General features: G+C 72.4%; 52 protein-coding genes (2 of these 52 cut by a window edge). 25 read left to right on the top strand and 27 right to left on the bottom strand.

Translation table 11 applies throughout. From position 1 onward, the window contains the following. A protein-coding gene (locus ACIQWX_RS40570; protein ID WP_400883010.1) for a hypothetical protein crosses the window boundary here: on the top strand, positions 1-730 show its 3' portion. The gene continues 473 nt to the left of window position 1, outside the view; 730 of the gene's 1,203 nt are visible here — the last part of the coding sequence; the start codon falls outside the window, past its left edge; it ends in the stop codon at positions 728-730. A gap of 6 nt (positions 731-736) precedes the next feature. Here the strand turns inward: ACIQWX_RS40570 and ACIQWX_RS40565 are convergent, their stop codons facing one another. Further along, positions 737-1,810: a DUF5937 family protein gene (locus ACIQWX_RS40565; protein WP_400883007.1), complete on the bottom strand. Its 1,074-nt coding sequence runs from the start codon at positions 1,808-1,810 to the stop codon at positions 737-739. Between the two features lie 99 nt (positions 1,811-1,909). Between ACIQWX_RS40565 and ACIQWX_RS40560 the strand changes: the two genes are divergently transcribed. Continuing rightward, positions 1,910-3,076 carry an MFS transporter gene (locus ACIQWX_RS40560; protein WP_400883004.1) on the top strand — a complete coding sequence of 389 codons (1,167 nt, stop codon included), beginning with the start codon at positions 1,910-1,912 and terminating at the stop codon, positions 3,074-3,076. On the opposite strand, the gene ACIQWX_RS40555 is transcribed toward ACIQWX_RS40560, so the two are convergent. Continuing rightward, a complete protein-coding gene (locus tag ACIQWX_RS40555; protein ID WP_400883001.1) occupies positions 3,073-3,474 on the bottom strand; it encodes a hypothetical protein in 402 nt (133 codons plus the stop codon). The two genes, ACIQWX_RS40560 and ACIQWX_RS40555, sit on opposite strands and share 4 nt — an antisense overlap. 147 nt (positions 3,475-3,621) lie before the next feature. On the opposite strand from ACIQWX_RS40555, the gene ACIQWX_RS40550 reads away from it, so the two are divergent. From ACIQWX_RS40550 to ACIQWX_RS40540, 3 genes are all read left to right on the top strand, one after another. After that, on the top strand, positions 3,622-4,563 hold the full coding sequence (locus tag ACIQWX_RS40550) for a pentapeptide repeat-containing protein (protein WP_400882998.1): 942 nt from the start codon (positions 3,622-3,624) through the stop codon (positions 4,561-4,563). Positions 4,564-4,705: 142 nt separating this feature from the next. Then, positions 4,706-5,818 (top strand): serine hydrolase domain-containing protein, encoded by a 1,113-nt coding sequence (locus ACIQWX_RS40545; RefSeq protein ID WP_400882995.1) that lies wholly within the window; start codon positions 4,706-4,708, stop codon positions 5,816-5,818. Between the two features lie 5 nt (positions 5,819-5,823). Beyond that, positions 5,824-6,006: a hypothetical protein gene (locus ACIQWX_RS40540; protein WP_400882992.1), complete on the top strand. Its 183-nt coding sequence runs from the start codon at positions 5,824-5,826 to the stop codon at positions 6,004-6,006. Between the two features lie 90 nt (positions 6,007-6,096). On the opposite strand, the gene ACIQWX_RS40535 is transcribed toward ACIQWX_RS40540, so the two are convergent. After that, a complete protein-coding gene (locus ACIQWX_RS40535; RefSeq protein ID WP_400882989.1) occupies positions 6,097-6,645 on the bottom strand; it encodes a hypothetical protein in 549 nt (182 codons plus the stop codon). A 54-nt stretch (positions 6,646-6,699) separates the two neighbouring features. On the opposite strand from ACIQWX_RS40535, the gene ACIQWX_RS40530 reads away from it, so the two are divergent. Continuing rightward, positions 6,700-7,401: a hypothetical protein gene (locus ACIQWX_RS40530; protein WP_400882986.1), complete on the top strand. Its 702-nt coding sequence runs from the start codon at positions 6,700-6,702 to the stop codon at positions 7,399-7,401. 49 nt (positions 7,402-7,450) lie between these two features. Here ACIQWX_RS40530 and ACIQWX_RS40525 read toward each other — a convergent pair whose 3' ends face one another. Next, complete coding sequence (locus ACIQWX_RS40525; protein ID WP_400882983.1) at positions 7,451-8,197, bottom strand: SAM-dependent methyltransferase; 747 nt, start codon at positions 8,195-8,197, stop codon at positions 7,451-7,453. A gap of 145 nt (positions 8,198-8,342) precedes the next feature. Then, a complete protein-coding gene (locus ACIQWX_RS40520) occupies positions 8,343-9,545 on the bottom strand; it encodes an Ig-like domain-containing protein (protein WP_400883133.1) in 1,203 nt (400 codons plus the stop codon). 179 nt (positions 9,546-9,724) lie between these two features. On the opposite strand from ACIQWX_RS40520, the gene ACIQWX_RS40515 reads away from it, so the two are divergent. Continuing rightward, complete coding sequence (locus tag ACIQWX_RS40515) at positions 9,725-10,528, top strand: MarR family transcriptional regulator (protein WP_400883131.1); 804 nt, start codon at positions 9,725-9,727, stop codon at positions 10,526-10,528. Between the two features lie 7 nt (positions 10,529-10,535). On the opposite strand, the gene ACIQWX_RS40510 is transcribed toward ACIQWX_RS40515, so the two are convergent. Then, positions 10,536-11,252 (bottom strand): TetR/AcrR family transcriptional regulator, encoded by a 717-nt coding sequence (locus ACIQWX_RS40510; RefSeq protein WP_400882980.1) that lies wholly within the window; start codon positions 11,250-11,252, stop codon positions 10,536-10,538. Positions 11,253-11,304: 52 nt separating this feature from the next. On the opposite strand from ACIQWX_RS40510, the gene ACIQWX_RS40505 reads away from it, so the two are divergent. The 6 genes from ACIQWX_RS40505 to ACIQWX_RS40480 all read left to right on the top strand — a co-directional run bounded on the left by ACIQWX_RS40505 (position 11,305) and on the right by ACIQWX_RS40480 (position 18,100). Continuing rightward, complete coding sequence (locus ACIQWX_RS40505; protein ID WP_400882977.1) at positions 11,305-12,447, top strand: FAD-dependent oxidoreductase; 1,143 nt, start codon at positions 11,305-11,307, stop codon at positions 12,445-12,447. A gap of 54 nt (positions 12,448-12,501) precedes the next feature. After that, entirely contained in the window at positions 12,502-13,155 is a 654-nt protein-coding gene (locus tag ACIQWX_RS40500) for a DUF6338 family protein (RefSeq protein ID WP_400882974.1), read from the top strand. Continuing rightward, positions 13,155-13,301 (top strand): hypothetical protein, encoded by a 147-nt coding sequence (locus ACIQWX_RS40495; RefSeq protein WP_400882972.1) that lies wholly within the window; start codon positions 13,155-13,157, stop codon positions 13,299-13,301. The genes ACIQWX_RS40500 and ACIQWX_RS40495 overlap by 1 nt, the downstream gene beginning before the upstream one ends. Before the next feature lie 3 nt (positions 13,302-13,304). Then, positions 13,305-16,796: a CHAT domain-containing protein gene (locus tag ACIQWX_RS40490; protein WP_400882969.1), complete on the top strand. Its 3,492-nt coding sequence runs from the start codon at positions 13,305-13,307 to the stop codon at positions 16,794-16,796. Between the two features lie 17 nt (positions 16,797-16,813). Next, positions 16,814-17,323, top strand: coding sequence for a hypothetical protein (locus tag ACIQWX_RS40485; protein WP_400882966.1), 510 nt, complete (start codon positions 16,814-16,816; stop codon positions 17,321-17,323). Between the two features lie 75 nt (positions 17,324-17,398). Continuing rightward, entirely contained in the window at positions 17,399-18,100 is a 702-nt protein-coding gene (locus ACIQWX_RS40480; RefSeq protein ID WP_400882963.1) for an NAD(P)-dependent oxidoreductase, read from the top strand. 17 nt (positions 18,101-18,117) lie between these two features. On the opposite strand, the gene ACIQWX_RS40475 is transcribed toward ACIQWX_RS40480, so the two are convergent. Next, positions 18,118-18,858: an ABC transporter ATP-binding protein gene (locus tag ACIQWX_RS40475; protein WP_400882961.1), complete on the bottom strand. Its 741-nt coding sequence runs from the start codon at positions 18,856-18,858 to the stop codon at positions 18,118-18,120. A 79-nt stretch (positions 18,859-18,937) separates the two neighbouring features. Between ACIQWX_RS40475 and ACIQWX_RS40470 the strand changes: the two genes are divergently transcribed. Together ACIQWX_RS40470 and ACIQWX_RS40465 are read left to right on the top strand one after the other, a co-directional pair. Then, positions 18,938-19,591 carry a TetR/AcrR family transcriptional regulator gene (locus tag ACIQWX_RS40470; protein ID WP_400882958.1) on the top strand — a complete coding sequence of 218 codons (654 nt, stop codon included), beginning with the start codon at positions 18,938-18,940 and terminating at the stop codon, positions 19,589-19,591. Positions 19,592-19,618: 27 nt separating this feature from the next. After that, positions 19,619-20,302, top strand: coding sequence for a hypothetical protein (locus tag ACIQWX_RS40465; protein WP_400882955.1), 684 nt, complete (start codon positions 19,619-19,621; stop codon positions 20,300-20,302). Positions 20,303-20,313: 11 nt separating this feature from the next. Here the strand turns inward: ACIQWX_RS40465 and ACIQWX_RS40460 are convergent, their stop codons facing one another. Both ACIQWX_RS40460 and ACIQWX_RS40455 read right to left on the bottom strand, forming a co-directional pair. Continuing rightward, positions 20,314-21,669, bottom strand: coding sequence for a hypothetical protein (locus tag ACIQWX_RS40460; RefSeq protein ID WP_400882953.1), 1,356 nt, complete (start codon positions 21,667-21,669; stop codon positions 20,314-20,316). Between the two features lie 243 nt (positions 21,670-21,912). Then, positions 21,913-22,167, bottom strand: coding sequence for a hypothetical protein (locus tag ACIQWX_RS40455; RefSeq protein ID WP_400882950.1), 255 nt, complete (start codon positions 22,165-22,167; stop codon positions 21,913-21,915). Between the two features lie 362 nt (positions 22,168-22,529). On the opposite strand from ACIQWX_RS40455, the gene ACIQWX_RS40450 reads away from it, so the two are divergent. The 5 genes from ACIQWX_RS40450 (at position 22,530) to ACIQWX_RS40430 (ending at position 32,049) form a co-directional block, all read left to right on the top strand. Further along, on the top strand, positions 22,530-23,192 hold the full coding sequence (locus tag ACIQWX_RS40450; protein ID WP_400882948.1) for an ATP-binding cassette domain-containing protein: 663 nt from the start codon (positions 22,530-22,532) through the stop codon (positions 23,190-23,192). Beyond that, complete coding sequence (locus ACIQWX_RS40445; RefSeq protein WP_400882945.1) at positions 23,189-24,217, top strand: ABC transporter permease; 1,029 nt, start codon at positions 23,189-23,191, stop codon at positions 24,215-24,217. Before ACIQWX_RS40450 ends, ACIQWX_RS40445 begins: the two co-directional genes overlap by 4 nt. A gap of 18 nt (positions 24,218-24,235) precedes the next feature. Further along, positions 24,236-25,405: a geranylgeranyl reductase family protein gene (locus ACIQWX_RS40440; RefSeq protein WP_400882942.1), complete on the top strand. Its 1,170-nt coding sequence runs from the start codon at positions 24,236-24,238 to the stop codon at positions 25,403-25,405. A 43-nt stretch (positions 25,406-25,448) separates the two neighbouring features. After that, a complete protein-coding gene (locus ACIQWX_RS40435) occupies positions 25,449-31,616 on the top strand; it encodes an SDR family NAD(P)-dependent oxidoreductase (protein WP_400882939.1) in 6,168 nt (2,055 codons plus the stop codon). Positions 31,617-31,683: 67 nt separating this feature from the next. Beyond that, positions 31,684-32,049 (top strand): HPF/RaiA family ribosome-associated protein, encoded by a 366-nt coding sequence (locus tag ACIQWX_RS40430; protein WP_400882936.1) that lies wholly within the window; start codon positions 31,684-31,686, stop codon positions 32,047-32,049. Positions 32,050-32,094: 45 nt separating this feature from the next. Here ACIQWX_RS40430 and ACIQWX_RS40425 read toward each other — a convergent pair whose 3' ends face one another. Further along, a complete protein-coding gene (locus ACIQWX_RS40425) occupies positions 32,095-32,442 on the bottom strand; it encodes an SgcJ/EcaC family oxidoreductase (RefSeq protein ID WP_400882933.1) in 348 nt (115 codons plus the stop codon). Positions 32,443-32,446: 4 nt separating this feature from the next. Then, positions 32,447-33,154 carry an SDR family NAD(P)-dependent oxidoreductase gene (locus ACIQWX_RS40420; protein ID WP_400882929.1) on the bottom strand — a complete coding sequence of 236 codons (708 nt, stop codon included), beginning with the start codon at positions 33,152-33,154 and terminating at the stop codon, positions 32,447-32,449. A gap of 119 nt (positions 33,155-33,273) precedes the next feature. Here ACIQWX_RS40420 and ACIQWX_RS40415 point away from each other — a divergent pair, with 119 nt between their 5' ends. Beyond that, a complete protein-coding gene (locus ACIQWX_RS40415; protein ID WP_400882927.1) occupies positions 33,274-34,218 on the top strand; it encodes a LysR family transcriptional regulator in 945 nt (314 codons plus the stop codon). On the opposite strand, the gene ACIQWX_RS40410 is transcribed toward ACIQWX_RS40415, so the two are convergent. Then, entirely contained in the window at positions 34,169-34,954 is a 786-nt protein-coding gene (locus ACIQWX_RS40410; protein ID WP_400882924.1) for an SDR family NAD(P)-dependent oxidoreductase, read from the bottom strand. The two genes, ACIQWX_RS40415 and ACIQWX_RS40410, sit on opposite strands and share 50 nt — an antisense overlap. Positions 34,955-35,041: 87 nt before the next feature. Between ACIQWX_RS40410 and ACIQWX_RS40405 the strand changes: the two genes are divergently transcribed. Both ACIQWX_RS40405 and ACIQWX_RS40400 read left to right on the top strand, forming a co-directional pair. Further along, a complete protein-coding gene (locus tag ACIQWX_RS40405; RefSeq protein ID WP_400882922.1) occupies positions 35,042-35,944 on the top strand; it encodes a LysR family transcriptional regulator in 903 nt (300 codons plus the stop codon). 248 nt (positions 35,945-36,192) lie between these two features. Continuing rightward, on the top strand, positions 36,193-37,044 hold the full coding sequence (locus ACIQWX_RS40400) for a helix-turn-helix domain-containing protein (RefSeq protein WP_400882920.1): 852 nt from the start codon (positions 36,193-36,195) through the stop codon (positions 37,042-37,044). Positions 37,045-37,051: 7 nt separating this feature from the next. On the opposite strand, the gene ACIQWX_RS40395 is transcribed toward ACIQWX_RS40400, so the two are convergent. The 3 genes from ACIQWX_RS40395 to ACIQWX_RS40385 form a co-directional block, all read right to left on the bottom strand. Beyond that, positions 37,052-37,372: a hypothetical protein gene (locus ACIQWX_RS40395; protein WP_400882917.1), complete on the bottom strand. Its 321-nt coding sequence runs from the start codon at positions 37,370-37,372 to the stop codon at positions 37,052-37,054. Between the two features lie 68 nt (positions 37,373-37,440). Beyond that, positions 37,441-38,931: an MFS transporter gene (locus ACIQWX_RS40390; protein WP_400882914.1), complete on the bottom strand. Its 1,491-nt coding sequence runs from the start codon at positions 38,929-38,931 to the stop codon at positions 37,441-37,443. A 48-nt stretch (positions 38,932-38,979) separates the two neighbouring features. Then, positions 38,980-39,570: a TetR/AcrR family transcriptional regulator gene (locus tag ACIQWX_RS40385; protein ID WP_400882911.1), complete on the bottom strand. Its 591-nt coding sequence runs from the start codon at positions 39,568-39,570 to the stop codon at positions 38,980-38,982. A gap of 98 nt (positions 39,571-39,668) precedes the next feature. Here ACIQWX_RS40385 and ACIQWX_RS40380 point away from each other — a divergent pair, with 98 nt between their 5' ends. Next, the gene (locus ACIQWX_RS40380; RefSeq protein ID WP_400882908.1) at positions 39,669-40,328 is read left to right on the top strand and encodes an SDR family NAD(P)-dependent oxidoreductase; all 660 of its coding nucleotides are present in this window, start codon (positions 39,669-39,671) and stop codon (positions 40,326-40,328) included. A gap of 4 nt (positions 40,329-40,332) precedes the next feature. Here ACIQWX_RS40380 and ACIQWX_RS40375 read toward each other — a convergent pair whose 3' ends face one another. The 5 genes from ACIQWX_RS40375 to ACIQWX_RS40355 are packed head-to-tail and all read right to left on the bottom strand — an operon-like array spanning position 40,333 to position 45,280. Further along, complete coding sequence (locus tag ACIQWX_RS40375; RefSeq protein ID WP_400882905.1) at positions 40,333-42,105, bottom strand: gamma-glutamyltransferase family protein; 1,773 nt, start codon at positions 42,103-42,105, stop codon at positions 40,333-40,335. 1 nt (position 42,106) lies between these two features. Next, positions 42,107-42,976, bottom strand: coding sequence for a PhzF family phenazine biosynthesis protein (locus tag ACIQWX_RS40370; RefSeq protein ID WP_400882902.1), 870 nt, complete (start codon positions 42,974-42,976; stop codon positions 42,107-42,109). A gap of 19 nt (positions 42,977-42,995) precedes the next feature. Then, on the bottom strand, positions 42,996-43,859 hold the full coding sequence (locus tag ACIQWX_RS40365) for an LLM class flavin-dependent oxidoreductase (RefSeq protein WP_400882899.1): 864 nt from the start codon (positions 43,857-43,859) through the stop codon (positions 42,996-42,998). A 3-nt stretch (positions 43,860-43,862) separates the two neighbouring features. Continuing rightward, a complete protein-coding gene (locus ACIQWX_RS40360; protein ID WP_400882896.1) occupies positions 43,863-44,777 on the bottom strand; it encodes a hypothetical protein in 915 nt (304 codons plus the stop codon). Beyond that, a complete protein-coding gene (locus ACIQWX_RS40355) occupies positions 44,777-45,280 on the bottom strand; it encodes a VOC family protein (protein ID WP_400882894.1) in 504 nt (167 codons plus the stop codon). The genes ACIQWX_RS40360 and ACIQWX_RS40355 overlap by 1 nt, the downstream gene beginning before the upstream one ends. A gap of 207 nt (positions 45,281-45,487) precedes the next feature. Between ACIQWX_RS40355 and ACIQWX_RS40350 the strand changes: the two genes are divergently transcribed. Further along, positions 45,488-46,147 carry an O-methyltransferase gene (locus tag ACIQWX_RS40350; protein WP_400882891.1) on the top strand — a complete coding sequence of 220 codons (660 nt, stop codon included), beginning with the start codon at positions 45,488-45,490 and terminating at the stop codon, positions 46,145-46,147. Between the two features lie 64 nt (positions 46,148-46,211). Here ACIQWX_RS40350 and ACIQWX_RS40345 read toward each other — a convergent pair whose 3' ends face one another. The 7 genes in view from ACIQWX_RS40345 to ACIQWX_RS40315 are tightly spaced (at most 51 nt apart) and all read right to left on the bottom strand, a layout consistent with a single transcriptional unit that may run on beyond the window. Then, complete coding sequence (locus ACIQWX_RS40345) at positions 46,212-47,729, bottom strand: 4-hydroxyphenylacetate 3-hydroxylase family protein (RefSeq protein ID WP_400882888.1); 1,518 nt, start codon at positions 47,727-47,729, stop codon at positions 46,212-46,214. Further along, positions 47,726-48,298: a flavin reductase family protein gene (locus ACIQWX_RS40340; protein WP_400882885.1), complete on the bottom strand. Its 573-nt coding sequence runs from the start codon at positions 48,296-48,298 to the stop codon at positions 47,726-47,728. The genes ACIQWX_RS40345 and ACIQWX_RS40340 overlap by 4 nt, the downstream gene beginning before the upstream one ends. Beyond that, positions 48,295-50,157, bottom strand: a complete 1,863-nt coding sequence (locus tag ACIQWX_RS40335) for an anthranilate synthase family protein (RefSeq protein ID WP_400882882.1) — start codon at positions 50,155-50,157, stop codon at positions 48,295-48,297. Before ACIQWX_RS40335 ends, ACIQWX_RS40340 begins: the two co-directional genes overlap by 4 nt. Continuing rightward, on the bottom strand, positions 50,154-50,798 hold the full coding sequence (locus ACIQWX_RS40330; protein ID WP_400882880.1) for an isochorismatase family protein: 645 nt from the start codon (positions 50,796-50,798) through the stop codon (positions 50,154-50,156). The genes ACIQWX_RS40335 and ACIQWX_RS40330 overlap by 4 nt, the downstream gene beginning before the upstream one ends. A gap of 19 nt (positions 50,799-50,817) precedes the next feature. Beyond that, positions 50,818-51,585, bottom strand: coding sequence for a 2,3-dihydro-2,3-dihydroxybenzoate dehydrogenase (locus ACIQWX_RS40325; RefSeq protein WP_400882877.1), 768 nt, complete (start codon positions 51,583-51,585; stop codon positions 50,818-50,820). Continuing rightward, complete coding sequence (locus ACIQWX_RS40320) at positions 51,582-52,832, bottom strand: 3-deoxy-7-phosphoheptulonate synthase (protein ID WP_400882875.1); 1,251 nt, start codon at positions 52,830-52,832, stop codon at positions 51,582-51,584. Before ACIQWX_RS40320 ends, ACIQWX_RS40325 begins: the two co-directional genes overlap by 4 nt. Positions 52,833-52,883: 51 nt before the next feature. Then, on the bottom strand, positions 52,884-56,481 hold the 3' portion of the coding sequence (locus ACIQWX_RS40315; protein WP_400882872.1) for an amino acid adenylation domain-containing protein. The gene runs 818 nt beyond the window's last position; the window shows 3,598 of its 4,416 coding nt (coding positions 819-4,416); the start codon falls outside the window, past its right edge — the gene reads right to left on this strand; it ends in the stop codon at positions 52,884-52,886.

Here is a 56,481-nt window from a genome sequence, read left to right as displayed (position 1 = left end):
GGAGACGGCCCGCAAAGGCGGCGCACGAGCCGCGGTGCTCGCCCAGCTGAAGGCTCTGCAGAGCAACCGGGAGCGCCTGCTCAACCGGCGGCTGATCCAAGGCAGCATGCTCAACCGCTTCGACCAGTCGATCAGCACCTGGGTGCGCCACTACAACCAGACCTTCGGTTTCACCCGGTCCGCGGGCGCCAAGAAGGCGCTGGACCCCGACCTCGTCAAGTCCATGGTCTTCCAGGAGACGCAGATGGGCACGGCCGGCCAGCACCTGGAGGACCCGTCGGACCCCGACCCCAAGGTGAAGACCCGCCAGAACCTGGGTCAGCTGATCGACTCCTCCGCCGCCGCGCTCCTCCTGCTCATCAAAGAGGAAAAGCCGCCGCTGATCACCAAACACCACTTGGAGAACCTCGAGCACGCCGCCGCGGCGTCGGGGAACGCCGAGGGCTTCATGTGGGGTGACCCCGGCTTCGCCGCCGCCGTCACCGAATACTTCAAGGACGTTCCGGCCGGAGCGACGGAGAAGAACCTCGACTACGACTTCTGGGTGCACGCCGCGGTGCGGTGGTTGTTCAAGAAACGCAGCTCGACCAGTTCCTGGGAAGAAGCCATCCGGGCGTACAACGGCGGCGGCGCGCGGGCCCGGCACTACCGCGACGAGGTCGTCGCCCGAGCCCAGGCCGCCGCTCAGGGGCAACAGTCGGGACAGGGTTTCGTCCCGGAGCACCTGTGAAGCCGCTCAACGCAGTATGGCCGCCAGCACGTCGGAGCCTAGCGCCGTCAGGTCGGGCACGTTGACCGTGTACCGGACGTACCGGCCCTGCCGCCGCGCCGTCAGCAACCCCGCGCGGCGCAGCACAGCCAGATGACGGGACACCTCCGGCGGCGTGAGCGCCCAGGCGTGGGCCAGCTCGCCCGTCGTGTGGGGGCCGCGGGCCAGCGTTCGCAACAGCCGCAGCCGGACCGGGTGCGACAGGGCCTCCAGGCGTGCTGTCACCGTCTCCAGCGGTACCGGCTCCGGCGCCGCCACGGGGTACTGCACCACCGGCTGCCACCCGGGCGCGTGGACCGCGACCAGGTGCGGGCGCCCGAACACGCTCGGGAGGAACGTGACGCCCTCGTGCGCCGTGGTCGCGTTGTCCTGCAGCTTGTCCACGATGATGCAGCTGCCGTCCGGGGACAGGGTGACGGCGCCCGAGATCGACGTGAGCGCGGCCCCGGTGCCCTGGCGGTTCAGCAGGTCCGTCTTCCGGCGCAGGTCGGCGCCGAGTTGGCCGGCGACGTCCGGCCAAGCGGCGTCGAAGAACGCTTCGGTGCACTGTTCGAGCGTGTCCCGCACCCGCGCCCGGACGGCCGCCGGGTCCGCGAGCAGCCGTTCCGCGAACGCCTCCTGGAGCCCGCCGCGGGCTTGCGCGAGGTCCAGGGCGCGCTCGCGGGCCGTCGCGTCGGTGAGCGGTGACCGTGCTCCGAAGTGGACGCGGTTGCTGCCGCACGTCGTGATGAGCGCCGCGGTCACGTAGACCTCGTCGTCGATCCGGTCGACCTCGTCCAGCTCCTCGGCGAGCGTCGGCCGGGGGCGGGCGGGGACCAGGAAGTCGGCGCGTGAGGACCGCCAGAGGAACTCCGCCTCCCTCAGCCGCTCGGCCAGCTCGGGCCGCAGCCCGGCCCAGACGTCCGCGGCCCAGCCGGCGAGCTGCGGGTGGTGCCCGGGTTCGGCCAGGACGTGCAGCATCGCCGTCAGCTCGGCCAGCGGGGAGACCGCGAACCGCACCCGCCCGGACGGCAGGCCCCCGATGTCGATCCGCAACGTCATCCTCGCATTCTCGCCGGTCGGGCCGCCGGCGACCGCGCCGGTTGACGGTGTTCGTCAATCGGCGCATTCTCGCCGGCCGGCCGGCCGCACTGTTGGGGCATGACGACCAAGATCCGGCCGCGCGCCCTCGTTCGCGCTTCCGGCGGCCCCCGCTACGCCGTCGCGCTCGTCGTGGACGCGCTCGGCACCGGTTTGCTGCGGCCCTTCCTGCTGCTCTACGGCGTGACGGTGCTGCGGCTGTCCGCGTCGGCCACCGGCATCGCCATGACGGCCGGGGTGGTCGTGGGCCTGGTGTGCATGCCCGCCGTGGGCCGCTGGCTGGACCGCGGTGCGCGCAGCACGGCCGTCGCGGCGTCGATGCTGGTGCGGGTAGTGGGTGTCGCGCTGCTGCTCGTGACGCCTGCGGGCGACGTCGGGCTGTTCGCGACGGCGGCGCTCTTCCTCGGCATCGGCAACCAGGCGTGGCCGGCCGCCCACGCGGCTCTCGTGGCGACGGTCGCCCAGGGGCGAGAACGCGACGCCGCGCTCGCGGGAGGCCGCGCCCTGCGCAACGCCGGCCTGGGTGCGGGCGGGCTCCTCGCCACCGCGTGCCTGGCGGGTGGCACGACGGCGTTGCGGGCGTTGGCCGTCGTCACCGGGCTCGCGTATCTCGTCGCGGCCGTTTTGGCGTGGTCGGTCCGCCTCCGCGCGCGGCCGGTCGCCGCCCCGGCCGCCGTCGACGGGCCCGCGCCACGGATGCGCGCGCTGCTGGCCGCCAACGTGGTCTACGTCTTCTGCCTCAACGTTCCCGAGATCGCGCTCCCGCTGGTTCTGGTGACCCAGCTGCACGCGTCGCCGGTGTGGCCGGCGGTGATCTTCGTGGCGAACACGGTGCTGGTGGTCACCTTGCAGGTGCCGGTCACCGTCCTGATGTCCCGCTTCGCCCGGCGGACGGCGCTGGCACTCGGCGGCGTGGTGCTCGCCGCGTCCTACCTCGGCTTCCTCGTGGCCACCTCGTGGAGCGCCCCGGCCGTCGCCGTGGTGTCGGTCCTGTGCACGTTCGGCGAGATCATCTACGCCGGCAGTGCGACCGCGCTGGTCACGGCGCTCGCCCCGGCGCACGTCGTGGGCCGCGCCCTCGCCCGTTTCCAGCTCTCCACGGGCTTCGGCCTCGCCGTGTCGCCCGCGGTGATCACCGCTCTCGCGTCCCGGGGCCCGGCCGTCTTGTGGGGAAGCCTGGCCGCCGCGACGCTGGTGTCCGCCTCGGCCGTCGCCAAGGAGCGTTAGTTCGGCGGCTGCTGGGGTTGCGGGTACCCGTAGGCCATCGGGTAGCTGACAGGCCCCGGGTACCGAGGCGCACGGCCGTTCTTGACGACCGCGAGCGCGACGAGGAGCCAGGAGACCACCGCGGCGACGTCGAGCGGGATGGCCACGGCCAGGAAGATCAGGCCGAGGTCGCTCGCGCTCAGGTCGTCGGACCGCACCCAGGACGCCGCGTCCAGCGACACGAACTGCCACGCGATGCCCGCCGCGGTGGCGAAGAGCATGACGGCGAAGGCGCCGACCATCAGGCCGGACCCGCCCCGGGCGCGGGCCTTGATCGAGAAGACGAGGCCGAGCACGCCCACCACGAAGAGCAGGATCCGGGGCAGGGTCGCGATGGTCGTCGACACCAGGGGTGACATGCTTGCCCTCCAGAGCTTTCCGCCGGTGATCGAGCCGTCCGGCCTGCGCCGATCGTAGGGGGCGGCGGGACTCGGTGTGGTGGTTTCGGCGAAGACGGCGCGGTGACGGAGACCGAGTACGCACCGACGTCCGACTAGGATCTCGCCGTGGCGTGGACCGATTCCCGGCGTGGCGAGACCACCGGCCTCTGGTCGATCAGGAGACACATCGTCGCGGTCGTCCTGACCGGTCTCGGCGTGTTCGTGGGCGCGGCTGCGCTGTTGTGGCTGGCGATGGGGCTGCCGGCCGCGCCGAACCCGGACACCAGGCTGAACATCATCAAGGTCGCCTTGTCGGTGGTGGCGGGTGTCGGCGGGGTGGTCGCGCTGGTGGTCGCCTACCGCAAGCAACGGATCGGAGAGGTCGCCGAAGCACGCGAGCGCGTCAAAGTCCTGAACGAGCGCTTCGCCACTGCGTGCGGGCAGATCGGCCACGAGAAGCCGGCCGTCCGGCTCGCCGGGGTGTACGCCATGGCGAGCCTGGCCGACGAATGGCTCGAGCAGCGCCAGGTGTGCATCGACGTGCTGTGCGCGTACCTGCGTATTCCGTATGAACCGTCGTTGGACCCGTGGTACCACGACGAGGAGTCCGAGGTGCGCCTCTCGATCACGACCGTGATCAGCGACCACCTCCGCGCGGGCGCGCCGGTCAGCTGGCAGGGGCACGACTTCAACTTCCTCCGGGCCGTCCTGCGGTCGGCGGACTTCGCGGACATCCGGGTGACCGGCGGCCGGCTCCTGTTCAGCCTGGCCCGGTTCCCCGGCGGCTGGACGTCGTTCGACGGGATGCACGTGAGCGGCGGCGAGGTGTGGTTCGGCGGTGCCGCGTTCACCGGCGCGAAGGTGACGTTCGACAAGGCCGAATTCAGCGGCGGCCGCGTCCAGTTCGACGGCGCCGCTTTCACGGGCGGCGAGGTGACCTTCCGCGGCGCGCGGTTCTCCGGTGGCGAGGTCGATCTTTCCAAGGCCAGCGCCGACGACTACAGCGCGCCGCCGGTGTTCGACCAGTGGCAGACACCGCCGCCGGGACTGCTGCTGCCCGACGTCTAGGTGTGGTGTCAGGGGCCGTGTCAGCGCAGTGGCCGTCCGGTGTCAGGACGGGACGCGATCGTGGTTCTCGTGATCGGGTCATCGATCGCAGCCACCGGATGCGTCACCACCAGCGGGGACGCCTGACTCTTCGGAGAGCACGATGCAGAAGTTCGCCACCCCCGCCAAGACCCGCCCCGAGCTGCAGCAGGCCCTCCAGGCGTTCGTCGACGCCGGGTTCGCCGGCGCGCAGGTGTGCGTCCACGACGAGCACGGCGACTGGACCGGCACCGCCGGCGTCAGTGAACTGGGCGCAACCACCGAGCCACCGGCCAACGGGCAGGTCTGGGCGGGCAGCGTCACCAAGACGTTCACCGCGACCCTGGTCCTGCAGCTGGTCGCCGAGGGCCGGATCGGGCTGGACGACCCGGTGGCCGGGCACCTGCCCGAGCTCGGGCTGGACGAGCGGATCACGGTGCGGATGCTGCTGCAGCACACCAGCGGGCTGTACAACTACACCGGCGAACTCGGCACCGACGGAACGTTCGAGATGGGCCTCCCCTCCCACGGCAAAGCCTGGGTGGACAACCGGTTCCACACCTACCGCCCCGAGGAGCTCGTGCGGTTCGCGTTGTCCCAGCCGGCGCGGTTCGAACCGGGGACCGACCAGAGCTACGCCAACACCAACTACACGGTGGCCATGCTGCTGATCGAGAAGGTCACCGGTGTCTCCTACGCCGAGCAGGCGCAGCGGCGGATCCTGGGGCCGCTGGGCCTGTCGGACACCGTGGTGTCGGCGACGTCGCCGCAGCTGCCCGGGCCGCACGCCCACGGCTACTACCGCTACGAGGACGCCGGCGAGTGGAAGGTGGTCGACGTCAGCCGCCAGAACCCGACCCTGCTGGCCGGCGCCGGCGACCTCATCTCGACGGCCAAGGACCTCGGCACCTTCATCTCCGCACTGCTGGGCGGCCGGCTCCTGCCCGACGCGCTGCTGAGCGAAATGCGCACACCGCACGGCAAACTCGGGCTCGGCCTGGGCCTCTGGGTGCAGGACCTGGGCCCCGAGGGCGGCACGATCGTCCACCACAACGGCAGCGCCCCGGGCGGCTACGGAGCGCTGATGATCAGCACGCCGGACGGCAGCAAGACGTTGACGGCCACGCTGACCACCGGCGACGCCGACCCGGCAGGGGTGTTTCCCGCGGCGTTGGGCGGGCTCATCAACGCGGTGTTCTCTACGAAGGCGGCCGAGCCGGCTCAGCTCGTCGACTGAACACTGTGAGGACGAACTCCGCGGCGCACCTCGACGAGGAGCTCGGCCTGGAGCCGGTAGTCGGCGCGGCGGCTGTCGGCGTCGACGCGGTCCAGTCGGTCTGTTCCGCGATCGCCAGGAGCGCCTCCGCGTCGATGACCGGCATCCGGGCGGGGGCGTTGCCCAGGGGCCCGGCGGCCGCGGGGTAACTCGGCGCGATCTCCGGGCCCGGCCGGGCTGACCGAGGTCGACCGGCCGCCTGGGCCTACCGGTCGTAGCCGGCGGGACAATCGGCCGGGCTACGGCCTGGGCGTTGAACGGTCGGCCAGCTCGGAGCGCATCGCGGACAGGAGGCGAACCCGGATGTCCCGCAGCGTGGGGAAATCGTCGACGAGTGCGGCGGCTGCGGCCTGGGCGGCCTGTTCGGGAGGCGCCGCGGGCAGGTAGTCGGTGGACCTGCCCAATGCGGCCGTCAGCCGCAGCAGCTCGTCTTCGGTCTCGTCGACCAGGTCGCAAACCTCGACGCCACAGAGCAGCGCGGCTTCGTAGAGCGCCGCGTGGAAAGCCCGCTCCGCTCGGCGCAGCTCGTCGTCGGAAACCGCTGCCAGGCCGGGCTCGGTGTGCCGGCGGGCGACCCGCCGCAACAGATGGGCCCAGTCGTTGGCGGTGACCTGGATGTCGCGGAAGAGTGCTCGCTTGTCAGCGGTCCACCGGGTCAGCTCGGTGTACTCGCGCTGCGCCACCTCCCGGCGAAGCTGGCCTCGCAGGGTCAACCACGCAGCGACGGTGCTCGCGCTCGCCCCCAGCGCCGCACCGAGCACCCCGAACAGCGCCGAACCGTCAGCCATGGACAGATGATGACAGGGCCGGCCGGTTCACGGCCGCCCCCTAAGGTGTCACCCATGACGTCGAGAGACGACACACCGAGAGCGTTCCAGCCGTTGCCCGGCCGAACCGTCGACCGCTCGGCTGCGTACGAGGCCCTGCTGCGAAACCTGCTCGACCTCGTCGGTGTCGAAGCTCCGCCGGCCGACGAGCCCGCCGGCCCACCGAACTGGCGTCACCAAGCCCGGCGGGAGGTAGGCAAAGCCGTTACGCGCCAGGCCATGGAAGCGGCAGAAGCCGGTCCGGTGCCGGAAGAGTGGTTCGAACCGTTGCTGCGGGCCGCGATCCACGAACCGAATCCGAGTCTCAACCGGCAGCTCGTCGAGCCCCTCCTCGCCGCGTACGGCCACCAGCGTGTTCGGCTCGCGCTCATCGCCTACCTCGACACCGGCTCGGCTCCCGACGCTGCCGGTGCCGCCCGCGCCTGGTACTGGACGCACCGCGCGTACCCACGCGGTGCCGACCTCCCGACGACGGACGCGGTCACCGCGCAAGACGCGCAGAGCGAGCTGTACCACCACACCGCATTACGCCGCTTCGTCACCGACGACGACCTCGACCTGCGTCGGTGCATCCTGCCGGGCCTGCCGTTGGACCCGCGGATGTACCCCGACGCCATGCACGACCTGGTTACCCAGGCCATTCGGATCGCCCGCACCTCACCCGACGACTACCTCCGGCACCGAGTCGAGATCCAGGTCGCCGCCGGCTCATGCTGAGGTGAGTGAGTCCCGGTGTCGGGTCACCGGGACTCACTCGGCCGCTAGATCAACGGTTCATCAAAGCGAAAACGCCCCAGCCGAGGTATTCGCGTTGGTACCGCACATGCCGCACCGGAGCGTCGGTGAGTTCCGCGCGCATCTGCTCCGCCAACTCGTCGCCGGGATTCGCGTCCAGCCAGCGGCGGATGTTCAGCCACTGCGCCGCGACGTAGGTGTCCCAGCTGTCCTGGTCGGCCAGCACCATCTGCACGACGTCACAACCCAGCTCCCCGAACTGTTCCAGCAGTTCCGGGAGGACGCGGAAGTCGTCCGCGCTGGTGGCGTGACAGCCTTCCACCGTGGCCTGGTCCAGGGGTTCCCGGCGCCAGTACGGTTCGCCGATCAGCATGATTCCACCAGGGCGCAAGCTGCGTCGGAGTAAGTCCACAGTGCCCGCGACGCCGCCTCCGATCCAGCTCGCGCCTACGCACGATGCGATGTCGACCGGGTCTTCGGCCACGTGGTTCGACGCGTCGCCGTGGGTGAACGTGACCTGGTCGGCGACCTCCAGTTCGGCCGCCCGGGCCTGGGCCCTGGCCAGGAACGCGGTGCTGATGTCGACGCCGGTTCCGGTGGTGCCGTGGTCGCGGGCCCACGTGCACAGCAGCTCGCCCGAACCACAGGCCAGGTCGAGGAGCCGGGTGCCCGGCGGTGGGTTCAGCGCCTCGCCCAGAGCCGCCAGTTTCCGGCTGGTGAGCGGGTTGTGGATGCGGTGGCCGCTCTCGCGGATGGTGAAGCTACGGGGTAGATCCACTTCGGGGATTCCTTACGTCCAAGAGGTAGTTCGCAGTGGTCGACGGCCGGGCTGCCCGGACAATCATCAAATGCACCTCTTCGGACGGAAGGTCGTACGGTTCGACGGCAGGCTAGGTGACCGGCACGGGCACGTCCACCGGGTTTCAGCCGCGCAGGGCGCTGCCCGCCTGCCAGGCCGCCCAGCTGATCGCCCAGTCGCCGTGGCCGTTGTTGATCGACAGCTGCGGCCCACCCGAGTTCGTGACTTCGACGACGTCACCGACGTTGAACGTGTCGAAGAACCACTTGGCGTTCTCCGTGTTCATGTTGAGGCAGCCGTTGGACACGTTGTCCCGGCCCTGGACGCCGACCGTCTTCAGGTTCTCGTGCAGGTACTCGCCGTCGCCCGAAATCCGGACGTTCCAGTTCTCCGGCGCGCTGTAGTAACCCGGGTCGCCCTCGCACACGCCGTACGTGCAGGAGTCCATGATCTTGTGCTCTTCCTTCCCCAGCACCGTGTGCGTGCCGTTGAAGGTCGGCGTCGGGCCGCGCGGCGGGGTGTCGGCCGTCTTGCCCATGCTGATCGGCGCGGTCTTCACCAGCTGTCCGTTGTGGAACGCCTTGATCTGGTGCGTCTTGCCGTCCGCCTTGGCGACCCACGAGTCGTGCACCTTGTACGTGGCCGAGACGTCCTGGCCGCCGTACACGCCGCCCCCGATCGGCAGGCCGAAGGTCGTCGTCTCGAGCTTCACGGTCGAGCCGGCCTTCCAGTAGTCCTTGGGGCGGAAGTGCGCTTCGCGCTTGCCGACCCAGTACCAGCCGCCGTCCTGGGCGGGCGAGGACGTCACCTTGAACGACTTCTCCACCGCGGCCTTGTCGGTGATGTCGTGGTCGAACTTCAGGCCGATGACCAGGCCGACCCCGAAGTCGCCCGACGCCGGCTGGAACAACGCGGGAGTGGCGACCCCGGCCGGCTTCAGCGTGTGCACTTCCCCGCGTTGCTCGGTCTCCGCGCCCGCCTGGTTCACGGCGGTGGCGACCACCTGGTAGGTGGCCCCGTACCGGAGGTGGTCGTCGCTGGTCCACGTCGTCTTGTCCGGCGAGAGGGCACCCTTGACGGCGTTGCCGGTCTGCGGGTTCGTGACCGTGACCGCCCGCAGCGCGCCACCCGACGCCCTGACCACGATCGGGTCCTTCGGGCTCAGCTGGTCCCCGCCCTCGAACGCCACCGTCGCGGCCGGTGCGCCTTGCACCGCCTCGGTCCCCCCGGCCGGTCCGACCGGCTGCGCGGCCCCCACGGTCTCGTTCTGCCCACTGCACGCGGCCAGCAGCAGGGCCCCCAGGCCGAGCCCGGCGATGCGGATCATCTTCACGACCACCAAGACGTCCCACTCCCCTCCCGAGTTGAGTAACGATCCGATCACTCGAAGACGGCGGACCGAGGATTGTCGGATCCGGTGCCGGCCGTTCGTGGAGCAGGTGAGCGGGCGAGGAGCGCACCGCCGGAACCGCAGGAGCCGAGATGCCGGAACCCGTTGCCCGCCGCATGTACGACCTGGTCGAGCCCCTCGGCCTGGTGCCCTACTTCGCCGACGAGTCGGACGAGGCCCTGCTGGCACTGGGCCTGCGCAACGTGTGGGACGCCTACTTCGCCGGCCGGGCCGCGCCCTTCGGCCGCGGGGTGCCGCCCGAGGTCGTCCACGCCGTCTTCTACAACTTCGCCCCCGGTGAGGTGGCCCGCCACCTCCCCCGCGTCTGGGACCTGACCACGCCCGAGGCGGCGCTGGCCGCCCGTGAGCAGGGGTGCGTCGCGGGGATCCGGCGGATCGTCGGCGGGCTCGCCGACGACCCGGGCCTCGCGCGCGCCGCCGACCTCCTGCTGAAGGCGGCGACCAGCGCACCGGTGGAGGGACGCCCCCTCTACGCCGCCCTGCGCGCGCTCCCGGTGCCGGAGGAACCCGTGGCCCGGCTGTGGCACGCGGCCACGCTGCTGCGCGAGCACCGCGGCGACGGCCACACCGTCGCCCTGCTGGCCGAGGGCATCGGCGGCACCGAGGCCCACGTGCTCCACGCCTTGTCCGTCGACCTGCGCGCCCAGGACTTCGGCCGGGTCTGGCACCTGCCCGCCGCCCAGCTGGACGCGGTCATCGACGGGATGCGGGCTCGCGGTCTCGTCGGCGACGACGGCTGGCTCACCACCGACGGCCGGGCCGCGAAGGAGCGGATCGAGGCGATGACCGACCGGCTCGCCGAGGCGCCGTACCACGCTCTGAGCCCCGCCGAACTCGACTGCCTCGTCGCCGGCCTGGAACCGATCTCGGCCGCTCTCCGGAAGGTCTTCCCGATGTAGCCGCCGGCTAGCCCCGCCGTTCGATGCTGTCGATCAGCAGGCCGAGGGTGAACTCGAACCGGTCGTGTCCGCTCCCCGACGTCAGCTCCGCGGCATAGCGCCGGGTCTGCGGGAACGAGTCGGCCGGCAGCGCGGTGAACCGGCTCAGCAGTTCCTCGCGGCCGAGGACCCATTCGTCGTCCGGGTGCTTCCGCCGCTGCTGGACCAGTGACTGCTCCAGCGCGTAGGCGCTGACGTACAGGGACAACGCGTCGAGCGCCCACGCGGCCGCCTGCGGTTCGACTCCCCCGGCGAGCAGGATCGCGAAGAGCCCTTCGCGCACCCGCAGCGCGTCGAGGTTGGTGGGAACCGTGCCCAGCGCGGCCCGCGAAACTCCGGGGTACTTCAGGTACTGGTCGCGGATCTGCGCGTACGCGTCGACGATCTGCGTCCGCCACGTGGCCGGGTCCGGTTCGGGCAGCGCGACGGCGGCGCAGAGCCGGCCGACGAGCAGGTCGTCGAGGTCGTCCTTGTTGACGATGTGCGCGTACAGCGACGACGGCCCGGTGCCGAGCACCGCGGCGACCCGGCGGATGGTCAGCGCGTCGTAGCCCTCGGTGGCCACGACCTGCAGGGCCGCGTCGGTGATCCGGTCGACCGTGAGGGGCCTCTTCGGCGACGGCGCCGCGTCCCCGGCGGGTGGGGCGTGCCGGGCTGCTCGGCGTTGCCGGGGGTCGGAGGGCATGCCGGTCACTATAGCTTGATACGAACTTAGTTCGTCTGTTAGAACTTAGTTCGTGACAGACGAACTAAGTTCACCAACCACCCTGAGAGTCGCCGTCGCCGGCGCCGGGCTGGGCGGTCTGTGCCTGGCCCAGGGCCTGCGCCAGGCCGGGATCGACGCCGGTGTGTACGAGCGCGACCCGGCGATCACCGCCCGGTTCCAGGGCTACCGGCTCGTGCTGGACCCGGCCGGGCTGGCGGCGCTGCGAGGCTGCCTGCCGCACCGCTGGCACGCGCTGCTGGACGCGATCGTCGGCGACGCCTACGGCGAACGGCTGGTGCTGGACCCGCAGCTGAACAAGATCGGCGAGCTCGGCCCCGGCCGGAGCGGGACCGTGGTCGACCGGCACGTGCTCCGCCACCTGCTGCTGACCGGGCTCACCGTGCGCACCGGGGCCGCGCTGACCGGCTACGCCCTGCTGGACGACGGCCGGGTCGAAGCCCGGTTCGCCCACCACGACCCGGTGGTCGCCGACCTGCTCGTCGGGGCGGACGGCGTCGGCTCCGCCGTCCGCGCGGTGCTCTCGCCGCGGACGACCCCGACCGACACCGGCGTCCGGTTCGTCATCGGCCGCACGCCGCTGACCGGGCAGTTCGCCGGGCTGACGCGGGCGTTCGGCTCGAAGATCGCCGGAAACGGCGTCAGCCTGCTGCTCGGCGCGATGCGTTTCCGCACCCCGCCGAAGCAGGCGGCCGAAGAGCTGGCGCCCGAGGTGACCCTGCCCGACGTCGGCGACTACGTGCGCTGGGCCATGATCCTGCCGCCGGGCGGCTCGGCCGGCGGCATGTCGCCACAGGAGGCCGTGCTGTCCAGGATCGAAGGTTGGCATCCGGACCTGCGGGCACTCGTCGAGCAGTCCGATCCGGACAACAGCACACTGCTGTCCATCCGGGTCGTCGAGCCCCGCGAGCGCTGGGCACCCGGCCCGGTCACGCTGCTCGGCGACGCCGTCCACGCCACCTCGCCGACCGGCGGCAACGGCGCGAACACCGCCCTGCGCGACGCCGACCTGCTGCGCCGCTGCCTGACCGAGGGCCGCGAAAACCTCGTCGACGCGGTCGGCGGCTACGAGCGGCAGATGTTCGAGTACGGCGCCGAGGCCGTCCGCCACAGCCTCGGCGCGCTGCCCGCGTTCGTGCCGCAACCGGCCGGGTGACGGCCCCGTTCGCGGTAGCGTGCTCGAAACGCAGCGATGAGGGGGACCCGGGGAGTGCCAGCGCCGTCGACGGTCGTGCAGTTCGCCTTGCTCGTGCTCCTGGTGCTGCCCGGGGTCACCTACCAGTTCGTCCGGGAACGCCGCCGCGGGCCGGTGCCCGGCGAGCGCGACCTCGGCGAGCGCGTGCTGCGGGCGATCGTCGCGTCGATCGCCCTCGACGCGCTGTACGCCGTCGTCGCGGGGCCGGCGCTGATCCGGCTCGCCCGCGGCACGGACGCCGGCGGGTGGGCGGGCTTCGCGGAGCGGCCCCGGCTGGTGGGTGCGGTGGCGGTGCTGCTGTTCCTCGCCGTGCCGGCCCTGGCCGCGGTCGCCGTGTCCGTCCTCGACAGCCGGCGGCGCCGCAGCCGGTTCGTGCGCACGCCCACCGCGTGGGACCACGCCTTCGGCAACCGCGAACCGTGCTTCGTCCGCGTGCGTCTCAAGGACGGCAACTGGGCGGGTGGCTGGTACGGCGACCGCTCGTACGCCTCGTCCTACCCGCACCCGGCCGACCTCTACCTCGAATCGGCGCGCGTGATGGGGCCCGACGGGACGTTCGGCGAACGCGTGCGCGGCACCGCGGGCCTGCGGCTGCGGGTGGAGGACTTCGACGTGCTCGAGTTCGTCGAGGCCACGGATCCGGCGGCCGAGCCGGGGAAGGAGCGGTGATGGCGCACGATCCCGAGCTCTCGCCGGAAGAGGCGGAGCTGCTGCGGGCGCGCGGGGAACGCGGCTACACCCCCAAGCGCAAGGCCGTCGAGCCGGAGGAGGCACCCGGCGGACCGGCGGGCACCTCGCACGACACCGGGGACTGACGCGTGGCGGCCGATCCCGAGCGGTTCCGGGACGCGTTCCAGGTGGCCCGGCACAGCCCGGACCCCGCGTCCGTCGAGGACGCGATCGAGCAGGGACGGGCCGTGCTGGCCGGCGACGACGTCGCCGAACGCGGCACCTTCCTGTGCGACCTCGGCGGCCTGCTCCAGATCCGCTACCACCAGACCGGCGACTTCGGCTACCTGCAGGAGGCCATCCAGGACGTGACCGAGGCGTACCTGCTGGCGTACGAGCAGCCCGCCACCTCGGCGCGGTGCGCCAACAACCTCGGGATGCTGCACCACACCGCGTTCCGGGCGAACCGCGACCGCCGGACGCTGGCCGACGCGCTGGACTGGAGCCGCACGGCCGTCGACGAAACGCCGCCCGAGACCAAGGCGTTCTACCTCGGCAACCTCGTCGTCGCGCTGCGGACGGCGTTCACCGAAACGCGGGATCCCGACTTCCTGGCCGAAGCCGTGGACCACGCGCGCGCGGCCGTCGAGTCCTCCCTCGACGACGTCGACGCCTCGCGAAGCCTCCACTTCCTCGCCACCGTCCTGCTCGACTGGATCCGCGACACCGGGGACACCGCGGTGCTGGCGGAAGCCGTCGACGCGGCACGCCGGGCCGTCGACCGCACCCCGGCCGGGTCGTCCGACGTGCTCGACCGCCTGGTGAACCTGGGGCGCCTGCTCGAGGACCGCCACTCCGCCACCGGGGCGCGCGAGGACCTGGCCGAGCTGCTGCGGGTCCGGCAGGCGGTGGTGGCCCACACCCCGGTCACGGACCGGCGGCACTCGCACCACCTCGTCGACCTGACGACGACGGAACGGGCCTGGACCGCGCTGACCGGTGAACACCCGAACCCCCGCTCAGCGGGGTGGGAACGCACCGACTCCGAAGCCGAGGCGTGCGGCCGGTACGCCGCCGAGTTCCGGCAGACGCTGGACCCGGCCCGGCTCGAGGAGGCGATCGCCCTCGGCCGCTCGGCGATGGCCGCGACCCCGGCCGGCCACCCGCGGCGCGGCGTGCGGCTGGACCACTTCGCGACGGCGCTGACCGCTCGCGGCGAAGTCCTCGGCGACCTCGCGGCGTTCGCCGAGGCCGTCGCGGTCCAGCGGGACGCGGTCGCCGCCACGCGCGCGGACGACCCGCTGCGGAGCATGATCCTGGCCAACCTCGCCATCACCCTGAACGCCTGGTTCCTGGCGACCGGCGACCTGGCCCACGTCGCCGACGCGATCGAGGCAGCCCGCCAAGCCGTCGAAACCGGGACCGGCGACCGCGCGCGCTGGCTCGGGATCCTCGCGGCCGTGCTGGACAACCGCTTCCGCGCGACCGGCGAGCTGCCGGTGCTGGCGGAAGCCGTCGACACCGCGCGGGAGTCGGTCCGCCTCGGCGCCCAGCTGGTCGCGGGGCAGGCCGAGCGGATCTCCAACTTCGGCACCCTCCTGTCCGATCTGTACTCGCGGACGGGCAAGACCGCCTTGCTGGACGAGGCGATCGAGGCCCACCGCGCGGCCGTGGACGCCACCGCGGACGACGACCCGGCCCGGGCGTTCCGGCTGGCCAACCTCGGCGGGGTGCTGGAAACCGCGTACAACCGGGCCGGCGACCGGCAGGCGTTGCGCGCCGCCGTCGCCGCGCGCCGGGCCTCGGTGGCCGCGACGCCGGTGGAAAGCCCGGACTGGGTTCGCCACACCGCGAGCCTGGCCGGCGCGCTCGGCGACTGGTTCGCGAACCCCGCCGGCCGGAAAGGCGGGACGGGGCCGCCGCCGGACCCCGACGTCCTCGCCGAAGCCGTCACGCTCGCCCGGCAGGTGGCCGGCCGGACCGAAGCCCACGACCGGGCCGGCACGCGGACCAGCGTCGCCAACGTCCTGGCGTTGCGCTTCCGGCACTTCGGCGACCAGGACGCGCTGACCGAGGCGCTCGGCCATTACCGCGAGGCGGTGGCGTCGGCCGGGTCGCCCGCCAAGGACCGGGCCGAGGCGGCCGACCGGTGGGGTGCGCTGGCGGCCGAAGCCGGGCAGTTCGCGGTGGCGGCCGAGGGGTACGCCGCCGCGGCCGGGTTGCTGCCGCAGCTCGCCGGCCGCCTGCTGAACCGGGAGGACGCGCAGTACTGGCTGGGCCGGTACGCCGGGATCGCGGCCGACGCCGCCGCGTGCGCGCTCGCCGCCGGTGACGCGGAAAGCGCGGTGACCCTGCTCGAATCCGGGCGGTGCGTGCTCGCGGCCCAGGTGCTCGACGGCCGCGGCGACCTTTCCGAGCTGCGCGACCGGGCGCCCGAGCTGGCCGACCGGTTCGAGGCGTTGACCGGCGAGCTGGAAACGGACACCGCGCGGGATCGCCTGGCGCTCGCCCGCGAACTCGACGACCTGACCGGCCGGATCCGCGCGTTGCCCGGGATGGCGCGGTTCCTGCGGCCCCCGCTGCTCGCCGACCTCACCGCGCAGGCCGGCGAAGGCCCGGTCGTGTACGTCAACGTGAGCCGGCACCGGTGTGACGCGCTGATCCTGACGCGCGAGGGGGTCCGGGCGCGAGAACTGCCCGGGTTGAGCGAGGAGGCGGTGGGCCGGCGCGTGCGCGCGTTCCACACCGCGCTCACGGAGGAGCCCGAGGGGCGGCTGGCGGCCGAACGCACGATCCACGAAACGCTCGAATGGCTGTGGGACACCGTCGCGAGTCCCGTCCTCGACGCGCTGCAGTTCGCCGGGCCACCGGCGGACGGCGGCCCGTGGCCGCGGATCTGGTGGGCCCCGGTCGGGTCGCTCAGCCTGCTCCCGCTGCACGCGGCGGGCCACCACCGCGACGGCGGGCCCGTCCTGCTCGACCGCGTCGTTTCCTCGACGACGCCGACGATCCGCGCGTTGGGCTACGCCCGCGCGAGCCGTCCTGAACGGACCGAGCCGCGGCTGCTGGTGGTCGCGATGCCCGAGACGCCCGACGCGCCGGACCTGCCCGGCGCGCGGGCCGAGGCCGGCCGGCTGGCGTCGCGGGTGCCCGGCGCGACGGTGCTGACGGGTCCCGACGCCACCCGCGACGCCGTTCTCCGCGCGTTGCCGGCGAACACGTGGGCGCACTTCGCGTGCCACGGGTACAGCGACCCGGACAATCCGTCGGACAGCCACCTCGCGTTGTTCGACCACGAGCGATCGCCGCTGCGCGTGCCGGACCTCTCCCGCCTCCGGCTGCGGCACGCCGAGTTCGCGTTCCTGTCGGCCTGCGACACCGCGCGCACGACGGAACGCCTGTCCGACGAGGCGATCCACCCGCTCTCGGCGCTGCAGATCGCCGGGTTCTCCCAGGTGGTCGGCACGCTGTGGCGCATCGACGACGCCGTGGCGCCGAGCGTCACGGAGCAGATCTACGACGAGTTGTTCACGGCGGGCCCGGACGCGGCCTCGGCGGTCCACCGGACGGTGTTGCGCCTCAAAGAGCGGTACCCGAACCTGCCGTCGCTGTGGGCCGCGTACGTCCACACGGGAGCGTGAGCGGCTATCGTTCCGCCATGCTCGATCGCATCCGGGACAACGCCCGCGCCGCCGCCCTGCTGGCGGAGGTCTTCGACTTCGACATCGCCCGCCTCGACCCGGTGGAGCCGGTCCGGCTGGCCTCGGGAGACGAGTTGTCGGCGATCGCCGGCGACGCCTCGGGCGGCACGTTCTTCTTGTGCGGCAAGGGTCCTGTGCTCTACGCCGGCTCGGAAGGTTCGGCCGGGATCGTCGCCGCCGACGTGGCGGGCGTGGTTCGTCTGGTCGTCGGGGTGCCCACGTGGCAGGACGTGGTCTCCTACGCCGGCGACCTCGACGCGATGCGCGTGGCTTTCGAATCCTCGTACGCCGAGTTGACGGAGGAGGAGCCGGAGCTGGACCGGTTCCGCTCCGAGGTCGTCGCGGAGCTGGGGTTGGCGCAGCCGGCGGCCGGGGAACTGCTGGCGGCGCTGAACGTGTGCTTGACGGAGCTTTCGCCGGAGTACGTGCTGCTCAACGAGGAGGGCGGCGCCTACGAGCCGCTGTGATCTCGCGGCGCTGTCACAAGGGCGAGGCGGTCGGCATCTTGTGGTCGTCTGCACCGTCTTGGACAGGAGATCACCATGACGAACACCCTCCGGATCGCGGTCTTCGGAGCCGCGGGGCCGACCGGGCGTCTGCTCACCGACCGGGCGCTCGCCGCGGGCCACCGGGTCACCGCCGTCACCCGGCGTCCGTTCGAATCGCACCACGACCGGCTCCGGATCGTCGAAGCCGACGTGTTCGACCCGGAGGCGGTCGACCGGGCGGTGACCGGGCAGGACGCGGTGTTGTCGACGTTGGGGGTGCCGCCCGGGAAGGCACCGATCACAACGTATTCCCGCGGCACGGCCACCATCATCGCCTCGATGCGCCGGCACGAGGTCCGCCGGCTGGTCGTGGTGAGTTCGAGCGGAGTCGCCCCGCAGCGGTATTCGGATGGGGGTTTTCTGTTCAACCGGGTGTTGCTGCCGTATGTGACGCGGGTGCTCGGCAAGACGCTTTACGACGACATGAGGCGGATGGAGGAGCTGGTCCGGGCCAGCGAGCTGGAGTGGACGGTCGTGCGGCCGAGCGGGCTGTACCACTTGCCGTCGGCCACGAGCTACACGGTGGCCGACACCCATGCCGACGGGAGGTTCACCGCTCGCGCGGACCTCGCGGCTTGCATGCTGGATTTGGTGGAGGGCAAGCGGTTTGTCGGGAGCACGGTCGGGGTGATCACGACTACGGACAATCCCACGCTGTTCCAGTGGCTTCGTGCCAACGCAGGCGGGAAGGGTTGAAGTCAAGGCGAATGCGGCTACGACCGGCCTTTGTACGCATCGATGACCTCGCGCAGCGAGCCGCTCGTGCGGATCCGGCCTTCGTCCATCCAGAGGCCTGTCGTGCACAGCTCGGCCAGCAACTCGTCGGAGTGCGAAGCGAACACCAACACCCCCGAGCGGCGGGCGAGGTCCACCAGTCGTGAGCGGGCCTTCGCGAGGAATCCCGCGTCGATCGCGCCCAGGCCCTCGTCCAGGATGAGGATCTCCGGGTCGATCGTGGTCACCACCCCGAGGGCCAGCCGGACGCGCATGCCGGCCGAGTACGTGCGCAACGGCAGGTGCAGGTAGTCGCCCAGCTCGGTGAACTCCGCGATGTCGTCGATCCGCTTCTCCATCTGCCTGCGGTTCATCCCGAGGAACAGACCCCGGATCAGGATGTTCTCGCGGCCCGACACCTCGGGGTCCAGCCCGACGCCGAGGTCGAACACCGGCGCGATCCGGCCGACGACCCGGGTGCTTCCGCGGGTCGGCTCGTAGATGCCGGACAGCAGCCGCAGCAAGGTCGACTTGCCCGCGCCGTTGTGGCCGACCAGGCCGACGCGGTCACCCTCTTCCAGGCACAGGGTGATGTCCTGCAACGCCTCGATGACCGGCACCTTCGCTTCGGTCCCGATCTTTCCCCCGACCTTGCCGAGGACCTGCTTCTTCATCGAGCGGGTCTTCGCGTCGAAGATCGGGAAGTCGACGTACGCGTTCCGCACCTCGATGCTCACCATGGTCCAGCCCCTCTCGGCTCGGCATATGCGAACGCAAGTTATCATTCGCATACGACGGACGGGAGGTAACGTGCGGCCGGTGCGCAAGCAGATCGACGAGCGAGGCTTCCACCCGCCTCAGCAAGCTCGCAGCCGGGCGTCCCTGCAGAGGGTGCTGGCGGCCGCCGAGCACGTGCTGGCCCACCGCGGGATCGAGGAATTCACCGTCGGCGCCGTCGCCGAGCAGGCGGAGCTGTCCGTGGGTGCCATCTACCGCCGGTTCTCCGGCAAGGACCAGCTCCTGCACGCCGTGAAGGATCAGCTGCTCACCCAGCTCGAAACCAACGTCGGCGAAGTACTCCGCACGTCGGCACCGGGGCTGCGCGAGACCATCGGCGCCTTTACGCAAGCGCTGGCGGACACGTTCGCCAGCCACGACCGGATCTTCTCGGAGCTGCTCGACGGCCAGCGCGCGGAAGGCCGCGAGCGCGGCTTGGAAGCCCTGGCCGCGATCCAGGAAGCTCTCGTCGGCTCAGTTGAGCCGCACCTGACGGAGATCGCCCGCCACGACCGTGACCAAGCCGTCCGGATGGCCGCGCGGACAGTCATCGGCGCGTGCGTGCACCGCGCGGCCACTGGCCGCTATTGGCCCGACGGCCTGTCCTGGACGACGTGGACCCTCGAGACGACCGAGCTGACCGTCGCCTACCTGACGTCGGCGGCCACGCACCACGACCAGCGCAAGGGGCGGTGACACGTGGGATCGGACTGGTCGTGGACAGTGACACTCCCCGCCGGGGCGGTGAACCCGGCGACGGCCGAACGGCTGCTGGCACTGGCCGACGCGTTCGGGCTGACGCCGGAGCGGCCGGGCGGGGGCATCAACGGCTTCGACAGCACCCCCGGCCACGAGGGCGAACACCGTCTGCTGGACCGGGAACAGCTGGTGCACGCCCTTGCCACGGGCACTTGCAGCACCAACCTGTGGACGCGGTCCGAGGAGGACGTCCTGCTGACCACCAGGCCCGGGGAAGCAACGGTGACCCTGTCGCTGAACTCCGTTTACTGCAGGCGAATCCCCGATGCCCGAGCCGAACCGTTCCGGCACTTGCACCGGCTGCTCACCAACCTGTGGGAGGCCATCGCGGACGAGACCGGTGCGCTGTTCGGCCGCGTCGAGGACGAGTGGTCGCTCGAACAGATCTGGTCCGGACTGCCCGAGCCGTTCTCGGGCGATGCCCCTCCCCCGGCGGGGTCCTGGCCGGACCGGCTGGGTTGGTGGACCTACTTCGGCGCCGACCGGCTGCTGCCGCCCCTTCCCGCGGAACTGGGCGCCGTTCGCCGGACTCGGCGGGAGGCCGCGGTGGTCGTGTTGCTGGATGACCCCGCCGCCGTTGATCCCCTCCGATTCGCTCGGCTGCACCGCGAGTACCGGCGCGCCGTCGGGAGCGGCCTCACGTCTTGAGCCGGCCCGCGTCAGGGCTTGCTCGGCGGCTTGCCCCAGAGTGACCGCTTGGCCGGGTCGTACGGCTGCACCGTGATCCTCACACCGCCTCGCAAGAAGCCTCCCTCGACGAGCTCCTTGCGGTCGCCGGCCAGGATGTGGATGCATCCGTGGGACATCACCAGGTCGCCCGCTTCGAGCGCCCGGGAGGCGTCGTCGGTCTCCGGGGTCGTGTGGATGATGTCGCCTTCGGTGCCGGTCAGCCGGAAGCCCTCCTTGCCGAAGTCGTTGAGGATCCAGGCGCCGGGCAGCGGCCGGACCGGGCCGCCCGCTCGTGCCAGTTCCACCTCCGCCTTCACCTGGGGGAGCTTGCTCCGGTCGTCGGCCAGTTCGTGGAGCGCGAGCACCCTCGTCGTCTCGACCATGATCTCGGCCCGGGTGAGCTTGGTCGTCAGCTTCGACACCGAGGTCCACTTGCCGTCGCGCTGGAACAGGATGTCGGTTCCGGTGTCCTTGACCGGGGTGCCGTTCGCGAGCTGCGAGAACTTCCACGAGTCACCCACCACCGGGCTGCCCTCGCCGAGCGTGAAGGTCCCGGCCGTCGTCGGGTTGAACGTGTGGCCGCGGTTCTCCTCGTCCTTCTTCGACTCCGGCGGGCCCCCGCGGGCGGGCACGGTCTTCGTCAGCTTCTCCTTCACGAAGACCCTCAGTTCACCCATCGGCTGCACCAGGCCTTTCTCGACCACCGTCGACGCGTCGGGGACGAACTCCAGCTTCAGCTCGCCGGCCGCCGGCCCGACGAGCGGCGAAAGCTCGGCCTCCAGCGCGGGCTGCTTCGGGAACGGGGCTTCGTTGACCCGTTTGAGCAAGCTCGCCAACTCCCCTTTGCCCATGCGCTTGTAGAGCCCGGTCCGCGCGCCTTTCGACAGCGTGAGCAGCGCCGACCAGCACTCGGCGTAGGTGATCCGGCCCGCCGTCGCGTTGCGGACGGCGTCCATGCCCGTCAGCTCGGCCGCCGAAGCGTCCTTCCTCGCCGCCACGGCCATCGCCAGGTCGAGCCGCGGCTTGTCGTAGCGGGTTCCGTCGACCGGGTGCTTGGCCAGCTGGGCGCGGGCCGCGCCCAGCTGCCGCAGGATGGCGACGATCCCCTCCGGGTTGTGCCCGTTGAGCAGCCACCACGGGCCGCCGTCCCGGTTCCAGTCGTCGCCGTTCATCTGCGCGGCGACGCCGTCCGCGTTGTCCTTCGCCCACCCGCGCTGCACGACCAAGCCGGCCGCCCGGTTGCCCGCCGTCCTTTGCAGGTTCAGCAGAAAGCCCGGCGTGCCGGACCGATTCACCGGCGTGGGTGGCTCGGCGTTCGTGCGGTGGTCATGACGGCGATCGCGCATCGGCTCTCCCTCCCGCCGCCATCGTCGCCGGGAAACGCGGATCGGCACAGGACCGCGCGGGTGCGCGACCGGACCTTCCCGGCTGCCCTTTGGTGTCAATCCGCAGCCGGCCACGTTTATCCCGTTTTTCCCGGCAACGGAATCACCGACGATCCGAAAGAAGGGTTTCGGCGGCACCGAAAGGGGTACCGCGCGAAAAGAACCCGGTCGCCGATACGACACCGGCGACCGGATTCGCGCCGCTCAGCCGGCTCCCGGCAACGACGGCACCTGGAGCACGAACAACGTCGTCCCCTCACACCTCCACTCGCCTTCCCGCCAGCGCCCGAAGAACTCGCCGGTGAGGCCGGCGCTCTGGCAGAGGTAGCGGCTCTGGAAGTCGTGCGTCCGCACCCACGAACCCGGCGATGACACCCCTTCCGCGACGGCGGCCGGTGCCAGCACCAGCGACGCGGCCGCGGCGGCCAGCAGCGAACCCGTCAAGATCCTCTTGCCCACGACAATTCTCCTTCTCGTGCCGAATGGGTTTCTCCGGAGGCCGCGGACCGAAAGGGCGGCATGACGCCGTCCGCGGCGATCCGAATATGCCGCACCGGTCCCCGCCCGTACAAGGGAAAGCGGGGAGTTCACGTGAACGAGTGCGGCGGACCACGGCCGCGGCCGTGTCGTCGGCCCGGAAAGGGTGACGTGATCGCGGAACCCGTTGCCGCGGCCGCAATCGGAGCTACGGTGATCGAGAGCCGCGGCCCGGGGAACCGGGGGATTTCGGACCGCCGGCACCGCATTCCGCACCACCCGGTATCGCCGTTTCCCGGCTCCGGTCGCACACGGACGATCGCCACCGACATCGAGGAGTCCCTTTGTCCCACCGAGAAAACACCTTGACCGTCGTCGATCTCCACAAGTCCCACGGCCACCGCCCGGTGCTGCGCGGGGTGCGGTTCGAGCTGCGCGAGGGCGAACTGCTCGGCATCATCGGCGAAAACGGCGCGGGGAAGAGCACGCTGCTCGGCCTGCTGGCCGGCGCGCTCAAGGCGGACCGCGGGCGGATCTCGCGGCGCGGCAGCCTCGGCTACTGCCCGCAGCGCATCGTCGTCAACGACGACCTCACCGTCGAGCAGCACCTGCGGTATTTCCAGTGCGCCTACCACCTGCGCAACCTCGACCGCGCCACCGAACTCGCCGACCGGCTGGGGCTGTCCCGGTACGCGGGCACGAAGGCCGGCGCGCTCAGCGGCGGGACGAAGCAGAAGCTCAACCTCACGCTGGCCCTCATGCACGACCCGCGGGTGGTGCTGATGGACGAGCCGTACCAGGGGTTCGACTGGGACAACTACCTCACCTTCTGGGCCATCACCACGGAGCTGCGCGACCGCGGGTGCTCGGTGCTGGTGATCTCCCACATCGCGCACGACACGGAGCGCTTCGACCGGCTCCTGCGCCTGGAGGCGGGCCTGGTGGTGCCGGCCGCCCCCGACGGGGTCCCGGCCGGACGGGCGAAGTACCGGCGGGTCGCTTCGTGAAGCCGTGGACGAACGCGGCCGCCGGCGTCCGGGCCTGGCTCGACGACCTGGCCGTCGCGACGACGTGGCGGGCGGCGCTGCTCAAAGCCATCGCGTTCGAAGTGGCGCAGCACGCCCGCAACCGGCTGGCCCTGCTGCTGGTCGTGTTCTTCATCCCGTGCTGGCTCGCGGTCGTGCACGGCGTGCTGCCCACCCGGACGCTGGACTTCCACTCGGCCGTCGTGGACGGCGCCGTCACCGTCGCCGCCGACCAGCTGGCGCTGATTTCCGCCGCCATCAACGCGGTGACGCTCATCGTCGGCTTCATGACGTTCAGCGCGGTGCGCCGGTCGAACGACTTCGACCAGCGGCTCGTGCTGGCCGGCTACTCGCGGTCCTGCCTGCTGCTGGCCAAGCTGGCCGCCCTGTTCCTCGTGGCCGCCGGGGTGTCGGTGTACGCGACGGTCACGATGACGTTCTTCTGCGACCCCCACAGCGTCGCGGCGCTGGGCTTGAGCCTGTTCTCCGCCGGCCTGACCTACGGCGGCCTGGGCATCGTGCTCGGCCTCGCCCTGTCCACCGAGCTGGCGGGCATGTTCGTGATCATCATGACCAGCCTGGTCGACGTGATGGTGCAGAACCCCGTCATCAACCCGGCGGACGGCACCGGTGTCCTGCGCTGGCTGCCCACCTACGGCGCCATGCAGAGCGGCGTCGCGGCCACCTTCACCGACCGCGGCTCGGCGGGCCACCTGCTGCTCGGTCCTTTGTGGTTCCTGGCCTTCGCGTTGCTAGCGCTGGTCGCGTTCCACCGGCGCACGCGCAACCGGGCCGGGCACACGGAACTGGTGCCCGCCGACGCGGCCACGGCCGTGGTCACCGTGCGCAGCCGCCCCGACGGCGCCCTCGTCGTCGAGTCCCGCAGTGGCCCGGTGCTGCTCTGTTCGCACCTCGCCTGCGAAAACCCCTGCGCACCACCGCAAACCACCGCCGCCAAGGCGCCGGCCAAGCGCGCTCCGGCGCGCCGGGTCGCCACCACCCATTGAGAGAAGGGAAACCGCGTCGTGAGCGAGCGGGAAGTGTGGGACGTCGTGGTCGTCGGCGCCGGCCCGGCCGGGGCGAGCGCCGCCCGGGTCGCGGCCGGGGAGGGGTGCCGGGTGCTGCTGCTGGAACGCGCGGCCGTCCCGCGGTACAAGACCTGCGGCGGCGGCCTGATCGGGTGCGCGCAGGCGTTCCTGCCGGCGGAGCTGGCCGTCGAGGTCCGCGACGAGATCGACGCGGTCACGTTCGGGCTGCGCGGCCGCCGGGTGCGCACGCTGGGCTCGGCGGGGCACGTGCGGTGCAAGATGGTGTTCCGCGACGAGCTCGACGCCGCCTTGACCGAGCTGGCCGCGAAAGCCGGCGCCACCGTGCGCGACCGGACGGCGGTGGCGGGCGTCGAGGACGGCGACGGCGTCGTCACCGTGCGGACCGCGGCGGGCGAGCTCGTCCACGCCCGTGCGCTCGTGGGAGCCGACGGCAGCGCGAGCCGGATCGGCAGGCACGTCGGCGTCCGGTGCGAGCAGGTGGACCTCGCGCTCGAAGTCGAAGTGCCCGTCGACTCCGCGGCGGCGGCGCGGTGGCGCGGCCGGATGCTGATGGAGTGGGGACCGCTGCCGGGTTCCTTCGGCTGGGTGTTCCCCAAGGGCGACGTCTGCACCGCGGGGGTGGTGGCGGCGAAGGGCCAGGGCGACGCCACGAAGGCGTACCTGCGCGACTTCCTCGGGCGGCACGGCCTCGGCCACCTGACGCCGCTGCACGACACGGGACACCTGACGCGGTGCCGGCGCCCCGGCTCGCCGCTGGCCCGGAACCGGGCGCTGGTGGCGGGCGACGCCGCCGGGCTGTGCGATCCCTGGTCGCGCGAAGGCATTTCCTTCGCCCTCCGGTCCGGGACGTGGGCAGGGAAAGCGGCCGCGGAGCTCGCGCGGGCCGAGGACGAACCCGGCCTGCGGAGCGCGCGGGAGAGCTACGCGGCCGTGGTCGACTCCACGCTGGGCACGGAAATGCGGGCCTCCCGCCGGGTCATGAACGTCTTCACCCGCCGCCCCGGCCTGTTCCACGCGGCGCTGACCGGCGTCCCGCCCGTGTGGCGCGGAGTCGATTCCTACCTCTCCGGCCGCACCACGATCCCCGAGCTGCTGGGCACGCCCGCGGCCCGGGTGGCCCTGAAAGCCGTCGACTTCCTGTTGTGAACCCCGGCCCGCGGTGGCCGGCCTCGACCCCGAACGGAACGAAATGTCTGTTGTGACAAGGGAAACCGGCCGTCAGACACCGGTGGCGATCATCGGCACGGCCACCCGGGCGCCGGGCGGCGTGCGGTCGGCGGAGGACCTGTGGCAGGTCCTCATGGACCGCCGGGACGTCGTGGCAGGGTCGGACCCCGGCTCGCGGTGGCCCGACCACGAACGCGTGGTGCCCGCCGACCTCGCCGACGCGCGAGCCCTGCGCAACGGTTCGTTCCTCGACGACATCGACCACTTCGACCCCGGGTTCTTCGGCGTGCCGGTCGCGGAGGCACCCAGCGTCGACCCGCAGCACCGGCTGCTGATGGAGGCCACCTGGGAGGCGCTGGAGGACGCCGGCGTGCCGCCGCGCTCGCTGGCCGGCTCGCGCACCGGCCTGTTCGTCGGGATTTCCGGCGCCGACTACGCCAAGCGGTTCACCATCGCGAACTTCAACGTCTACCACGGCATTTCGGCGATCCCGTCGGGCGCGCCCGGGCGCATCTCCTACATCCTCGACGTCAACGGCCCGTCGCTGGCCGTGGACGGGGCCTGCGCCTCCTCGCTGATCGCGGTGCACCTGGCGTGCCGCTCCCTGCACCAGGGGGAAACCGACCTCGCGCTGGCGGGCGGGGTGACCGTGCAGCTGGAGTGGGGCGGGCTCGTCGGGTTCGCCCGCGCCGGCGCGCTGTCCTCGCTCGGGCGCTGCGCGGCCTTCGACGCGAGCGCGGACGGGTTCGTGCGCGGCGAGGGCTGCGGCGTGGTCGCGTTGAAGCGGCTGGACGACGCCCGGCGGGACGGCGACCGCGTGCTGGCCGTCATCGCGGGGACGGCGATCAACCACGCCGGGCGGGTGCGGGGGATCACGCAGCCGTCGCGGTCCGCGCAGCGGGCGGTGGTCGCCGAGGCGATGCGCGCCGCGGGGGTCACGCCGGACGACGTCGGCTACGTCGAAGCGCACGGCACCGGCACGCCCGTCGGCGACCCGATCGAGTTCGGCGCCCTGTCCGACGCGTACGGTTCGTCGGGCGCGCCGTGCGCGCTGGGCTCGCTCAAGACCAACATCGGGCACCCGGAAAGCGCGGCCGGCGTGCTCGGCCTCATCAAGGCGGCGCTGGCGGTCGACCGCGGGGTGATCCCCGCCAACCTGCACTTCACCCGGTGGAACCCGGAGATCGACGCCGAGGGCACGCGGTTCTTCGTCCCCACCGGCACGACGCACTGGGACGGCGGGAACCGGCCCCGGCGGGCGGCGGTGTCCGCCTTCGGGGTGACCGGGTCCAACGCGCACGCGATCGTGGAGCAGGCCCCGCCCGCACCCGCGCCCGCCGCGGTTCCCGAGCCCGCCGGGCCGTTCGCGCACGTCCTGTCGGCGGGGTCGCCCCGCGGGCTGGCCGCGACCGCCGCCCGGCTGGCCGACCACGTCGAGGCGGCCCGTCCGCGGCCGGCGGACGTCGCCCACACCCTCGCCGTCCACCGCAGCCACCTCTCGACGCGAGCCGGGGTGGTCGCGGCCGACCGGCCGGAGCTCGTCGCCGGGCTGCGGGCGCTGGCCGAAGACCGCGCGCACCCCGCCGTCGTCACCGGGCCGACCGGCGACCCCGGCGCGCCGGTGTGGGTGTTCTCCGGGCACGGCTCGCAGTGGGCGGGCATGGCGCGGGACCTGCTCGACCGCGATCCCGCGTTCACGCGGACGATCGACCGGCTCGACCCCGTCGCCGCCGGAGCCGGGGTGCCGGTGCGGCGGCTGCTGGAGTCCGGGGCGCACCTCGAGCGCATGGACGTCGTCCAGCCCGTGGTGTTCGCCGTGCAGACGGCCCTCGGCGAGGTGTGGCGCGCGCGGGGGCTGCGCCCGGCCGCCGTCGTCGGGCACTCGATGGGCGAGGCCGCGGCCGCCGTGGCCGCGGGCATCCTCTCCCCCGAGGACGGCATGCGCATCACGCTCGTCCGTTCTTCACTGCTGCAACGGGTCGCGGGTGGCTGCATGGCGGTCGTCGCGCTCGGCGTGGAGCAGGTCGAGGCCGAGATCGGCGGGCTGGACGGCGTTTCGGTGGCCGTGGTGACCGCGCCCGCGTCCACTGTGGTCGCCGGCGGCGAGGACGTCGTGGCGAAGCTGCTGGCAGTCTGGGGCGATCGCGGGGTGTTCTGCAAGCGGATCGCCGTCGTGGTCGCGGCGCACTCGCCGCAGGTCGACCCGATCCTCGACGAGATCGCCGAGCGGACTGCGTGGCTGGCGGGAGCACCGCCGGCGGTGCCGTTCTACTCGACCGCCGTCGATCCCCGCACGCCGATCGTCTTCGACGGGGCCTACTGGGCGCGGAACCTGCGTTCGCCGGTGCGGTTCGACCGTGCGTGCCGGGCGATGCTCGAGGACGGGCACCGGGCGTTCCTCGAGATCTCCCCGCATCCCTTGCTGACCCAGGCGGTCGAGGAGACGGCGGCGGCGCTCGGCGCCCCGGTGTCGGCGGTGCCGTCCCTGGTCCGCGACCAGGACGGCCCGGCCGCGCTGGGGCGGGCCGCGGTGGCGCTGCACGTGGCCGGCGTCCCGGTGGACCTCGCCGCGGTCAACGGCGGCGGCCGGCGGACCACGCTGCCGCCCACGGCGTTCGACCGGTCCCGGTACTGGCAGGACCGGGCCCGCGGCTCGGGCGGCACGGCGGCCCACCCGTGGCTGGGCGAGCGTTCGGCCGTCCCCGATCCCGACGCCGAAGACCGCACGCGGCACGTCTGGCCCGCCGACCTCGGCACCGAACACGTCGGCTGGCTGGAGCAGCACACGCTGCGCGGCACGCCGCTCGTGCCCGGCGCCGCCCACGTCGAGCTGCTGCTGGCCGCGGTCACCGACCTGGTGGGCTGCGCCCCCGACCAGGTCCGCCTGACCGGCGTGCGGTTCGACCGGATGACGCCGCTGGCCGCCGCGGTGCCGGTGCAGGTCACCGCCATCCGCGGCGGATCCCGGGTCGAGCTGGAGGTCGTCCGGCAGGGCGGCGGCGGGTGGGAGCGCCTCGCGGCGGCGCGGGCGATCCGCCGCGACGGCCCGGTGGACGGTCACGAACCCCTGCGCGTGCCGTCGGAAACCCGGCCGGCCGACGCCCTTTACGAGGCCTTCCGCCGGGTCGGCCTCGACACCGGCCCGGCGTTCCACTCGATCACCGCCGTCGCCGACGAGGGCGTCACCCGCTTGCTCGTGCCCGAGGCCGCGCCGATCCGCACCGGCGCTCCCCGGGTGCACCCGGTGCTGTTCGACGGCTGTGTCCTGTCGGTGGCCGCCTTGCTGGTGACCGGCGACGACGACACGGACGCCCCGTGGGTGCCGACCGGGATCGGCGCCGTCGAGCTACCCGCCGAACCCGGCCGCATCACGTGGGTGCGGCCCGAGGTGCGCCGGACCGGCCCGCACGCCGCGACGGGCCGGGCGGATCTGTACGACGAGGCCGGCACGTGGCTCGGCGCGCTGGAAGACGTCGAGCTGGTCCGCAACGCCGGTGCCGCCGCCGGTCGCGCGCTGCTGAACTCCCGGCTGTTCGAGATCTCGTGGCACGTCACTCCGCTGCCGGAGGAAGAGTCCGCCCCTGCCGGCGAGTGGGTGGTGGTCGCCGAACCCGGCGACCCGGACGGCACCGCCGACCGCATCGCCGCCGCCCTGGCCGACCGCGGGGCGCGAGTCGTCCGCGCGGACATCGACGCCCCGCTCGAAGCCGCGACCGGTGTCGTCTGGTGCGTCACCGGCGGGCTCGGCGACCTCGACCGGGTCACGCGGGTGGCGTCGCTGCTGCGGGCCCACGGGCAGCACGCCGCACCGCCCCGGCTGTGGCTGGTCAGCACGGGCGCGCGGGCCGTGCTGGACGGTGACCCCGTCCGTCCCGGCGTCTGCGCCCTGCGCGGGCTGCTGCGGGCCGCCGCGATCGAACAGCCCCAGTCCGCCGTCACCTGGGTCGACGGCGAAGGCGGCGACCCCGCCGACCTCGTCGCCGAGCTGCTCGCGGGCACCCCGGAGACGGAGGTGGCCTGGCGCGCCGGCCTGCGGTACGCCGCGAGGATGACGCGGGCACCGCTCGCGAGCCGGCCGCCGCGCACGGCGGGCGAAGCCGACGTCATCGCCGGCGAAGAACGGTACGTGCTCGAGCCGGACCCCGGCGGGGGCCTTGACCGGCTGCGGCTGGTCGCCACCGGCGAACCGCGGCCGGAACCAGGACCGGGTCAGCTGCTGCTGCAACCCGAAGCGGCGACGGTCCACTTCCGGGACGTCCTGATCGCGCTCGGCATCTACCCCACGGACGACGGCACCCTGCCCGCGCTGGGCTCGGACGCCGCCGGAGTGGTGCTGGCGGCCGGCGACGGCGTCCACGGCTTCGTCGCCGGGGACCGCGTCGTCAGCGTGGTGCCGTCCGGGACCGGGACGCTCGCTTCGGAATGCCTCGTCTCGGCCGACCTGACGGTGCGCGTCCCGGACGCGGTGGAGCCGGTGGACGTCGTCCCGTCCGTGCTCACCTACGTCACGGCCTGGCACGCGCTGCACGACCTGGCGCACGTGGGCGAAGGGGAGACCGTGCTGGTGCACTCCGCCGCCGGCGGCACCGGGCTGGCCGCCGTCGAGGTCGCCCGGCTGCTGGGCGCCACCGTGATCGCCACGGCCGGCACCGAGGCCAAGCGCCGGTACCTGCGCGAGCACGGCGTCGAGCACGTGCTGGATTCGCGCACCCTCGACTTCGCCGAGCAAGTCCCGGTGCTGACCGCCGGGCGTGGGGTCGACGTCGTGCTCAACTCCTTGACCGGCGCGGCGATGCGGGCGTCGCTGGAGCTGCTCGCGCCCACCGGGCGGTTCGTCGAGATCGGCAAGCGCGACCTGTACGACGGCGCGCGCGTCGACCTCGGTGCGTTCCGCCACGGCGTCACCTACGCCGCGCTGGACCTCGTGCTGACGGCGTCCGCGCGGCCGGCGGTCTTCCGGGCCGCGCTGCAGCGGGTGATGGCCGAGCTCCGGTCCGGACGGCTGCCCCTGCTCCCCCGCACCGTCGTGCCGCTGCCCGAAGCGGTGACGGCGTTCAAGCAGCTGGCCTCCGGTGACCACATCGGACGGATCGCGCTCGCGTTTCCCCCGCCGGGCCAACGCTTGCGCGTGCACGCCGCGGCCCGCGACACCGTCGTGCGTCCCGGCGGGGCGTACGTCGTCACGGGCGGCACGAAGGGGCTCGGCCTGGAAGCCGCCCGGTGGCTGGCGCGCTCCGGGGCGGGGTGCGTCGTCCTCGGCGGGCGCGGCGAACCGGCTCCCGAAGCCGCGGTGGTGCTGCGGGACCTCGCGGCCGGCGGCTGCGCGGTGGAGTTCGTCCGGGGCGACGTCGCCGACCCGGACACCGCCCGCCGGCTGGTCGCCGCGGCCGGGCCGGAGCTGCGAGGTGTCCTGCACACGGCCGTGGTGCTCGACGACACGCCGATCGCCGCGAGCACCGCGGAGAAGTTCGGCCGCGTGTGGCACCCCAAGGTGACGGGGTCGCTGAACCTGCACGAGGCCGTCCGCGGCCGCGCGCTCGACTGGTTCGTCGTGTTTTCCTCGATGACGGCGATGCTCGGCAACGCGGGCCAGGTCAACTACGCCGCGGCCGGCGCCTGGGTGGACGCCTTCGCCCGGTGGCGCGACGACCAGGGCCTGCCGACGCTCTCGGTCGACTGGGGCGCGTGGGGCGAGACCGGGCGGGCGACCCACTTCGCCGCCCGGGGTTTCGACACCCTGTCGACCGCCGACGGTTTCGCCGCGCTGGAAGAACTCCTGCGTCACCGGCGGGTCAACACCGGCGTCTTCGACTACCAGCCGGACCTGCTGTTCCGGGCGTTCCCGCACGCCCGGTCGGCGCCCCTGCTGGCCGAGCTGGGCAGCGGGCCGGCCTCGGTCAGCGAAGCCTCGCCGGCGTCACAGGTCCGAAGCGGGAAACCGGGCCCCGCGCGGATCCAGCTGCTGTGCGAAGCGGTGGTCCACGCCCTGGCGGCCCTGCTGGGCACGGATCCGTCCACGGTGCCCGCCCACGCGAAGTTCACCGAAGTCGGCTTGGACTCCCTGCTCGCCGTGGCGTTGACCCGCAAGCTGCAGAGCGATCTGGACGTCGCGCTGACCCCGGCGGAGGTCTGGGCCCACCCGTCCCCCGGCGAACTGGCCACCCACCTCGACTCGGTCCTGGTCGAGTGACGGGTTTCAGTCCGCCGCGGCCGTGGTACTGACCGGGTTCACCGCTGTCCCGCTTAGGAGGGTGCTCGTGCAGATCCAGGTCAACACCGACCACAACATCCACGGTGGCGAAGGGCTGGCCACCTACGTGACCACCGAACTGGAGACCGCCCTCTCCCGGTTCGGTGGGTGGTTGACCCGGGTGGAGGTGCACCTGAGCGAAGACGGCGGCAGCAAGCCGGACGACAAGAAGTGCGTGATCGAGGCCCGGCCGGGTGGCAAGCAACCCGTCGCGGTCACCCACCACGCGGCCACTGTGGACGATGCCTACGCCGGAGCCGCGCACAAACTGGGGCGGCTGCTGGATTCCCGGTACTCCCGCGCCCACGACCACAAGGGCAGCGACAGCATCCGGCACATGCCCGCACCCGAAGACGAGGAGCCGCAGGCCTGATCGAGCGCCGCCCACCGGTCGCCGGCCGGTGGGCGGCGCGGTCGCTCAAAGCCGCGAAACCTGGTAGTGCGCGATCAGCCAAGCCTCGCCCACGCGCCGGACGACGACGCTCAGGTGCACCGGCAGCGTCGGCCGGTCGGTGAAGCCGAAGTCGACCGCCGCGTACCCGAGGACCACGTCGTCGGCCAGCCGGCGGGACTCCACGACCCGGTAGTCCGCGGTCAGGCCGAGCGGCTGCGACGCGTAGTACGCGGCCACCCCCTCCCGGCCCACGCTGTACGGGTGCAGGCCCTGGAAGATCGCGTCCTCGGTGAACAGCTCCGCGACCCGCGACGGCTCGTGCGCGCCGACCGCCGACTTCCACGCGTCCAGCACTCCCGTCAAGACGTCCACGGCGTCAGTGTCCCGCGCTCTGGCCGCCGTCGACGTGCAGGATCTCGCCCGTCACGAACGGCGCGCCCTCCAGGTAGACGACCGCGTCGACGATGTCGCTCGTCTCTCCCATGCGCCCGACCGGGTGCAGGCCCGCGAGCGCTTCGTGGGTCGACTCCGGGTGCATCGGGGTGCGGATGATGCCCGGCGACACGGCGTTGACGCGCACCCCGCGCGTGGCGTACTCGATCGCGAGCGACTTCGTGACCGCGTTCAGCCCGCCCTTGGTCAGCGACGCCAGCGCCGACGGCACCGCGCTGCTCGCGTGGTCGGTCAGGCTGGTCGTGACGTTGACGACGTGCCCGCCGCCGACCTCGAGCATCGCGGCGATCGCACGCTGGGTGACCTCGAAGAAGCCGCGCAGGTTGACGCCGGTCACGAGGTCGAAGTCGGCCGCGGTGTACTCGGTGAACGGCTTCGCGACGAAGACGCCGGCGTTGTTCACCAGCGTGTCCACGCGGCCGAACGTCGCCAGGGCCTGCTCGACCACGCGGGCGCCGACCGCCGGGTCGGCGATGTCGCCCGCGACGGTCAGGATCCCGGCGTCGCCCGACGGGGTGATGGAGCGCGAATTCGCGACCACGGCGTAGCCGAGCTTCCGGTACGCCTCGACCACGGCCGCGCCGATGCCCTGCGAGGCGCCGGTGACGACCGCGACCTTCTGGGTGCTCATGAAAACCTCCTGGTGAGTGGTGCTTCCTGAGCCGAGGATGTGCCCGCCGCACCCGGTTCGCCACGACCGGTTCGCTCTCAGCTGGAAGGCCGGACCTCCCACCGCACTAAGCTCCCGGTATGGAGCTACGCCAGCTTCGGTACTTCGTGGCCGTCGCCACCGAGCTGAACTTCGGCCGGGCCGCGGAGCGGTTGCGCATCGCCGGACCTTCGCTGTCCCAGCAGATCAAGGCGCTCGAACGCGACCTCGGCGTGCGGCTGTTCGACCGGGACCGCCGCTCGGTCACCCTCACCGAATGCGGGGAGTCGCTGCTGCCGCGGGTTCGCGCGCTCCTGGAGCAGGCCGACGAGCTGCGGCGCTCGGCGGCCGGGATCGCGGCGCGCGAGCCGGTGCGGCTGGGGTACGTCAACTGGCGGCCCGCCGACCTGCTCGACCGCGTCGCCGGCGTCGCGCACCTGCACGTCGACACGTGGGTGCTGCCGTCGCACGCCCAGCTGAACCGGGTCGCCGACCGCAGCATCGACCTGGCGATCTGCTGGGCGCGGGCCGCCGACCTGGCCGAGCACGACCTCGCGGCCCACCTGCTCGGCGCCGACCGCCTCCACGCGATCGGCGCCGGCAGCGCCGACGTCGAAGCGAAGGACGTCGTCGTGCTCGTCGACGCCGACACCGCGAGCTGGGCGTCGTGGAACGTGTACGCCGAGGAGTTCGCACGGGCCACCGGCGCGCAGGTCGTCCGCATCCACGACGGCGGCATCACCGGCCCGGCGTTCTTCGACCACGTCCGGCGGCTGCGGCGCCCGGTGCTCAACTCGCCCAAGGGCCAGGCGGCGCCGGTGCCGCCCGACCTCGCGCGGCGCGCGGTGACCGGCCCGGCGCCGTTCTGGACGTGGTCGCTGGTGTCCCGCCGCGACGAGACCCGCGCGCCGGTCCTCGCGACCATCGCGGCGCTCACCCGGGACGTCGGCGCGCCGGACCTCGGGTGGCTCCCGGCGGACGACCCGCACGCGGCGCTCAGCCGAACGCCCGCACCGCCACGTCCTGCCAGTCGTTCCACGTCTTGAGCCGGGCCTGGTACTCGTCGGCGACCGCGGCGAGGGACTTGCCGAGGAACAGGCGCAGGGGCGGCTCGTCGGCGTCGACGAGCTCGAGGATCGCCGCCCGGGTGGCGCGAGGGTCGCCGACGTCCCAGGTGGCCTCTTCGGTGCGGTAGGCCGGGTTGGGCGTGCTCCGGCGCGAGCCGACGTCGAGCCATTCGGTGGCGTAGGGCCCGGGCTCGAGGTTGGTGACGTGGATGCCGAACTCGGCGACTTCCTGCGCCAGGGACTGGGAAAGCCCTTCCAGCGCCCACTTCGACGCGTGGTAGGCGCCGATGCCCGGGAACGCGCGCACGCCGCCCTCACTGGTGACCTGGACGAGGTGGCCGCGGCGCTGGGCGCGCAGGATCGGTAAGGCCGCCTGGGTGACCCAGAGCGCGCCGAAGAAGTTCGTCTCCAGCTGGGCGCGGACGTCGTCCTCGGTGAGTTCTTCGACGCGGCCGAAGTGCCCGTAGCCGGCGTTGTTGACGACGACGTCGAGCCCGCCGAAGTGGTCCGCGGCCTGGTGGACGGTGGCGAACGCGGCGTCGCGGTCGGTGACGTCGAGGCGGAGCGGGAGGACGGCGTCGCCGTGCTTTTCGACGAGGTCGGCCAGCTGTTCGGGGTTCCGGGCGGTCGCGGCGACCCGGTCGCCGCGGTCGAGGGCGGCTTCGGCCCAGTGGCGGCCGAAGCCCTTCGAGGATCCTGTGATGAACCAAATCATGCTTCCATGCTGCGCCCGGGCTGCCATGAGCACCAGCGATGTCTTCTCATGAAAGCCATGCGACTTGCTCATGACTAGGCTGAAGCCATGAGCGAAGTGACGTTGGCCGGTCTGCGGGTGGTCCGCGAGGTCGCGGCCACGGGCTCGTTCACGGCGGCGGCCGCATCTCTGGGCTACACGCAGTCGGCGATCTCGCGGCAGGTCGCGATGATGGAGGCGGCCGCGGGCACGGCGTTGTTCGAGCGGCACGCGCGCGGTGTGCGCCCGACCCCGGCCGGCGCGGCGCTGGCCCGGCACGCGGCCACCGCGCTCGCGGTCGTCGACACGGCGGAGCAGGAACTGGCCGGCCTGCGCGACCGGCTGGCGGGCCGGCTGTCGGTCGGGGCGTTCCCGGCCGCGGCGGCGGTGCTGGTCCCCCGCGCGCTGGCCGTGTTGCGGACCCGCCACCCCGGGCTGGAGGTCTCGCTGGACGAGGGGGCGACGCCGGCGTTGCTCGCCCGCTTGCGCGGCGGCCGCACGGAGGTGGTGGTGATCGGCGTCGGCGAGGGATTGCCGGCCTACGACCTCGCGAGCCTGCACCAGGACGTGCTGACGGAGGACGACCTGCGCATCGCGGTCCCGGCCGGGCACCGGCTCGCCCGGCACCGGCGGGTCGAGGTGGCGGACCTGCGCGAGGAGACGTGGATCGTCGGCCGCGGCGGCAGGGGCGAGCCGCAGTTCGGTGCGTGGCCGACGCTTGCCGAGCCTCGTGTCGGGTGGGCGGTCCGGAGCTGGACGGGCCGGTTGGGCATGGTGGCGGCGGGGCTGGGGATCGCGTTGTTGCCGGGGGTGGCGGCGGCGGCGGCGCCGGCGGGTGTGGTGGCGGTTCCGGTGGAGGACCCGGCGTGGCGTGGGCGGAGCGCGGTGGCAGTCACCCGACCGGGTCGCTCGGCGGGCGCGGCCGCGGTGGTTGAGGCGCTTCGGGAGCAGGCTGTCGAGCTGCGTGGGTAACGCGCGGTCGCGGCGCGCCGTGGTCGCCCGCCGTGGCCGAAGCCCTGCGCGCGCAGGCCGCCGAGCTGCGCGGGCGACACGGGTCGCCTCGCGGCCACGGCCACCCGCCATGGCCGAAGCCCTGCGCGGCAGGCCGCCGAGCTGCGCGGGTGATGCGCGGTCGCGGTCGTGCGAGCAGGCCACGCGGCGGCACCGGGGGACGGATCCTGCCCACCCACGACCGCCCGCCCCGAGGGACAATCGGACGCATGGAGCCCACTGGACAGCCGAAGGAGCTCGGCGACTTCCTCAAGGCGCGTCGCGCGCAGCTGAACCCGCGCGACGTCGGCCTGCCCGAGCCCTCCTCGCCGCGGCGGGTGGCCGGGCTCCGCCGGGAAGAGGTCGCGCAGCTCGCCGCGATCAGCGTCGACTACCTGACGCGGCTCGAACAAGGGCGGGTGCAGGCGTCGGCTTCCGTGCTCGCCACCCTCGCCGCCGCTCTACGGCTGGACGACGACCAGCAGTCCTATGTGTACGAACTCGCCGGCAAGCCCTTCCGCCGGCCGCGGCGCCGGGCGGGCGAAAAGCTGCGTCCGGCCATGAAACGGCTCCTCGACCAGCTGGCCGAGACGCCCGCGATGGTGCTCGGCCGCCGCCTGGACGTCGTCGCGTGGAACGACTCGGCCGCCGCGCTGTTCACCGACTTCGCTCGCTATCCGGCCCACCGCCGCAACTACGTCTACCTGCTCTTCGCCGACCCGCAGGTGCGCGCGTTGCATGTGGACTGGGCCGACGCGGCCCGCACGGCGGTGGCGGCCCTGCACCTGGAAGCCGCGCGCGATCCGGACGCGCCGGAGCTGGCGGAGCTCGTCGGCGAGCTGGCGGTGCACCACCCGGAGTTCCGCACGTGGTGGGCGGCCCACCACGTGACGAGCCAGGGTTACGGCGTCAAGCACTACCACCACCCGGTGGTCGGCGAGCTCACGCTGGACTGCGACATGTGGGAAAGCCCGGACGGCAGCGGCCAGCGCCTGATGGTGCTGACGGCCGAACCCGGCTCGGCGGCGCACGAAGGGTTGCGGATCCTGGCTTCGTGGACCGCCGAGCCCGTCATCGAGTGATCACCGCTCAGCTGTGCACGTCGTACGTCATGTGGTAATCAGCGCTCGGCAAGGCGTTGAAGAACGCCGTCAGCGTGCCGATTCCCGCCTGCGTCTCCGTGATCGTCACCGAGCCGAGGGTGTCGTCCTTGCCGGCATCCTCGTCGACCAGCGTCACCTTGATCGAGCCCGTGAACGCGCGCGTCGCGGTGAGCGTGACGGAGTCGCCCTTGCCCAGCACGTGCGGGCCCGAGATCGTGGCGCCGTTGACCTGCAGGCTGGCTTCGTCCTTTCCGATCACGTCGTCCTTCTTGACGCACTTGAGCTTCCTGATGTGCAGTTCGGCCATGGTCCCTCCAGGAGAATCGTCGGTTTCCTGAAGACAAAGGGACCGGCGGCCGCCCTCAGATACACCGGCTAGCGGCGCACCAGCACGGCCGTCGCGAGGATGCCCGCCACCACGACCGCCGCCAGTGCCAGCATGCTGATCCCCATGCCGTGCGCGAAAGCCGCTCGGGCGGCCGGGGCCAGGTGCGCGTCCACCACGAGCGCGCCCGCCAGCGATCCCTCCGCGGCTTCACGCGCCTGCGGCGGCAGCGAAGCCGTCGCCGAGCGGACCGAATCCGTGTACGCAGCGGAAAGCACGCTGCCCACGAGCGCGATGCCCAGTGCCGCACCGACTTCGCGCGTCGCGTCGTTCACCGCCGACGCCACGCCGTACTGCGACGGCGGGACGTTGTCGAGGATCGCGCTCGTCGCCGCCGGGGCCGTCACGCCGATGCCCGCGCCCAGCACGCACACCGCGATCGCCAAGGCGGTGTACCCACTTCCGGCGTCCAACTGTCCTATGAGGACCATTCCGACGACGATCGCCGCCAGCCCGGCACACGTCACCGCCCGCAGCCCGAACCGGCGCACCAGCGGAGCCGAAGCCAGGGACAGCGGGAAGAGCGACACGGCGACCGGCCACAACGCCAAACCCGACTTCAGCGCCGAGTACCCCTGCACCAGCTGCAGGTACTGCGCCAGCGCGTAGAACATCCCGAACGCCGCGGTGAACTGGACGGTCACCGAAACCGAGCCGGCCGCGAAGGCCGCGTTGCCGAACAGCCGGACGTCCAGTAACGGCGACGCGCGCCGCAGCTCGTAGAAGACGAACAGCGCAGCCAGCAGCAGCCCTCCCGCGATCGACCCGAGCACGACGCCGTGGCCCCAGCCCAGATCGGCGACGCGCAGGATGCCGAACACCACCGCGCCGATCGCGACGGCGCTCAGCACCGCCCCGACGACGTCGAAGGCGTGCGGGCCGCGGTCGCGCGACGTCGGCACGGTCAGGCTCGCGGCCACCAGGACCACCGACAGCACGGCCGGCCCGAGGAACACCGAATGCCACGAGAAGTGCTGCAGCAGGACTCCGGCCAGCACCAGGCCGCCGAGCCCGCCGACGCCGGCCACCGCCGCCCAGATGCCGATGGCCCGCCCGCGCCGCTCCGCCGGGAAGCTCGCGGTGATGATCGACAGCGTGGCCGGCATGATCATCGCGGCGCCGAACCCGGTGACGGCCCGGGCCACGATCAGCCAGGTCGAGGTGTCGAGGAACACCGGCGCGGCGCAGCCGACGGCGAACACGACCAGGCCGGCCACGAGCACCCCGCGGCGACCGAACCGGTCACCGAGGGCGCCGGCGGGCAGCACGAGCGCGGCCAGGACCAGGGTGTAGACGTCGACGATCCACGTCTGCTCGGCCTGGCCGGCACCCGTGTCGGCGGCGAGCGCGGGCAGGGCGGCGTTGACGATCGTCACCATGGCGATCACCAGCCCGACGGCGGTGCACATGACGCCCACCGTCCACGCGCGACGGCCGGTGGACAGCACGACTTCGTCGGTCGCTTCGATCTCCGCCCGCATGCACTCGACGCTACGTGCGGGAACCGAGACGCGGAGGGACCTGCAGTCTCAGTTCGCGGACCGCGGCTTGAGGACGTCCTCCACCAGCGTGCCCACCATGCCCCGCGGAATGCTCGCGCCGGTCAAGGCTGCGTACACCAGCGGCCCCACCAGGGCGTCGAGGGCCGCGTCGGGGCTCAGCCGAGGCGCGATCTCGCCCGCCTCGATCGCCCGGGTCAGCAATGCTCGCTCCTGCTCGCGGCGCGGACCCAGATAACGCTCCTGGAAGCTCTCAGCCGTGGCCGGGTCGTGCTGGGCCTGGGCCAAAAGCGCGAGGAGAACCTTGCCCGCCGGATCGCGAGTCAGGAACCTCGCGAACGCCTGAAGGTAAGCGCGGATACCCGAGACCGTCGCCTTGCCCGCTGGCACCGGGAACTGCCTGGCGCTGTCGTCGATCAGCGTGTCGAGGAGGATGTCGACCTTCGACGGCCACCAGCGGTAGATCGTCTGCTTGGCGACACCCGCGCGGCGCGCGATCGCCTCGACCGTCAGTGCCGCGAAACCGTGTTCGGCGAGCAGGTCGTCCGCGGCGTGCAGCACGGCCAGGCGGGCGGTTTCGTCGCGGCGGTTGCCGGAGCGCGGGCGGGGGCTGTCGGGCATGCGCGCCACCCTACCCGGCCACCGTTGACTGGACGCCGCGTCTTGTCTGGACGCAACGTCGCGTCTAGTCTACGAACAAATCACCCGAAGGAGTTCCTTTGTCCCCTAAGCAAGCCCTTGTCGTCGGCGCCTCTCGCGGTCTCGGGCTCGTCCTCGCCCGTGAGCTGACGAGCCGCGGCTGGCACGTCATCGCGACGACCCGCGGCGACCACCCTGACGACCGGCTCGAGATCGAGTCCCTGGAGATGACGAGCGTCGAGCAGCTGGTCGCGTTGCGCGAACGGCTCGCCGGGCGGCGGCTCGACCTGCTCTTCGTCAACGCCGCCATCGACCGCGGGAACACGCCCATCGGCGACGTCCCCACGGACGTCTTCACCGAGGTCATGGTCACCAACGCGTTGAGCCCGCTGCGGACCGTCGAAATCCTCGGCGACCTCGTCGCACCCCAGGGGACCATCGCGGTGATGTCCTCCGAGCAGGGGAGCATCTCGTTGAACACCGAGGACGGCTACGAGCTGTACAAAGCCAGCAAGGCCGCGCTCAACCAGCTGATGCGCAGCTACGCGACCCGGACGGCCGAGGACGGGCGGACCAAGCTGCTCATCGACCCCGGCCACAACCGGACCCGGCTCGGCGGCCCCGACGCGCCCCTGGACCCCGAGAAAAGCATCCCGGAAGTCGTGGACGTCCTCGAGGCCGCAGCGCACAAGCCCGGACTGCGGTTCCTGGACTGCCACGGCGAGCCCGTGCCGTGGTAGCCGCTCACCGGGCGACGGCGTACGCCTGCTGACCCCGGGGACTCGCGGCGGCCAGGACGAACCCGTCGGCGAAACCCGTCGCGCACACCTTGCCCAGGGACTTCTCCGCCGCCAGTACGACGTCGTGGCCCCGCGCGCGCAGCTCCTCGACCACTTCGGTCGGGCACCCGGACTCGACCACCAGGCGGTTCGGGCGGGCCGAGCGCGGCGCGAACGACGAGGGCACCTGGTCCGTGTGGAACGCCCGTTGCTCGATCGCCGCCTGGGGACGCAGACCGCCGTCGACGTGGCTGACGAAGAAGTTCAGCGTCCACTGGTCCTGCTGGTCGCCGCCCGGGGTGCCGAACGCCAGGTGCGGGCGGCCGTCCTTGGTCACCAGTGTCGGGCTGAGCGTGGTCCGCGGGCGCTTGCCCGGCGCGACCGTGTTCGGGTGTCCGTCGGCCAGCAATGCCATCTGGCCGCGGGTGCCGAGCGGGAACCCGAGCCCGGGGATGACGGGCGAACTCTTCAGCCAGCCGCCGCTCGGCGTCGCCACCACCATGTTGCCGTCGTTGTCCGACGCGCTGATGCAGCACGTGTCGCCCTTGGCCGCGGTCAGCTTCGCCACCGCCGGGATCCCGTCGGCGAGCTGGGCGCGCCAGTCCGGGTCGGCCGGGGCGGGCAGCGGCGGCTCCGGGAACCAGCCGTCCAGCCCCGGGCGCAACGAGCCGCACGCCCGCTCCCCCACCAGCTCCCGACGAGTCGCCGCGTACGCCGGGTCGAGCAACTGACCGAGCGGGACGTCGGAGAACGCCGGGTCGCCGTAGAAGGCCTCCCGGTCGGCGAACGCGAGCTTCGCGCACTCGACGACCGTGTGCAGGTGCTCGGCGCCGCCGTGCTCCATCGCCGCCAGGTCGAAGCCTTCGAGCAGGCCCAGCTGCTGCAGGAACACCGGGCCCTGCGACCACGGGCCCGCCTTGTGGACGGTGTGGCCGCGGTAGTCCGCCGCGAGCGCCGGCTCGACCGTGGGCCGCCAGGACGCCAGGTCGTGGCCGGTCAGCAGGCCGCCGTTGCGGCGGCCGGTGCAGTCCAGGGGCTCGGCCGTGGCCAGGTACTTGTCGATCGCCTCGGCGACGAACCCCTGGTAGAAGACGGCGACGGCCGCGTCGATCCGGTTTTCGCGCCCGCCCGGGGCGGCTTCGGCCTCGGCGAGGATCCGCCGGTAGGTCGCGGCCAGCGGCCGGTTGCGCAGCCGGGCGCCGGCCCGCGGCGGGCGCCCGTCCGGCAGGTAGACCTCGCCGGACGCGGTCCACTCCTCGCGGAACAGCGGTTCCAGCACCTCGATCATGTCGGCGGCCTTGGGCAGCAACGGAAAACCGTCCGACGCGTACGCGATGGCCGGGGCGAGCACGGTGCCGAGGTCGAGCCGGCCGCGGTCGCGCAGCAGCCGCAGCCACGCGCCGAACGCGCCGGGCACGACGGCCGGCAGCAGGCCCGAGCCGGGGATCGCGTCGACGCCGCGGTCGCGGAACGCCTGGGGCGTCGCGGCTTCCGGCATCGGGCCCTGGCCGCAGATGACTTCGACGTCGCCGGTCGCGCCGTCGTGGACGAGGATCGGGACGTCGCCGCCCGGGCCGTTGAGGTGCGGTTCGACGACCTGGATGACCAGCGCCGTCGCAACGGCCGCGTCGAAGGCGTTGCCGCCCAAGTCGAACATCGCGGTGCCGGCGGCCGAAGCCAGCCAGTGCGTGGAGGACACGGCCCCGCGGGTGCCCAGCAGTTCGGGTCGGTCGAGCACGTCAGCTTCCCTTCTCGCGGTCCGGGTCGGCCAGCTCGCCGGCCCCGGCCGGCAGCACCGCACCGGACACCGACGCCGACACCGGCCGGCCGTCGTCGACCCGGACCGAGCAGTACAAAGTGGACGGACGGCCCTGCTCACGGCCCTGGCGCAGTGTGAAGTCGTGCACGCCGTCGCCGGTGAGCCACCCCGCCTCGACGAGCCAGACGCCGAGGCCGAGCGCGGCCGAGGAGCACGCCGGGTCCTCCGGCATGCCGTAGCCGGGCGCGAACAGGCGGCCGTGCGCGGTGCTCGTCACCGGGTCCCAGCTGAACACGAGCAGGTCGGGCAGGCCGGCGGCGGCCATGGCCGCGAAGTCGGGCTCCGCGGCCGCGACGGCGTCCGCACGGACCGGCAGGAAGTGGAACGCCGGGCCGAAGCCGCACGCGGCGGGGCAGGCGCCGCCGGCGGCGGGGGCGGGCAGGCCGGCGGCGCCGAGCAGGGGCCCCGGGTCGAGCGGTTCGCTCGCCAGGGGGTCGTTCGCGGTGATCTTGCCCGCCTCGGCGGTCACGTCCAGGGGCAGCAGCTTCGGCCCGCACTCCTGCACGACCCGCCCGGCGGGCACCAGGCCGAGCCGCGCGAGCGTCACCGCCGTGCCGACGCCGGAATGGCCACCGAACGGCGACTCCGCCTCAGGTGTGAAGACGCGGACACGGTAGTGGGCGCCTGTGCCGGTGGGCGGCAGGACGAACGCCGTCTCGGTGTGGTTGATCTCGCGGGCCAGCGCCTGCATGCCCTCGGTGTCGAGGTCGCCGGCCTTCGGGACGACGCCGAGCGCGCTGCCGGCGTAGACGTGGTCGGCGAACATGTTGACGATCTCGTACGCGGGCATGCTGCTCCTTTCCGGACGGTCAGGCCAGGTTCAGTGAGTCGAGGACGCGCTCATCCCCTTGGTAGGGCTCGGTTTCCCGCGGCCAGTGCACGACCAGGTCGGTGAAGCCGAGGTCGGCGAACGTGCCCGACGCGTCCCGGAAGGACTGCGCGGAGTCCAGCACGCCCCCGACGGTCGCGCCGGTCACCAGCAGCTTCCCGGCCGACGCCGGATCCCGCCCGGACGCGGCGCACGCGTCCTCGAACGCTCGCAACTGGTCCTTCAGCTCCGGCACGACGAGGTCCCAGCGGCGGGCGTCGAACCGGCCCGGCGCGCCCGCGGTGAGCCACGTTTCGCCGTACCGCGCGGCCAGCGCCATTGCCTTGGGACCGGTCGCGGCGACCGCGAACGGCACGTGCGGCCGCTGCACGCAGCCCGGCTCCATCCGCGCGTCCACACAACGGTAGTACTGGCCTTCGTAGGACGTGAGCGGTTGCCGCAGCAGGAGTTCCGTCAGTTCCAGGAACTCCGCGAACCGCGCGGAGCGGCTTCCGGCGGGACCGTCGCCGAAAACGCTTTCGTCGTATCCCCCGGCCCCCGAGCCGACACCGCAGATCAGCCGGCCGCCGGAGATGTCGTCGAGCGTCATCAGTTCCTTGGCGAACGGCACCGGGTGGCGGAACGTCGGTGTCGCGACGAGCGAGCCGAGCCGCATCTTCGACGTGACCCCGGCCGCGGCGGTGAGGGTCGGCAGGCAGCCGAACCAGGTCTCGTCGCGCAGCCAGCGCCACATCAGGTGGTCGTAGGTCCAGGCGTGGTCGAACCCGAGCTCTTCGGCGCGGCGCCAGCGGTCCCGCGCGGCGGACCAGCGCTGCTCGGGCAGCAGGACGATGCCGTGGCGCACGGCTCAGTCCGCCGGCGATCCGGCGGCGCACGCGGCGACGTCGGCGAGCAGGCCGACGAACCCGGCCTCGCAGGAGCGGACCTCGGGACTGGTCAGCTCCGCCGGCGGGTCCTCGGCGTCGGACACGGAGTCGACGCCGTTCTCGGACACGTCCAGCGCCACGGCGTTGAGCCGCCGCAGCAGCTGGGCGACGACGTCCGGCAGCGACGTCGGCGCCCGCAGCGTCATGAAGTAGTTGTCGTAGACGACGCCGAGGACGTCCGGGTGGTGCGTCTCGGTGGCGCCGGCCGAGTCCTGCAGCAGCGACCGTCCACTGGGGACCAGTTTCGCCGCGATGCCGCCGTGGACCCGTTGGTAGAAGCCGACTTCGTCGCGCAGAGCCTTCACCCCGGGCGAGTCGCCGTCCGGCAGGCCCTTGCCGCGGTAGAGGTCGCGGACCGGGGCGAAGTCCGGCGCCCAGGTGCCGCTGAACCCGCGGTGCTGGAGGAACATGCTGGGCCGGATGACCTCGTGGTAGACGTCGATCGGCGTCGAGCTGGTGTAGAGCAGCATCGCGCTGAAGCCGCGGGTGAACAGCGCGGCCGACGCCAGCGCGGCCTCGCGGTCACGCTCGCCGCGGTCGGCTCGCGCCAGTTCGCGCGCCACCAGCTGCCACAGCACGAACGTGATCTGGTGGCCGGTGATCCAGCGGAACCAGTACAGCCGGTCGGACGACTCGACGGGCTCGACCGTCCCCGGTGCGCCGCCACGGGAAAGGTGCTCCAGGTGGGTGCACAGGCCGGCGAAGCGGGAGCACGGCCCATCACCGTCGGGTTCGGTGCCGGCGTCCGGGATGGTCAGCGGTTCGAGACCGTAGGGGAAGTCGCCGAAGTCCCACCCCTCGCGCACGGGGACCCCGGTGAGCACGGGAACGGTCATCACGCGGCCTCCGGAATCCAGGTGAACTCGTATTCCAGGCCGTTCACGTCGAACGCGTAGAAACTCTGCACGCCGTCGGCGTCGGTGACGATCTCCGTCGCCGGTTCGTCGCGGGTGAAATGATATCGGCCGGATTCATACAGTTTTATCCAGTGACGCTGCCACGCGCGCATTTCCGCGGGTGAGCCGACCTCCATGCAGACGTGCTGGAACTGCGCGTCGCCGGGGTCGGGTACTTCGGTTCCCTCGCCGGCGCGCTCGAAGAGGTGGAACCGGGTGCCGCCGGCCCGCAGTTCGACGAGCTTCACGATGCCGGGCAGCCGGCTCGTGGTCAGCTCGGAGAACTCCGCCAGTGACCAGTTTTCCTTGCAGCCGAAGAAGTCCTGGTACCACGAAACGCAGTTGTCCAGGTCGGCGGTCTGGATCCCCAGGTGGTGGAACGTGGCCGCGCGAAGCGGGGCGAGACGCGGCGACTCGAGGGTCGCCACGGCGTGCTCGGTCATGGTCGCCATCCTTCCTTCCGGCGCCGGGTGAACATTCCCAGACGGCGCCTCGAGAGTGGCCTTGATCGATCAGCGGGGGTGGCTGTGAAATCAACCGCCCGATCTCCTTCGAGCCTACATTGGTTGCCGCCGGGAAATCAAGTTGGCGGCAAAAGAATCTCGATTATCCCTATAGCCGAGCGCGATCCTCAAGTACGATCGGAAGACATGAGCGAAGACCAGTGGACGAAAATCGACACCTACACCTCGAGCCTGATGGTGGAGCACGACGCCGCCCTGGACCTCGCGGCCAAGGCGAGTGCCGAGGCCGGGCTGCCGGAGATCGCGGTGGCACCCAACCAGGGCAAGTTCCTCCACCTGCTCGCGCGCACCCACGGCGCGCGCCGGATCCTCGAGATCGGCGCGTTCGGCGGCTACAGCGCGATCTGGCTGGCCCGCGCGCTGCCCGAGGGCGGCACGCTGACCACTTTGGAGGCCGAACCGTCCTTCGCCGCGGTGGCGCGGCGGAACATCGACAACGCGGGGCTGTCCGATGTGGTCGACCTGCGCGTCGGCAAGGCCCTCGACACCCTGCCGGAGCTGGTGGGCGAGCCGTTCGACTTCGTGTTCATCGACGCCGACAAGGCCAACATCCCGGAGTACTTCGGCTGGGCCTTGAAGCTGACCCGCCCGGGCAGCGTGATCGTCGTGGACAACGTGGTGCTCGACGGGCTCGTCGTCGAGGCCGACAGCCCCAACCCCGCGGTCCAGGGCGTGCGGCGGTTCAACCAGCTGGTGGCCGACGAGCCGCGCGTGACCGCGACGACCGTGCAGACCGTCGGCAGCCGGGGCCACGACGGGTTCTGCCTGATGCTCGTCGAAAGCTGACCGACGCACGACCGGAGGGCCTTCCCGCACCGCGGGGAGGCCCTCCGTCCACTCCGGACACACGTCAGAGCCGATCGGGGTTGATCAGGTCCGGGGCGGTCCAGCCGTCGAGGTCGTATTCGGCCAGGCACTGCTCGGCGAACCCCTTGTAGCCGTCCACCTGCCCGGACATCTGCTGCGCGGTGAGCATCTCGATCCGGACGTTCTCGTGGTTGCCCGAGAAGTTCCGCTCGTACAGCTCGTTGCGGCCGGCGAACTCGGTGCCGACGGAGTCCCAAATCAGCTTCATCAGCTTGACCCGCTCGACGGCGTCGTAGCCCGACGATCCCCGCACGTACTTGTCGAGGTACGGCCGCAGCTCCGGGTTCTGGAAGTCGCTGGCGTGCGAGTTGAGGTAGATCAGCGCGCTGCCGAGGTCCTGGTGGATGATCTCGCGGACCCGCGGGTAGCCGATCGTCATGAACCAGCGGTAGGCCATGCCGTAGTCGAGCTTCGGCAGCAGCGCGCCGTCCTTCCACGGGTCCGGGTTCAGCGCCATCGCGTCACTGAGACCCCAGAACATGTTGCGCCACGCGATGACCTCGCCGATCCGGGTCTGGATGCCGCGGAAGTCCTTGGTGCCGGTGACGTCGACGCCCTTGAGCAGCAGCCCGGCCAGGAAGTCGAGCTTGACCGCCAGCCGCGTCACGCCGTGGAACGTCGAGCGGTTCAGGAACCCCGACGCCGACAGGAAAGTCGCCGCCTTGGCCTGGTCGCCGTAGACGAACACGTTCTCCCACGGGATCTTCACCTTGTCGAGCACGAAGATCGTGTCGTTCTCGTCGAGGCGGCTCGACAGCGGGTAGTCGAACGGGCTGCCCATCGTGTCGGCCTGCAGCGCGTAGGACGGCCGGCAGATCAGCTTCAGCCCCGGCGAGTCCATCGGCAGCGTCGCCACCAGCGCGAACTCGCGCTTCTTGACCGGCAGCCCGTAGTGGGCGATGAAGTTGCCGTGCGTCAGCGCGGACCCGGTCGCGACGACCTTGGCGCCGCTGACGACCAGGCCGTCGTCGCGTTCCTCCTCGACGTGCACGAACACGTCCCCGACGTCGTCGGCCGCCTTGTGCCGGTCGACCGGCGGGTTGATGATCGCGTGGTTCCAGAACAGGACCTTCTCCTGCGCCTCGGCGTACCAGCGCCGCGCGTTGCCCTCGAACTCGCCGTAGTAGCCCGGGTCGACGCCCAACGTGGCCAGGAAGCTCGCCTTGTAGTCCGGGCTGCGGCCGAGCCAGCCGTAGCTCATCCGCGCCCATTCGGCGATCGCGTCCCGGTCGCCGAGAAGGTCCTGGGTGGACTTCGGGGCGCGGAAGAACTTGTGCGTGAACCCGCCGCTGCCGGTGTCGGTCGGCGTGGTCAGCACGTCCTTCTTCGCCGGATCGTGCAGCGCGTCGTACAGCCGGGCGGTCATCCTCGCCGTGTTGCGGAACGCCGGGTGCTTGGTCACGTCGTCGACGCGCTCGCCGTACGCCCAGATCTCGCGGTCGTCGCGGATGCTCTCCAGGTACTCGTCCCCGGTCAACGGCCGGGTCGTCGTCTCGCTCACTTGCCTGCCTCCCATCGGTGCGGCGCCGCGAACGGCTGCGGCGCGATCGGGTCGTCCAGCGACCACGACCAGTGCGGTGCTTCGGGTTCTTCGGCCAGGCGCGGGAAGTCGCCGCCGAAGAACAGCAGCGGCCGCCCGCCGGCCAGGTCGAGGCCGGTGACCTCGCCCACGTGCAGCACGTGGTCGCCGCCGTCGTAGGCGCGCCACGGCGTGCACTCGACGTGCCCGACCGTGCCCGCCAGGCGTGGCACCGGCGAATCGAGCTCGGCCCAGGGCACGGCGTCATCGGCCATGGGCTTGCCGGCGAAGTGCAGGGCGACGTCCCGCTGGTCCTCGGCCAGGATGTTGACGACGAACGGGCCGTCGCCGAGGTGGCCGACCGAGCGGCTGCGCCGGTCCAGCGAGACGAGCACGAGCGGCGGGTCGAGCGACACGGACGTGAACGCGTTGACGGTCGCGCCGCGCACCAGCTCGCCGCGGCGGTAGGTCACGACGGTGACGCCGGTGGTGAAGTGGCCGAGGAAGGCCCTCAGCCGGGCGCGGTCGAACGCGGGGGCGGTCGTGGTCATGGGTTTCCTCCTTCGTTCACGGCGTGGTCGACGACGTCGCGCAGGATGGCCGGGCCGTCCTCGGTGAGGAACGACTCGGCGTGGAACTGGATGGTCGCCAGCCGCGGCCCGCGCAGGCCGATGACCTGGTCGTCGAGGCCGCGCACGACCTCGGCCGGCGCCCGGCCGGGCACGTCGACGCGGTCGTCGGCGGTACGCGCGGCGAAGCTGTTGTAGAACCCCACGGCCCGGCGCGCGCCGTCGATCGTCACGTGCGCCTGGCGCCCCTGGTTGGGCCGTGCGAGCCGCCGGACGGGCAGGCCCAGCTCGGCGCAGAGCACCTGGTGACCCAGGCAAACGCCGGCCAGGGGCCGCCCCGAGCGCAGCAGGTCCGCGGCCAGCGCCCGCAGCCGGCCGACCTTCGCACCCTCGACGTCGTTGGGATCGCCGGGCCCCGGGCCGAGCAGCACCAGGTCGTGCTCCGGCAGGTCGCGCGCATCCCACGGCACGGTCGTCACCGCGCAGTTCACCGACTTCAGCTGGTAGGCCAGCATCGAGGTGAACGCGTCTTCGGCGTCGACGACGGTGATCCGCACCCGCGAGCCGCGGCCGGGCCGGGTGCCGTCGAGCCAGAACCGGGACTTCCCGCTGTTGCGGGCTTTCAGCGCTGAACGCACTTCGTCGGACGACGTCGGCGGCGGGGGTGTCGTGGCCTGGCGGGCTTCGCCGGACAACGACTTCAGGACCGCGGACACCTTCGCCGTCGTCTCGGCGGCTTCCGACAGCGGCGCGGACTCGCGCACGATCGTCGATCCGGCCGCCAGCCGGACGTCGCCCTCCGGCGAGATGTCCGCGGTGCGGATGAGGATCGCCGAGTCCAGCGAGCGGCGGCCGTCGTCGTCGCTGCCGACGAGCCCGATGACGCCGCTGTAGTAGCCGCGCCCCTTCGGCTCGTAGCGGCGGATCACCCGGCAGGCGTTGACCAGCGGGCTGCCGGTGACGGTCGGCGCGAGCAGCGTGTGCCGCAGCACCTCGGTCAGCGGCTTGCCGGTCTCGCCTTCGAGCGAGTACTCGGTGTGCGCCAGCCGGGACATGCGCCGCAGCCGCGGCCCGGACACGCGGATGCCGCGGTCGCACAGCTCGGCCATCATCTTGAGTTCTTCGTCGACGACCATGCACAGCTCGTCGGCCTCCTTCTCGTCGTGCAGGAAGTCGAGGAGCCCGCCGGCGTCGGCGCCGCCTTCCGGGTAGCGGTAGGTGCCGCTGATCGGGTTCATCGTGACCGTGCGGTCGAACAGCCGGACGTGCTGCTCCGGCGTGCTGCCCAGCAGGTAGCGCTCGCCGGTGAAGACCAGGAACGTCCAGTACGCGCCGGCTTCCGCGCCGAGCAGGCGCTTGAAGACCGCCCGGGCGACATCGTCGTCGAAGCCCGGGAACCGGCCGCGCAGGCTGCGGGAGAGCACGAAGTTCGCGCCCTCGCCGGCGCCGATCTCGGCGTCGAGGATCCGCTCGACCGTGCGGGCGTACTCGTCGTCGCCGAGGTCGAACGCGCGGTCCTCCAGCGGCGGAGCGCGGTCCGGCAGCGCGGCCAGGGTCTCGGCGACCGTCAGCGTCGTCTGGGCTTCGATGTCCATGACCTGCAGCGGGACCCGGTCGTCCGGGCAGTCGTAGCCGCGCTCGGCGAGCTGCCGGTACGGGAGCAGGACCAGCTTGGTGTGCCGGCCGCGGCCCTCCCACGAACCCTCGTCGAGCGTCAGGTCGGCCAGCCGCTCGGCCGTGCGGACCGGGCCGGAGACGACCTCGACGTGGTCGCCGCGACCGCTGCCGGGCCGGTGCAGGATCGCGTACGGCGACCCCGCGCGGATCGGCAGCGGGCTCACGCGACCACCGCGCCTTCCAGCTGCCCGACCAGCGCCGCCGTCGTGGTGGCGACCGCGCAGTTGCGGGCCGCGTAGTCGACGGCCAGCCGGTGCTCGTCCGGGCCGAAGTCGGCGACCGCGTCCGCGACGAAGAACGTCTCGAGGTCGTGGGTGAACGCCTCGACCGCGGTGATCAGGCAGCCGACGTGGGCGTAGATCCCGCAGACGATCAGCTGGTCGCGCCCGGCCGCGCGCAGCCGGTCGAGCAGGTCGGTGCGGTGGAACGCGCTGTAGCGCCACTTGGTCAGCACGAGGTCCGACGGCGTCGGCGCGAGCTCGTCGATCACCTGCCGGTCGGCCGGGGTGGCCTTCATGCCGGGGCCCCAGATGTCCTGCAGCAGCCCGCGGTCCTCCGGCGTCATCGAACCGGGCTGCGCGGTGTAGTACACCGGGATGCCCAGCCGGTCCGCGGTTTCCCGCGCCTGGACGATGTTGCCGACCAGGGTCCGCCGCAGTGCGCCGTCCTGGGGGTAGAAGCCGACGAAGTAGCGCTGCATGTCGTGGATCAGCAGGGCCGCGCGGCCCGGGTGGGGCCGCCAGCCCGCGGTGCTGACCGGGACGGTCGTCGGCAGGTCGTACGGTTCGATCGTGATGCCGCTCATCAGGCCTCCTTCAGCTCGTTCAGACGGCGCCGAGCGCCGCGCCGCCGTCGACGAGCAGCGTCGCCAGGGTCACGTGCCGGGCTTCGTCGGACAGCAGGAACGCCACGCTGCGGGCGACGTCCTCGGGCGACCCGATGCGCCCGAGCGGGATGCCCAGCCGGAACTGCCCGGGATCGCCGTCCAAAGTGGACTGCGAGCCGGTCTCGTCCGTCCACATGGACCGGAGCATCGGGGTGTCGGTCGAGCCCGGCGCGACGACGTTGCAGCGGACGCCGAGCGGGGCGAGGTCCAGGCCGAGGCTGTGGGTCAGGCTGGTCGCGGCGGCCTTGGACGCGGCGTAGGCGGCCATGTGGCTGCGTGGCACCCCCGCGGCGTTCGACGCCACGGTGACGATCGAGCCGTTCTTCCGCGAAGCCATCCGGCGGGACACCGCCCGGCAGACGTGGAAGACGCCGGTCGCGTTCACCGCGAAGGTCGCGTTCCAGTCCTCGTCGGACAGCTCGGCGACCCGGCCCATCCGCAGCACGCCGGCGACGTTCGCGAGCCCGGAGATCGGCCCGAAGCCGTTCTCGACCCGCTCGACGGCGGCGTCCACCTCCGCGCTGGAGGTGACGTCCACGGTGTAGGTGTAGACGTTGTGGCCGTCGTCCAGCAGCGGCTTCGCGACCAGCGCCAGGGCGGCTTCGTCGCGGTCGAACAGGGCGAGGGTGTGCCCGCGCTCGGCCAGCAGGGTCGCCGTCGCGGCACCGATGCCGCTCGCCGCGCCGGTCACCACGGTCACAGTCATGACGCCAGCTCCGTCCTCAGTTCGGAAGTCGCCTCGGGCTGCCAGTGCGCGGTCAGCGCGACGGCCTGGGTCAGGTTCAGCCGCGGGTCGCACAGCGTCGTGTAGCCGGGCCCGCGCGCCGCCGTGATGCCGGCGCCGTGGCACTCCGAGATCTCGCTCGGGGACGCCTCGACGTGCAGCCCGGCGCACGCACCGCCTTCGACGGTGACGATTCGGACGAACTGGCGCAGCTCGTTCATGATGTCCTCGAGCCAGCGCACCTTGAGCCCGTCGTCGGCGACGACCGTGTTGCCGTGCATGGGATCGCACAGCCACAGCACCGGGTGCCCGGCCGCGCGCACCGCCCGCACCAGCGGCGCGAGCTGCCCGATCCGGGCCGCGCCGAACCGCGGGATCAGCGTGAGCCGTCCGGGGGTGCGGAAGGGGTCGATCCGGCCGCACAGCTCGAGGACGTCTTCGATCGACGCCTTCGCGCTCACCTTCGCCGCCACCGGGTTGACCACAGTGGACAACAGGTGCACGTGGGCGCCGTCCGGGCGCCGGGTCCGCTCGCCGATCCACGGCCAGTGCGTCGACGCGAGGTAGCGGCGGCCGCCCGGCATCCCGCGCACCAGCGGGACTTCGTAGTCCAGTAGCAGCGCCTCGTGACTGGTCCAGATCCGCTCGGCCGGGTCGGCGCCGGAGCCGCGGCCCAGGCGTCCGATCGACGCGCGGACGTCGAGCGCGGCCCGGTGCGCGGCCAGGATCCGGGCCGGGTCGGGGGTGCGGGCTTCGGCCGTCGGCTCGGGGCTGTTGACGATCGGGCCGCGGTAGACCGGCAGCTCCCGGCCGTCGACCTCCTCGACGTTCGCCGAACGCGGCTTGGCGTACTGGCCGGCGATCCGGCCGACCTCCAGGACCGGGCGGCCGGAGCCGACGCGCATCACCTCGGCGAGCGTGTCGAGCATGCCGACCTTGCGGGCGACCGCGCGGACGCCGGTGTCGGCCGGGTCCTCGGCGCAGTCGCCGGCCTGCAGGACGCAGAACTCGCCTTCGGCCGCGCGGGCCAGCAGCGACCGCAACTGCAGTACCTCGGCGGGGCCGACGACGTCTTCGCGCTCGGAGAGGGTGTCGCGGACCTCGGCGAGTTCCGCTTGGTCGGGCCACTGGGGTTGCTGGGCGGCCGGGTAGCCGGTCAGGGTTTCGGCGCCCGGGTCGGGGGTGCCGTGCAGCACCGGCCGGGCTCGTGCGGGCAGCGTCTTCCTCATCGCGCAATCCTTGCTGGAGAGGGAAATCGGGGGGAACGAGGGCGATCGGGCTCAGCCGGTGAATTCGCCCGTTTCACGGAAATAGGAGATCATTTTCGTGAACACGGCCGGGGTGATCTCCGGCCAGCGCAGGCCCAGCCGGGCCAGTTCGTCTCCGGTGCGCTCGTTGGCGTAGACGTTGTCGCCGATGTCGAGCGCGCCTTCCTGGTAGAGCGGGGCCATCGCGGACAACGGGTTGTCGCGGTCGGCGAGCGCCGCCCGCCACTCGCCCACCGGGATCTCCCGCAGCGGGTACCCCAGTTCGCGGATGGCCCGGTAGACGACGTCGAACGTCTTGATGTCCGGGTTGAACAGGTGCCACGTCCGGTTTTCCGCCGGCCGGGCGCGCGACAGCCGGACGAGCGCGCGGCCGACGAAGTCGACCGGCAGCAGGTCGGTGTCGTGTTCCTCGGGCGGCGGGACGACGCCCAGCTCGAGGAAGCTCTTCACCTGGCGCCACAGGAAGTCCTCGGTCTGCAGCGCGCCGGTTTCGCTGTTGCCGGCGATCCGGCCGATGCGGTAGATCGTCACCGGCACCCCGCGCTCGCGGGCCAGCCGCGCGACCTCCTCGGCGACCCACTTGCTCTGCGTGTAGCCGATGGTGAGGTCGTCCGAGTCGTCCGGGACGTCGTCCTCGGTGATCGGCTCGGACCGCGGCTTCGGCGAGAACACCGCCACCGTGGACGTGTAGTGCACCGGCTTGACCGGTCCGGCCGCGGCGAACTCGACGACCCGGGCCAGACCGTCCACATTGGCCTTCTTCACCGACGCGTAGGGCGCGACGAAGTTGATGTGCGCCGCCGTGTGGTGGATCGTGCCGACGCGGTGCACGAGGTCGTCGTAGTCCTCTTCGGACAGTCCCAGGCGGTCGGCGGCGAGGTCGCCGGGCACGGCGGTGACGCGGTCGCGGTCGAGGAATTCGCCGATGCCGTAGCGGTCGGCCGTCTCGGCGATCCGCTGCCACGCGCCTTCGGCGTCGGACGCCCGGACCAGGCAGTGCACCCGGTTCGTCGTCTCGGCCAGCAGCTCGCGCAGCAGGTGGATGCCGAGGAACCCGGTCGCGCCGGTGAGCAGGACGTCCTCGGCGGTGGCCGCGCTCCCGGTGGCGCGGATGTGCTCCGGCAGCTTCACGTCGGCGCGCAGGTCGACGCGGCCGCCGTCGTCGGTCCCGGCGACCAGGGCGTCGATCCGCGCGGCCATCCCGCCGACGGTCGGGTCGTCGAACAGCGTCCGCAGCGGGACGTCGACGGCGAACCGCTTGCGCAGCCGGTACATCAGCTCGGTCGCCAGGATGGAATGCCCGCCGGCGGCGAAGAAGTCCTCGTCGAGGCCGACCTCGCCGGTGCCCAGCAGGTCCGTCCACGCTTCGGCGACGGCCAGCTCGGTCGGCGTCTCCGGCGGCCGGGACGCGCCCGCCGTGCCCGGGTCGAACAGGTCCGGCAGCGCCTTGCGGTCGATCTTGCCGCTGGGCGCGATCGGCAGCGCGCCGAGCCGCACGAAGTGCGACGGCACCAGGTAGTCCGGCAGCGCACCCGAAAGCGCGGCCCGCACCGCGACCGGGTCGATCTCGTCGTCGGTGACGAGGTAGCCGGCCAGCCGCCGGTCCCCCGGACCGAACGCCACCGCGGCGACGGCGGACGCGCGGACGCCGGGCAGCTCGTTGAGCGCCGCCTCGACCTCGGCCGGTTCGACGCGGTAGCCGCGGATCTTGATCTGGGTGTCGGCGCGCCCGAGGTAGTCGAACTCGCCGTCGCGGTCGTAGCGGACCAGGTCGCCGGTCCGGTAGAGCCGCCCGAACGGCGTCTCCACGAACCGGTCGCGGGTCTGCTCGGGCAGGCCGTGGTAGCCGGGCGAAAGCAGGTCGCCGCCGAGGTAGAGCTCCCCCGGCACGCCGGGCGGGACGAGCCGGCCGCCGTCGTCGAGGGCCAGCATCGACAGGCCTCCGATCGGGCCGCCGATCGACGGGGCCTCCGGCCAGCCGGCCGGGTCCCCGGTCAGCTCGTGCGCGGACGCCAGGTGCGTCTCGGACGGGCCGTACATGTTGAGGAACCGGATCTCCGGGCGGCGGGCGAAGAACTCGCGGATCTGCGGGGTGATCACCAGCTGCTCGCCGACGGACGCGACCTCCACCAGGTCCGGGAACGGCTTGTCCTCGGCGACGGCGGCCAGCTGTTGCACGGCCACGTACGGCAGGTAGGTCCGCGAAATGTGCCGCTCGCGCAGGAAGCCGGTCAGCCGGTGCAGGTCCTTCTGCAGGTCTTCGTCGATCAGCACGAGCGTGCCGCCCGAGCAGAGCGTCCCCAGGATCTCCATCACGGAGACATCGAAGGAGAGTGTCATGTACTGCAGCGTCCGGCCGGTCGCGCCGATCGGCGACGTTCGGCGCATGTACTCGACGAGGTTGGTGACCGTCGCTTCGGTGAGCACGACACCCTTGGGGCGCCCGGTGGACCCGGACGTGTAGATGACGTAGATCTCGTCGTCGCCGCTCTTCAGCCGCCCCAGATCGGTCTCGTCGCCGGCTTCCGGCTCCACCGACTCCAGGACCAGCGCGACGCCGGAGTCGGCCAGCATGTACTCGATCCGCTCGGCCGGGTAGGACGGGTCGACCGGCACGTACGCGGCCCCCGCCTTCAGCACACCCAGCAGCGCGACGATCATTTCGGGCGACCGCGGCACGTGGATGCCGACGCGGTCGCCGCGTCCGACGCCCTTCGCCCGCAGGTCACGGGCCAGGCGGTTGGCGCGGCCGTTCAGCTCGCGGTAGGTCAGCACGCGGTCGCCGTGCTCCAGCGCGGGCGCGTCCGGGGTGACCGCGGCCTGCGTCTCGAACAGCTCGGCGACCGGGCGGCGGGTGGTGTCCTCCGGCGGCGGCGCGCACCAGGCCAGGACCTCCTGCTCCTGCTCTTCCGACAGCAGCCCCAGGTCGCCGACCGTCCCGTCCGGGTTGTCGGCGAGGGCGTCGAGCAGCCGGACGTACCGGTCGCCGAACGCCTCGACGGTCTCGCGGTCGAACAACGCCGTGTCGTACTCGAACACCCCGCGCAGCGCGGTCCCGTCCTGCTCGACGATCAGCGAAAGGTCGTACTTCGAGCTGCGGCTGACGTACAGGTCGAGGTCGGCGTCCAGGCCGAGCCGGTCCAGGGCCGCCCAGTCGGAGTCCGGGAGCACGAACATGGTCTGGAACACCGGCGCGTGGCTCGGGCTGCGCGGCGGGTTGACGCGCTCGATGACCTTCTCGAACGGCGCGTCCTTGTGCCGCAACGCTTCGGTGACCTCGGTGCCCGCCTGCGCGTACAGCTCGCGCAGCGGCAGGTCGGCGCGCACGGTGTGGCGGAAGACGACCATGTTGACGAAGTAGCCGAGCATGTCCGCCGTCTCCGGCAGGTCCCGCAAGGAGACCGGGCTGCCGACGAGGAGGTCGTCCTGGCGCGTGTGCAGGTGGAGGAACGCGGCATAGGCGGCCTCCAGCAGCATGAACAGCGTGACGCCCTCGTCCGCGGCGAGCCGGCGCACCCGGTCGGTCAGCTCCGGCGGGAGGTCGAACCGGACGATGTCGCCGCGGTGCGACTGCTCCTGCGGCCGCGGCCGGTCGGCGGGCAGGTCCAGC

Origin of the sequence: Amycolatopsis sp. NPDC098790 (assembly GCF_044759945.1) — a bacterium.
Taxonomy (GTDB): Bacteria; Actinomycetota; Actinomycetes; order Mycobacteriales; family Pseudonocardiaceae; genus Amycolatopsis.
The sequence above is the reverse complement of the archived record's forward strand: the minus strand, read 5'-3'. Positions and strand labels throughout refer to the sequence as shown.

Bases quoted from the DNA above. Each gene is read 5' to 3' on its own strand.
- ACIQWX_RS40565 (WP_400883007.1), bottom strand. From the start codon at position 1,810: ATGACGTTGCGGATCGACATCGGGGGCCTGCCGTCCGGGCGGGTGCGG.
- ACIQWX_RS40560 (WP_400883004.1), top strand. From the start codon at position 1,910: ATGACGACCAAGATCCGGCCGCGCGCCCTCGTTCGCGCTTCCGGCGGC.
- ACIQWX_RS40555 (WP_400883001.1), bottom strand. From the start codon at position 3,474: ATGTCACCCCTGGTGTCGACGACCATCGCGACCCTGCCCCGGATCCTG.
- ACIQWX_RS40545 (WP_400882995.1), top strand. From the start codon at position 4,706: ATGCAGAAGTTCGCCACCCCCGCCAAGACCCGCCCCGAGCTGCAGCAG.
- ACIQWX_RS40535 (WP_400882989.1), bottom strand. From the start codon at position 6,645: ATGGCTGACGGTTCGGCGCTGTTCGGGGTGCTCGGTGCGGCGCTGGGG.
- ACIQWX_RS40530 (WP_400882986.1), top strand. From the start codon at position 6,700: ATGACGTCGAGAGACGACACACCGAGAGCGTTCCAGCCGTTGCCCGGC.
- ACIQWX_RS40520 (WP_400883133.1), bottom strand. From the start codon at position 9,545: ATGATCCGCATCGCCGGGCTCGGCCTGGGGGCCCTGCTGCTGGCCGCG.
- ACIQWX_RS40515 (WP_400883131.1), top strand. From the start codon at position 9,725: ATGTACGACCTGGTCGAGCCCCTCGGCCTGGTGCCCTACTTCGCCGAC.
- ACIQWX_RS40510 (WP_400882980.1), bottom strand. From the start codon at position 11,252: ATGCCCTCCGACCCCCGGCAACGCCGAGCAGCCCGGCACGCCCCACCC.
- ACIQWX_RS40495 (WP_400882972.1), top strand. From the start codon at position 13,155: ATGGCGCACGATCCCGAGCTCTCGCCGGAAGAGGCGGAGCTGCTGCGG.
- ACIQWX_RS40485 (WP_400882966.1), top strand. From the start codon at position 16,814: ATGCTCGATCGCATCCGGGACAACGCCCGCGCCGCCGCCCTGCTGGCG.
- ACIQWX_RS40480 (WP_400882963.1), top strand. From the start codon at position 17,399: ATGACGAACACCCTCCGGATCGCGGTCTTCGGAGCCGCGGGGCCGACC.
- ACIQWX_RS40475 (WP_400882961.1), bottom strand. From the start codon at position 18,858: ATGGTGAGCATCGAGGTGCGGAACGCGTACGTCGACTTCCCGATCTTC.
- ACIQWX_RS40460 (WP_400882953.1), bottom strand. From the start codon at position 21,669: ATGCGCGATCGCCGTCATGACCACCGCACGAACGCCGAGCCACCCACG.
- ACIQWX_RS40435 (WP_400882939.1), top strand. From the start codon at position 25,449: ATGTCTGTTGTGACAAGGGAAACCGGCCGTCAGACACCGGTGGCGATC.
- ACIQWX_RS40420 (WP_400882929.1), bottom strand. From the start codon at position 33,154: ATGAGCACCCAGAAGGTCGCGGTCGTCACCGGCGCCTCGCAGGGCATC.
- ACIQWX_RS40415 (WP_400882927.1), top strand. From the start codon at position 33,274: ATGGAGCTACGCCAGCTTCGGTACTTCGTGGCCGTCGCCACCGAGCTG.
- ACIQWX_RS40410 (WP_400882924.1), bottom strand. From the start codon at position 34,954: ATGATTTGGTTCATCACAGGATCCTCGAAGGGCTTCGGCCGCCACTGG.
- ACIQWX_RS40405 (WP_400882922.1), top strand. From the start codon at position 35,042: ATGAGCGAAGTGACGTTGGCCGGTCTGCGGGTGGTCCGCGAGGTCGCG.
- ACIQWX_RS40400 (WP_400882920.1), top strand. From the start codon at position 36,193: ATGGAGCCCACTGGACAGCCGAAGGAGCTCGGCGACTTCCTCAAGGCG.
- ACIQWX_RS40395 (WP_400882917.1), bottom strand. From the start codon at position 37,372: ATGGCCGAACTGCACATCAGGAAGCTCAAGTGCGTCAAGAAGGACGAC.
- ACIQWX_RS40390 (WP_400882914.1), bottom strand. From the start codon at position 38,931: ATGCGGGCGGAGATCGAAGCGACCGACGAAGTCGTGCTGTCCACCGGC.
- ACIQWX_RS40385 (WP_400882911.1), bottom strand. From the start codon at position 39,570: ATGCCCGACAGCCCCCGCCCGCGCTCCGGCAACCGCCGCGACGAAACC.
- ACIQWX_RS40370 (WP_400882902.1), bottom strand. From the start codon at position 42,976: ATGCCCGCGTACGAGATCGTCAACATGTTCGCCGACCACGTCTACGCC.
- ACIQWX_RS40360 (WP_400882896.1), bottom strand. From the start codon at position 44,777: ATGACCGTTCCCGTGCTCACCGGGGTCCCCGTGCGCGAGGGGTGGGAC.
- ACIQWX_RS40355 (WP_400882894.1), bottom strand. From the start codon at position 45,280: ATGACCGAGCACGCCGTGGCGACCCTCGAGTCGCCGCGTCTCGCCCCG.
- ACIQWX_RS40350 (WP_400882891.1), top strand. From the start codon at position 45,488: ATGAGCGAAGACCAGTGGACGAAAATCGACACCTACACCTCGAGCCTG.
- ACIQWX_RS40340 (WP_400882885.1), bottom strand. From the start codon at position 48,298: ATGACCACGACCGCCCCCGCGTTCGACCGCGCCCGGCTGAGGGCCTTC.
- ACIQWX_RS40330 (WP_400882880.1), bottom strand. From the start codon at position 50,798: ATGAGCGGCATCACGATCGAACCGTACGACCTGCCGACGACCGTCCCG.
- ACIQWX_RS40325 (WP_400882877.1), bottom strand. From the start codon at position 51,585: ATGACTGTGACCGTGGTGACCGGCGCGGCGAGCGGCATCGGTGCCGCG.
- ACIQWX_RS40320 (WP_400882875.1), bottom strand. From the start codon at position 52,832: ATGAGGAAGACGCTGCCCGCACGAGCCCGGCCGGTGCTGCACGGCACC.